The organism is Paracoccus zhouxuedongae (assembly GCF_041927815.1).
Taxonomy (GTDB): domain Bacteria; phylum Pseudomonadota; class Alphaproteobacteria; order Rhodobacterales; family Rhodobacteraceae; genus Paracoccus.
Genome location: NZ_JBHFHM010000008.1, coordinates 53,733 through 107,332, shown reverse-complemented (window position 1 = coordinate 107,332; position 53,600 = coordinate 53,733). Strand labels below are relative to the sequence as shown.

Below are 53,600 nucleotides of genomic sequence, written 5' to 3'. Positions count from 1 at the left end.
TCGCATTGGTCCAGGGTTCGGCCCCGAAGATGCCGACTTGCAGGCTGGATTCGCGCGGGTCGATCCCTTGGCGGCGGAACTCATCCAGGATCGACAGCATGTAGCTGGGCGTGACCATGATGATGCGCGGCTTGAAATCCTGCATCAAGGTGACCTGCCGTTCGGTCATCCCGCCCGAGATCGGGACGACCGTGCAGCCCAGCCGTTCGGCACCGTAATGCGCGCCAAGCCCGCCGGTGAACAGCCCATAGCCATAGGCGACATGCACCATGTCGCCCGGCCGCCCGCCCGACGCCCGGATCGACCGCGCCACCACATCGGCCCAGACATTGATGTCGTGCTTGGTATAGCCCACCACGGTCGGCTTGCCGGTGGTGCCTGACGACCCATGCACCCGCACCAGATCCTTTTGCGGCACGGCGAACATGCCAAAGGGATAGGTGTCACGCAGGTCGGCCTTGGTGGTAAAGGGGAACTTCGCCAGATCGGCCAGCGTCCTCAGATCCTCGGGATGCACGCCGTGATCGTCGAACCGCTTTTTGTAGAAGGGCGAGTTGGCATAGGCGTGGCGCAGGCTGCGCTTCATCCGGTGGAACTGAAGCGCCGCGATTTCATCGCGCGAGGCGGTCTCGATCGGGTCCAGATCACCGGGACGCGGGCTAAGGTCTTCCATGGCTCTCCCCTCCCCAGGAAAGATTAATCGGGTATGTGCGTGCCCTTCACCGTGCGCGAATGGCCGCGGAACTGGGCGACATGCGCGCCGTCCTGATTGGTGATGCGGACGTCATAGATGCCGCTGCGCCCGGCACGGTGAACCTCGGTCGCGGTGGCGGTCAGGCGGTCACCGATGCGGCCAGGGATCAGGTAGCTGACGGAACAATGCTGGGCGACGGTGATCTGGTTGTAGCTGTTGCAGGCAAAGGCAAAGGCGCTGTCGCCCAGGGCAAAGATATAGCCGCCGTGGCAATTGCCCTGTCCGTTCGACATGTCGCGGGTGATGGTCATCGACAGCGTGGCCTGGCCGGGGGCGATGTGGGTCATCTCCATCCCCAGGCGCTGACTGGCGGCGTCGTCGTTCCACATGGCGCGGGCCGAGGCCTCGGCCAGCTCTTGCGGGGTCATGTCTTTCGCGCTTTGGGTCATTTGCCTTTGAACTCCGGCTTGCGTTTGTCCAGAAAGGCCGCCACGCCTTCTGCGTAATCGGCCGAGAAGCCCGCCTTTTGCTGAAGGTCGCGCTCCAGGTCCAGATGCTGATCCAGCGACTGATCGGCGGCGGCCTGAATGGCGCGCTTGGTCAGGCCCAGGCCCAGGGTCGGGCCTTGCGCCAGATCGCGCGCCATCGCCATCGCCTGATCCATCAGGTCGGCATCATCGACGGCTTTCCAGATCATACCCCAGGCCTCGGCCGTGTCGGCGGGCAGGGGGGTGGCGGTCAGGGCAAGGGCCTTGGCCCGGGCCTCGCCGATCAGATGGGGCAGCGACCATGACCCGCCGCCATCGGGGATCAGCCCGACCTTGGCAAAGGACTGGATGAAGCGCGCGCTGCGGGCGGCGAACACGATGTCGCAGGCCAGGGCGATATTGGCACCGGCCCCGGCGGCCACGCCATTGACCGCGCAGATCACCGGCTTGTCGATCGACCGGATCAGCCGCACCAGCGGGTTGTAGAACGTCGCCAGCGTCCAGCCAAGATCGGGCGCTGGGCCGCCCTTGCGCGGGTCGCGATCGCCCAGATCCTGCCCGGCGCAAAAGCCCCGCCCCGCCCCGGTCAGCAGGATCGCGCGTACCCCGTCATCATCGCGCGCCTGTTCCAGTGCGGCGCGCAGCGCGGCGTGCATGGCATCGGTAAAGGCATTCAGCCGGTCGGGCCGGTTCAGCGTCAGGCACAGAACGCCACCGTCCCGGCGCGCCAGTATCGTGTCGGATGCGGTCATGACCCCCCCTGCCTGCCGCGGCGTCACAATTTTTGTTGCATAGACCGACCGGTCAGTCAATTATCAACCCGAGGCCGGCGGCCCCGCCGGATCAGGCATCTTTGGGAGGAGAAGCCATGCCCCGCACCATCACCTGCATTCTGGCCACAGCCGCCACCACCGCGCTGCTGGCCGCCACCCCGGCGCTGGCCGAGGTCACCATTGGCGCCAGCCTGTCCGAAACCGGCCCCGCATCCTTTCTGGGCGACCCCGAGGCCAAGACCCTGCGCATGATGGTCGATCAGATCAATGCCGCAGGTGGCGTCAATGGCGAGCCGGTCAAGCTGGTCGTCTATGACGACGCGGGCGACCCGAACAAGGCGCGCACCTTTGCCACCCGCCTGATCGAGGATGACGGCGCCATCGCGGTGATCGGCGGCACCACCACCGGCACCACCATGGCGATGATCCCGGTGTTCGAGGACGCCGAAGTGCCCTTCATCAGCCTGGCGGGCGCGGTCGACATCATCGACCCGGTCAAGACCTGGGTTTTCAAGACCCCGCATACCGACCGCATGGCCTGCGCCAAGATCTTCGAGGACATGAAGGCGCTCGGCCTGACCAAGATCGGCATGATCTCGGGCCAGGACGGCTTTGGCAAATCCATGCAGGCGCAGTGCAAGGGCATCGTGGCCGATTACGGCATCGAGGTGCTGGCGGATGAGACCTATGGCCCGCAAGACGCCGACATGACCCCGCAGCTGACCAAGATCAAGGGCACCGAGGGCATCCAGGCGGTGCTGAACCCCGGCTTTGGCCAGGGTCCGGCCATCGTGACGCGCAACTATGCGCAACTGGCGGTCGGCCTGCCGCTGTATCAATCGCATGGCGTGGCCTCGAAAGGCTTCATCGAACTGGCCGGGGCCGAGGCCGCCGAGGGCGTGCGCCTGCCCGCCGCCGCGCTGCTGGTCGGCGACAAGCTGGACGAAGCCGACCCGCAAAAGCCGGTGGTGAATGATTACGCCACGGCATTCGAGGCGGCGACCGGGCAGCCGGTCTCGACCTTTGGCGGTCATGCCTATGATGCGATGAACATCCTGACCCAGGCCATGACCCGCGCGGGCAGCGCCGAATCCGCCGCGATCCGCGACGAGATCGAAAAGACCACCGGCTATGTCGGCACCGGCGGCATCGTCAACATGACCGCCGAGGATCACCTGGGCCTGGATCTGAGCGCCTTCCGCATGCTGGAGATCAAGAGCGGCGACTGGACCATCGTGCAGTAACCACGACTGACCGGATGCGCGGCACGCCCGCGCATCCGCAGCGACTGGCCGGGGGGGAACATGTCGGAACTGCTGCAATTCCTGTTGTCCGGGGTCACGGTCGGCGCCGTCTATGCGCTGGTCGCCCTGGGATTCACCATCATCTACAACGCGTCCGACGTGGTGAACTTCGCCCAGGGCGAATTCGTGATGCTGGGCGGCATGATCACCACCTTTGCCCATCTGGCCGGGCTGCCGCTGCCGCTGGCGGCGCTGATCGCCATTCTGGCAACCGCCGCCGTGGGGGTGGCGCTGAACAAGCTGGCGCTGGAACCGGCGCGGCGCGCGCCGGTCGCCAGCCTGATCATCATCACCATCGGCGCGTCGATCTTCATTCGCGGCGTGGCGCAACTGGCCTTCGGCAAGCAGCTTCACCGCTTTCCGGCGTTCTCCGGCGAGACCCCGATCCGCATCGGCGGGGCCACGATCATGCCGCAAAGCCTGTGGGTCATCGGCGGCGCACTGGCGATCTTTGTCGCGCTCTGGGCGTTCTTCACCCGCACCCTGACCGGCAAGGCGGTGCTGGCGACGGCCAACAACCGGCTGGCCGCCGCACTGGTCGGCATCAACACGCGCTATATCATGACGCTTTCCTTTGCGCTGTCGGCGGCGATCGGGGCACTGGCGGGCGTGCTGGTCACGCCGATCACCCTGACCAGCTATGACGTGGGTATCGCGCTCGCGCTGAAGGGCTTTGCGGCGGCGATGCTGGGCGGCATGGGCAACCCCTTCGGCGCGCTGATCGGCGGTATCTGCCTGGGCCTGCTCGAGGCGCTGACGGCGGGCTATGTCTCATCGCTTTACAAGGACGCAGCGGCGTTCGTGGTGATCCTGGCGGTGCTGTTCATCCGCCCGCAGGGGCTGTTCGGCGCCCGTTCGACGGATCGGGTGTGACATGCGGATGACCACCAAAACCACCACCCTGCTGATCCTGGCGGTGCTGATCGCGCTGACCCCGGCGTTCTTTCCGTCGTCATTCTATTACCGGGTCGGCTCGCTGATCTTCATCAACGGGCTGGCGGTGACCGGGCTGGTGATCCTGATCGGCTATGCGGGCCAGATCAGCCTGGGGCACGCCGGTTTCGCCGGCATCGGCGCCTATGCCTGCGCCCTGGCGCCGGTGCATCTGGGCCTGCATCCGGGCCTGGCGGCGATCCTGGGCGCGGCCGTGTCAGCCGTTCTGGCCTGGCTGATCGGGCGGCCGATCCTGCGGCTGAGGGGCTATTACCTGGGCGTCGCCACGCTGGGCTTTGGCATCCTTGTGTCCATGGTGCTGTCGAACGAGACCTGGCTGACCGGCGGTCCCGACGGGATTGCGGTGCCTGATCTGGGCCTGCGCGACGTGTTGAAGGATGCGGGCGTGACCGTCAGCAAGGCGCAATTCTGGTATGGGTTCAGCGGCCTGGTCCTGCTGATCGGCGCCTGGCTTGCGCTGAACCTTTATGACAGCCCGACCGGCCGCGCCCTGCGCGCCGTCCACGGCTCGGAGGTCGCTGCCCGCACCGTCGGTATCGACGTGCCACGACTGAAATTGCAGGCCTTCGTGATTTCGGCGGTCTATGCCTCGGTCTCGGGTTCGCTGCTGGCGCTGATGAACACCTTCATCACGCCCGATGTCGCGGGCTTCATGCACTCGATCGAAATGGTGACGATGACGGTGCTGGGGGGCGCGCATTCGGTGCTGGGCGCGGTGCTGGGCGCGGGCATCCTGACCGCGCTGCCGCAGGTGCTGACGATCTTTGCCGAATATGAACAATTGCTGCTGGGCCTGATCATGATGCTGGTGATGATCTTCCTGCCGTCCGGGCTGGTGCCCACGCTGCTGCGCCTGATCCGGGGGAGGGACACATGAGCCTGTTGTCGGTTCAGGGCCTTGGCATCCGCTTTGGCGGGCTGAAGGCGGTCGAATACGTCAGCTTCGGTCTGCAACCGGGCGAAATCGTGTCGGTCATCGGCCCGAATGGCGCGGGCAAGACCACGCTGTTCAACATGATTTCCGGCGTCTATCAGCCCGGATCGGGGCGGGTGACACTGGATGGCCAGGACGTCACCGGCCTGTCGCCGCATCTGCTGGCGCGGCGCGGGCTGTCGCGCACCTTTCAGAACCTGCAGATATTTCAGCAGATGACGGTGCTGGAAAACGCCATGACCGGGCTGCATCTTCATGAAAAAGGCCCGGTGCTGGCCGACCTTCTGGCGCTGCCCGGATCGCGGGCGCGGGGCCGGGCGGCGCGCGATGCCGCGATGGCGCTTCTGTCGCGGGTCGGGCTGGACCGCGCCGCAGGGCAAGAGGCCGGGAACCTGTCTTACGGCGCGCTGAAACGGCTGGAGATCGCCCGCGCTTTGGCCCTGCGTCCGCGTGTGCTGCTGCTGGATGAACCGGCCGCCGGTTGCAACCCGGTCGAGACCGAGGAGATCGACCACCTGATCGCGGAAATCGCCGCCGAGGGCGTGGCCGTTCTGCTGGTGGAGCATGATATGAAGCTGGTGATGCGGATTTCCAACCATATCGTCGTGCTGGATCATGGCGAAAAGATCGCCGAGGGCGCGCCCGCCGAGGTCAGCCGGAACCCGGCGGTGATCGCCGCCTATCTGGGGGCTGACCATGCTGAGCGTTGAGGGTCTGCGGTCGCGCTATGGCCGGATCGAGGTGCTGCACGGCGTCGACCTTGAGGTGCATTCCGGTGAAATCGTCACCGTCGTGGGTGCCAACGGGGCAGGCAAAACCACGCTGTTGCGGGCGATTTCGGGCGTGCAGCCGGTCTCGGGCGGCAAGGTGACGTTTCGCGGTGACGACATCACCAGCCTTCCCGCGCATCGCCGCCCGGCGCGCGGACTGGCGCAATCGCCCGAGGGACGGCAGATCTTCACCAACCTCAGCGTCGAGGAAAACCTGCGGCTGGGCGCCTATCTTTACGCCGACGACCGCGTGGACCGCGACATGCAGGACGCCTTCGCGATGTTCCCGATCCTGCGCGACAAGCGCAATCTGGCGGCGGGCGGCCTGTCGGGCGGGCAACAACAGATGCTGGCCATCGCGCGGGCGCTGATGGCGCGGCCGTCGTGCCTGCTGCTGGATGAGCCGTCGATGGGCCTCGCGCCGATCCTGGTGCAGCAGATCTTCGAGGTGATCCAAAGCCTGCGCGGCCTGAATGTGACCACGCTGCTGGTCGAACAGAACGCCTTCGGGGCGCTGAAGATCGCGGATCGGGGCTATGTGATGGAAACCGGCCGCATCACCATGGGCGGCGCGTCCGAAGCCCTGATCGCCGATCCGCGCATCCGCGAAGCCTATCTGGGGATCTGAGCGGGTGCGGTGACAGGTGGTAGTCGCTGACCAATCGCGGCACAAGGCAGTCTGTTGGTGCGCTACCCGCACCGGTCGCCTGGCCTTGTCGGCGGTCGCGCCGTATCGATTTGCGCCTTGTCGGCGGTGGCAGCAGATGGACTGCGCCTTTTCAGGGTGGCACGGGGTGGACTGTGCCGTGTCAGCGATGGCATCAGATGGACCTGCGCCGTTTCGGCGGTGGCAGCAGCCCGACTTGCGCCCTTTCGGCGGTGGCACCGGGTGGACCCACGCCTTGTTAGCGGTGGCACCGGGTGGACTGCGCCTTGTTAGCGGTGGCACCCCGTGGACTGCGCCTTGTCAGGGGTGGCACCGGGTGGATCGGTTGCCGACTGACCGGGCCCCGGTTGCCTGACCGCGGCCTGTCCAGGTTCTTCGCCTGTGCCGTCATCACTGCCAACCGCCGGTCCCTTATCGCCGAAAGACGATCTGGATCGGCGCGGCGGCCAGTTCGTCGCGGATGACGGCGCGTAGCAGGGCGATGATGTCGTGGGCCGGGTCGGCGGCATCACAGCCGTGCCCGGGGGCGTCGAGGGTGCGGTCAGCCAAGGCCGCCTTCAGGGCCGATGCCAAGGCCGTCTGCAAGGCTGAGGCCCATGCCGCGATCTGGCCCTGGCTCGCGGCGACGGGTGGCGTCGTCCTGGTCGGTTCGTCGCGCACATCAGACAGGTCCGCCCTAGGTGCCGGTGCCTGCGGCTGATGGGTGTTAGGCAGCGCTGCGGCTTCAACATCATCACCGGGCGGCGCTGGGTCCACGGGTAGCGGATCAGGGTGCAGGCCCTCGACCAAGGGCTGATCCGGCCCGGGCGTGGCGTCCATGTGCTTGGGCATGGGCTCCGGCTGATGATCGGCGGCGGTGCAGATCAGCGTGGCGTTGTCCGCCTCGGCGCCGGTGGGATCGTTCAGGTCCGGTGCGTCGCGATCAGCGTTCACGGCGGCAGTGTCATACGCTGGCCAGACCTCGCTGAGGTCGCCCGGCGTCGGCTGTGCGGCGATATGGTCCACCGGCGCGTCATCCAACCCGGTTGGCGTCAGATGATCGAGACGGCGCGCGACCGGATCAACCGCTTGTGCAAAGGGCAGGGGCGGCCGTCTTGCGCTGCGGAAGGTCGGGACGAGTGGCGCGGGCGCGTCGGGGTATCGGGCAACATGGGCGTCGTGTGCGGCCTCTGGGGAAGCGCTGTCGGCATCCTGCGAGACACACTCCCCTCCCGCCTCGGGCGCGGCCATCGCGGCCACGTCTTGCGTCGCCTCGGCTACGCGCAGATCCTCGCCCAGGCGCAGCGGAGCGGGGGGCCGTGCGGCCGCCTGCCAAACGGCATCGGCCGCGTCTTCTGGCAGGGGCGCTGCCTCGGCCTCATCTGGCAGGCGCGGGGGCCAGTCGTCCTCGTCCTCGTCAGGGGCCGGACTGTCCCAGGCCAGCGGCGGCAGGCCGATCGGATCGGCAGGCGGCGGGATCACGGCCGTTTCGACGGGGGGCGGTGGCGCGTCATCGCTGGCCAGCAATCGGCGGATCTGCGCCAGAACGTCCGGTTCCTGGCTGACAGGATCACGGCGGGCAACGGCGGCTTGGGTCATCGGGCGGCCCCTGTTTGCAGCGGGGCCGCCGACCTGACCTTAGTTCTTGCCGATGGCGCGCAGCACGCGGTCCAGGCTGTCACCCTGGGTGCTGGTGTAAGGCGCGTCCTTGACGGCGTTGTAATAGGCTGATGGGTCATAGGTCGGAAGGCCCAGCTTGAGATTCTCTGCTGTCAACAGACCCATAGAGGACAGAAGTGAATAATAAGCTAATTGCAGACTGGATTCGGCGCTGATCCGGTCGGCTTGGGCATTCAGCAGCGATTGTTCGGCGTCCAGCACGTCCAGCGTGGTGCGCGCGCCCAGCGAGGCCTCCTCGCGCACCCCATTATAGGCGGCGCGGGCGGCGCTGATCTGTTCGTCGATGGCCGAAATCGACGCGCGGGCGACGTCGATATTGGCCCAGGCGGTGCCGACCTGCTGTCCGACCAGCACGGTGGCCCGGCTCAGCCCGGCGCGGGCGGCGTCGCGCCCGGCCATGGCCTTGCGATGCGCAGCGGGCAGGCGGCCACCGGAATAGACGGTTTGCGACATTTGCAGCCCGACATTCGCCCCGACGGTGGTGCGGGTGTTGGTGGTCGGGTTGGTCGAATCGGCATCCGACAGGCTGATCCCGGCGCTGCCTGTCAGGTTGGGGCGACGCTCGGCGGCGGCCATGGCCACGCGCAGTTCGGCGGCGGCGGCCTCACGCTGTGCCTGCCGGATCAGCGGATGGCTGCGCATGGCGATGTTGCGCGCCTCATCCAGCGATTTCGGCAGTTTCGGCGGCTTCGGCGGGGCCGACAGCTTGCCCGGCGCCTTGCCGGTCGCCGCCTTATAGGCCTCACGCGCGGAGGCAAGCTGCCCCTCGGCGGCGGCCAGACCGGCGCGGGTGGCGGCCAGCCGGGCCTCGGCCAGCGAGACATCGGTGCGCGTCACTTCGCCCACGTCGAAGCGATCCTGGGCGGCGCGGCTTTCCTCGCGGATGACGCGGACCGAGTTCTGGTTCAGGTCGACTTGCTGCGTCGCGGCGCGCACGTCCATATAGCTTTTGACGGCGTTCAGCAGGACATTCTGTTCGACGTCGATCAGCGCCTCACGCGTGGCCAGCACGGTTTCCTTGGCCATGTCGATGGCCAGTTGCGAGCGGCCAAAGTCATACAGCGTCATCTGGGCGCTCAGCGATAGCGAGGCCTGAAGCGTGTCGACGGTCGGGCCGTTGCGGATCTCGGCCTTGGAAAACTGGGTGCTTGCGATCCATTGCACCACCGGCCGCAGCGAGGCGACGGCAGTTGCCACATCCTCATCCGCGGCACGCAGCACGGCCCGGTTCTGGTCCAGCAGGTCCGAGGACCGATAGGCCGCGACCATCGCATCGGCCAGCGATTCGGCCCAGGCGGCCGTGCTGGTCAGCGCCGCCGACAGCGACAGGGCCAAACCCAGGCTACCCGCGCCCAGAAACTTTCGCAGTCGAGACGTCATGCCAATCACCCTTGCCCTTCGTTGCCGTCATTCTGCACCGGGGATCGCCGATCCGCGATGTGGCAAATATTCTTCGGTATGAATATGACCCGCGCGATCAGAATGCGAAGGCCGCTGCGCGGGCAAAGCCCGGCAGCACCGGCGCCGTCGCATTGAAGGCGTCGCGCCAGTTCACGCGCCCGGCCTGTTTCAGCCCGATGCGGACCACGCCCAGGCCGCCGTCCTGAAACAGCGCGGCGATCCGGCCGCCCTCTTTCAACTGGTCACAGATCGCCTGCGGCACGGTCTGCACCCCGCCCTCGATCACGATCACATCATAGGGCGCGTGCTTTGCGGCCCCTGCCACCGGATCGCCCGCCACCACGGCGACATTATCGCTGCCATTGGCGGCCAGCCGGGTTTGCGCCTCGGCTGCCATCTCGGCCACGTCCAGCGCCACCACCGCCTCGGCCATGCGGGCCATCACGGCGGCGCCGTAGCCATGGCCACAGGCGACATCCAGCACCAGATCGGTCGGGCCGATGGCCAGGGCGTCCAGCATCTTCGCCAGCGTCCGCGGCTCCAGCAGGACGCGATCGCCGCCCAGATCCAGATTGGTGCCGACATAGGCGGCGGCGCGTTTGGCATCGGGCACAAAGGCTTCGCGCGGGACGGTCAGCATCGCCTCGATCACGGTATAGCGGGTCACGTCATTGGGACGCACCTGGCTGTCAACCATCATGGTGCGGGCTTTGGCAAAGTCGGCCATCTTCACGTCCTTCGGCAATGGATCGGCCCAGGGCTGGCGTGCGGTCCGGGTCAGCCTGTCTTGCCATATTCGTCGCGGCGCGGCAACGGGTCGAGGGGGATGAGGTCGGTCCGGGGCGCTGCTCCGGACCCCGGGATATTTGTGCCAAGAAGAAAGCCGCAGCTGGGCGCGATTGCGGGGCCTTGCGGGCAGGGGCGAAAGCGTCTAATCAGACCCGGCCTCGGGCAATCGGCGGGTTGGCGGAGAGGTTACGCAGCGGATTGCAAATCCGTGAAGACCGGTTCGATTCCGGTACCCGCCTCCAGGTCTTTCCCCAACTGCATGGCCCGGCATGATCCTGTATCGCCTGTTTGTGACGCTTGCTGCGCCGGTTATCCTGATCCGGCTGCTGTGGCGGGTGCTGCGCGGCGACGAAAGCTGGGGCGATCTGGGGCAGCGGCTGGGGCGCGGCGTGGTGCGGCCCGAAGCGGCGGTGATCTGGCTGCACGCGGCATCGAATGGTGAGCTGGCTTCGGTCAGGGGGCTGGTTCGGGGGCTGGCGCAGGCGCGGCCCGACGTCGCGATCGTCGTCAGCACCAACAGCGTGACCGGGCGTGCCCTTGCGGCGGGCTGGCCCGAAGTGGCGCAGGCGCGGCTGGCGCCGCTTGATCTTGGGCCAGTCGTGCGGGGCTTTGTGCGGCGTCTGGCGCCCGATCTGGCGATTGTCGTGGAAAATGAGCTGTGGCCGAACCGCCTGGCGGCTTTGGCGGCGCAGGCTGTGCCGGTGGCGGTTGTGGGCGCGCGCATGTCGGCCACCAGTGCGCGGCGATGGGCGCGCCTGGGGCGCCTGACGCGGCGGGTGCTGGGGGCGATCAGCCTGCTGTCGCCGCAAGATCCGCAATCGGGCGCGCGTTTTGCCGGGCTTGGGCTGGCTGCGGATCGCATCGCGCCGGTGCTGGATCTCAAGGCAGGTCTGGCGTCGGGGACGGCCAGCCCGATGACGGCGGCGCGGGCGCGGGTGGTGCTGGGGGCCTCGACCCATCCGGGGGACGAGCTGCGGATCGCGCGGGCCTGGCAGGCGGCGCGGGCGCGCCATCCCGACCTGCGGCTGATCCTGGCGCCGCGTCATCCGCTGCGCGCCCCGGCGATTCTGGCCGATCTTGCGGGGCTTGATCTGCATCCGGCGCGCCACAGCACCGGTGGCGATCCTGCGGCGGCGCTTGTTCTGGCCGACACCTTGGGTGAGATGCCGCGATGGTATGATCAGGCCGGGCTTTGCATCATCGGCGGGTCGTTCGACGCCTTGGGTGGCCACACCCCCTATGAGCCGACGGCAGCCGGGGCGGCGGTGCTGCATGGCCCGGACATGGCCAATTTCCGCGCCGCCGCGCAGGCGCTGTCACCAACCGGTGCAGCGGTCAGCGACGGCGACGATCTGGCGCGACGGATGACGGAACTGGCGGGCGATGCCACGGCGCTGGGGGATCTGGCGGCAGCCCAGGCGCAGGCGCTTGCGCTGTTGCGCGGCGATCAGGACGGGCTGCTGGCAGCGCTGCTGGCGACGTTGCCGCCGACACGCTGATCATGTCATGAAAATGACATGTTTCTGACGCGCATGTGTCACAATAGCTTGTTGAAACAGCGCATCTGGCCCATGTATCTTGTCAGCCTGCCGCCGACAGCGGGGCCGCGTCCGACTGTCCGACCTGCCCCTGCTGTGCTGTATCTGTTGCAAAGGATTGTTGCCCGCCGTGCCGCGCCTGCACCCCGTCTTTCCCGCCGATCTGCCGACCGATGTGCATGGCCAGTTCGCTGCGCTGTGCTGGCGGCGGGCGAAGGTCGGGCATCAGGTGCTGCTGATCACTAGCCGCGACACCGGGCGCTGGGTGCTGCCGAAGGGCTGGCCGATCCCCGGCCTTGCCCCCCATGCCGCCGCTGCGCAAGAGGCCTGGGAGGAGGCCGGCGTCGAGGGGCGGGCCGCCCCCGATCCGATAGGCTTTTACAGCTATCAGAAGCTGGGGGCGAACCGCGCCCGTCATGTGGTGGCGGCGGTCTTTGCGTTGAAGGTCAAAAAGCTGGCGCGCGATTTCCCCGAAAGCGGCCAGCGGCGTCTGAAATGGTTCCGCCCGGAAAAGGCCGCGACCAAGGTGGCCGAACCCGAGCTTGCGGCGCTGCTGGCGGCGTGGCAGCCTGAGGGCTGAAAGGGGCCGCCGATGATCCGCTATCAGTTGCGCTGCCATCAGGGGCATCTGTTCGACGGCTGGTATCCGTCGGCGGCGGGCTATGACCGGCTGGCTGCGGCGGGGCAGGTGGTCTGCCCGGATTGCGGATCGGCCCAGGTCGACAAGGCGCTGATGGCGCCGTCGGTCGCGGCCGACCGCCCGCTGTCCACCCCCGGCACCGCCGAGGCGGCGCTGAAGGCGCTGCGCGATCATGTCGAGGCAAGCTCGGACGATGTGGGCCTGCGCTTTGCGGCCGAGGCGCGCGCGATGCATCTGGGTGATATTCCCGAACGCCCGATCCACGGCCAGGCCCGCCCGGATGAGGCGCGCGCCCTGATCGAGGACGGGGTGCCGGTGCTGCCCTTGCCCTTCACCCCGCGTCGCCAGCAGAACTGACGGTCGGTGGACGGCTTCAGCCTTGGGCTGGGGGCGGGTCTGCCGGGGCGCCCAATCCTTGCCGGTGCACGGGCATGAAAGCGCGGCTTTCCGCAGGAAAATCCTGTCAATCCGCTGCGTTGCGCGCCGCATCGACAGCGGCAGGCAAGACCGCTGCCAGGGCGTCCAGCGCCGCATCCGGGCCGCATGAGATGCGGATGCAGCGATCATGCGGGGCCACAAAAGGCATGCGGATGAAAACAGCGCGGTCGGCAAGCTGGCCCACGATCCTGCGGGCAAGGGCACCGTCACCGCCTGCATCCAGCGTCACGAAATTGGTGGCCGAGGGCAGCGCGACCAGCCCGCTGTCCGCGCCGATAGCGGCAATCCGCGCGCGCGCCTGCGCCACCTGGTCGCGGATGTGATCCAGCCAGGGCTGATCGGCAAGCGCGGCCAAGGCGCCGGCCTGGGCGATGCGCGACATGCCGAAATGGTTGCGCACCCGGTCGAAACGGGCAATCAGATCGCGCGCCCCGATCCCATAGCCGACCCGCGCCCCGGCCATCCCATACGCCTTGGAAAAGGTGCGGAACCGGATGACGCGCGGATCTTCGGGGTCGATCACCGGCGCGGTGCCTGGCGGGGCAAGTTCGACATAGGCCTCATCCAACAGCAACAGGCTGCCATCGGGAACGGCATCGACCATGGCGGCGATGGTCTGGGCCGGATGCCACGAGCCCATCGGATTGTCGGGGTTGGCCAGATAGATCAGCTTGGCGCCCACTTCCTTTGCCTTGGAGATCAGGGCATTGGGGTCTTCAGTATCGCCAGCGTAAGGCACCTTGTGCAGCACGCCGCCAAAGCCCGCGACGTGGAAGTTGAAGGTTGGATAGGCCCCGTCCGAGGTCACCACCGCATCGCCCGGCGCGATCAGCATCCGCACCAGATAGCCGAGCAGGCCATCGATCCCCTCACCCACGATCACCTGATCGGGCGCGCAGCCGTGATGGGCGGCCAGGGCCATGCGCAGATCGTGGTTTTCGGGATCGCCATACATCCACGCCTCGGTTGCGGCCTGTTCCATGGCGCGGATGGCGCGGGGCGACGGGCCGAAGCCGTTTTCATTGGCACCAAGCCGGGCATCAAAGGCGCGCCCCATGCGGCGTTCCTGCGTCTCGGGGCCGACGAAGGGGACGGTGGCGGGCAGGCTGTTCAGAAGGTCGGTATAGCGGGGGCGGGGCATCGTGTGGATTCTTGTCAGAGGGATGGGCGCGCACCGTGCGACAGAACCGCCCGCCGCGCAACACCCTTGCAAGCGATTGAAAAGGCAAAAGAACCGTGTAAGCAGCCGGTGCACAGGGTGGGCACCGGATTGACCCGATGGCCCGCGCCCTCCTATGCGGCGGAACACGAGGCCCGCCATGACCCGAAGCATCCCGACCGCCGCCGAGAATGCCGCCATGCCCGGCACCGCCAAGGCCCATTTCCGCGACCCGAATGCGCGGCGGATCAACCGCGGGACGGGGATGCGACCGGGCTGCCCGGCGTCGGCGTGCATCTGATCGAGGTCGCGCCCGGCGATGCCACAACCGAGCATCACGGACACTACCACGAGGATCAATGTGTCTATGTGCTGGCCCGTGAAGCCACGCTGTGCCTGGATGAGGAAGCCCATGCCATCGGCCCCGGCGACTTCATCGCCCATCCCAAGGACGGCGCCGCGCATTCCATCTTCAACACCGGCGCCGAGGTGCTGCGCTGCCTGGTGATCGGCTGGCCCATGATGTCGCGGACTATCCCCGCCAGAACAAGCGCATCTTCCGCAATGCCGGGCTGCCCTGGATGCTGGTCGATCTGGATCAGGCCGAGGTCATCGGCGGAGCGGTGGGGACGACGTGACGCGCCCGGCACGCGCCGCGACCGAGGATGCAGCGGGGACATTTCGGCCAAGATGTGAGGGTCAGTCAGCCTGAAACCGCCGCCGCGCCTCGGCCTCGATGGCGAGGCGCAATTCGAGATCCGCGAGTTTCGCGGCCTCTGCCGCGCGGACCTCAGGCGGCGCGGCGGCAAGGGTGGCGCGCTGGGCGGCCACGGCCTTGCGCAGTTCAATCTCGCGCGGCAGTGCCCCGGCCTCGGCCATGATGCGGAAACCTGCGTCTTGCGCGGTGTCGCCGGTCGTCGAGGCCAGCGGCTGCCCTGCGCCCTTGAGGTTGTCCAGCTTGCCCTCGGCCTGTGCCCTCAGGATCTGGCGTTCGGCGAGTTTGTCAAAGCGCATCACAGGCCCCCCGCGCTGCATAAGTATTTGGACACGGAAGACGCCGTCTACTCTTGTACTCAAGTACTCTCTTGCGCCGTTGAAACCAGCGTTACGCGACCTGTTCCAGGACGGGCGCCTGCGCAACGCCCAAAGCGGCGCAGACCTTTTGCGTGAGATGCGGGCGGTTCAGCGTGTAGAAATGCAGATCCTCGACCCCGCCCTGGATCAGCTTGTCGCACAGCGCGGTGCATTGCGCGAGCGCCAGCAGATCTTCGCGCCCGTCGCGCTTGGCGGTCTGGAAAGCCTCGTCCAGTTTGGCGGGCACGCCGGTGCCGCAGCGGGCGGCAAAGCGTTTCGCGCCGTCCCAGGACTGGATCGGCAGGATGCCGGGGATGATCCTGGCCTTGACGCCCTCTTTCACGCAGGCATCGCGAAAGCGGAAAAAGGTGTCGGCGTCAAAGAAGAACTGGGTGATGGCGCTGGTCGCGCCGGCGTCGCATTTGCGCTTCAGCCAACGGACATCCGCCAGCGGGTCGGCGGCATCCGGGTGCGGTTCGGGATAGGCGCCGCAGCGGATGGTGAAGCGGCCGTCGGCGGCCAGGGCCTCGATCAGTTCGACAGAGCTGGCGAAGCCATCGGGATGCGCGATGAAGCGCTCGGCGCCTTTCGGGGCATCGCCGCGCAGGGCGACGATTTCGCGCACACCGGCGGCTGCATAGGCATCGACAATCTCCATCGTCTCGGCGCGCGTCGCCTCGACACAGGTCAGATGCGCGGCGACCGGCACACCATAATTCTTGCCGATCGTCGTCACCGCCTCATGCGTCAGCTTGCGGGTGGTGCCGCCCGCACCATAGGTGACCGAGACGAAGCCGGGTTTCAGCGGCGCCAGCGCCTGAACGGTCTCCCACAGCCGAAAGCTGGCATCCAGCGTTTGCGGGGGGAAGAACTCGAAACTGACGGTGACGGACATGGCGATTCCCTTTCGTTACGCCCTTGTCGCATGTCCCGCGATGTGAGACCAATTCATAATCCTCATCATCAGCATGAAAATCCCTCAAATGCACATCGACCTGCGACATCTGAAAACCATCGCCATGGTCCATGAAACCGGCAGTCTTGCGCGCGCCGCCGACCGGCTGTTCATCACCCAATCGGCGCTGAGCCATCAGATCAAGGCGCTTGAGGATCAGGCCGGGACCGAGATCTTCGTGCGCCGCTCGCGCCCGATGCGGCTGTCGGCGGCCGGGGTGCGGCTGCTGCGTCTGGCGGAACGGGTGCTGCCCGAAATCGCGGCCGTCGAGGCCGAGTTTCAGGCCCTGCGCGAGGGTCGTACCGGTCGTCTGCACATCGCCATCGAATGCCATGCCTGTTTCGACTGGCTGTTCCCGGTGCTGGAACAGTTCCGCCGCGCCTGGCCCGAGGTCGATGTCGACATTCGCCCTGGCCTTGCCTTTGGTGCCATCGACGCGCTGCTGCGCGAGGAGGTCGATCTGGTGATCTCATCCGATCCGGTGGATATCGACGGCGTGACCTTTCATCCGCTGTTCGATTATGCGCCGATGTTCGTCGGCCCCGCGCATCACCCCGCCGCCGCCCGCGATTACGTCACCGCCGAGGATTTCCGCGATGAGGTGCTGATCACCTATCCGGTCGACCGGTCGCGGCTGGACATTTTCAGCGGCTTGCTGACCCCCGCAAGGGTCGAGCCGCGCGGGGTGCGGCAGGTCGAGCTGACGGCGGTGATCCTGATGCTGGTCGCCTCGGGCCGCGGCGTGTCGGTGCTGCCCGACTGGGTGCTGCGCGAGGTGAAATACCGCCCCGATTACATCACCCGACGGGTCACGGAGGACGGCCTGGTCAAACGCCTGTTTGCCGCAACCCGCACCGAGGACGGCACGCTGCCCTGGATGGGCCATTTCCTGCGTCTGGGGCGGACCGAGCCGGTGAAATTGCAAAGGGGGTAGGGGTGTCGTCCGATGACATGCGCCGCGCGGCGACCTATGGGATTTATCGCGCCCTGTTCGCGGCCCGGTCGGCCTATCCGGCCAAGACCCTGCGCAGCGTGCTGACGGAGCTGCTGTATGCCGAGCCACTGGCCTGGCGGGTTGTGGGGGTGACGCGCGCGGCGCTTGCGGCCTATCGGGACGCGGGGTTCCGACCGATCACCGGCATCGAACGCGCCCATCTGACTGACCGTCACCGCACCATCGCAGCCCTGCTGGACGGCCCCGAGCCGCTGCCGCAGGAGGCGCTGTTTCGCCTGTGGGACGATGCCGATCGGGTGGTGATCGCGCTGCGGGCGGAAAATCGGTCGGGGGTGCTGAGCGACTGGCTGCCGATCCGCCCAGACACGGGCTTCTTCCCGCGTCGCGGCATCGGTTTCGCCTTTCGCATCGGGGTCGAGGGGGCGCTGATGCGCGATCTGGCTGCACAACAGGATCGGGGCGCGCCTGCCTCCTGACCCCTTCCCATCCCCCGCGTCATCCCCTATACCCCGGCGATCCCCGCCACAGGAGTCCGCGATGCAATCCGCCAACCTGAACATCATGATCAAGGCCGCCCGCAAGGCCGCCCGCGGCCTCGTGCGCGACTTCCGCGAGGTCGAGAACCTTCAGGTCTCGGCGAAGGGCCCCGGCGATTTCGTCAGCCGTGCCGACCGCGAGGCCGAGCGCGCGATCAAGGAAGAACTGCGCAACGCCCGCCCCACCTATGGCTGGCTGGGTGAGGAAACCGGCGAGGAAGGCGGCGAAGACCCCACCCGCCGCTGGATCGTCGATCCGCTGGATGGCACCACCAACTTTCTGCATGGGCTGCCGCATTGGGCGGTCTCGATCGCGCTGGAACACAAGGGCGAGATCGTCGCGGCGGTCGTCTATGACCCCGCCAAGGACGAGATGTTCACCGCCGAAAAGGGCGGTGGCTGCTTCATGAACGGCGCGCGGATGCGGGTGTCGGGGCGGCGCAAGATGGATGAGGCGCTGTTCGCCACCGGCATCCCTTTCGCCGGTCGCCCGACGCTGCCCGCCAGTCTTCAGGATCTGGCGCGGCTGATGCCGCTGACCTCGGGGATCCGTCGCTGGGGCGCGGCCTCGCTGGATCTGGCCTATGTCGCGGCGGGGCGTCTGGACGGATATTGGGAACGCGGGCTGCAACCCTGGGACATGGCGGCGGGCCTGCTGCTGGTCAAGGAAGCCGGCGGCCGTATCGCGCCGATCCGCGAGGGCGCCAGCCTGTTCGACAAGGGCGGCGTGATCGGCGCCAATGCCGAATTGTTCGAGCCGCTGGCCAAGACCCTGCGCGCCCCGGCCTGACGCACCCTTTTCTTCTTGGCGAAAATATCCTTTGGTCCGGGGCAAGGCCCCGGTCCCGGACTGCCCGTCAGCGCCGAACGCTGGGGATGCGCGTCGGGCGATAATCGACCTCGGGATGCGGCGGCTGGCCGCGCGTTGCCTGCCAGAACCCGCCCGCACCGCGCCGCAGCCAGAACGGTAGCGCCAGCAGCAGCCCAGCCGCAAAGCCGCCGGCATGGGCCCAATAGGCCACGCCGCCCTCACCCCCGGCCAGCATGACGCCGGAAAAGGTCTGGATCGCGAACCACACGCCCAGCACGATCCAGGCGGGGATCGGGAAGATCTTCAGGACGATGACGATGATGAACAGCACATCGACACGGGCGCGCGGAAAGAACAGCAGATAGCCGCCCATCACCCCGGCAATCGCTCCGGACGCCCCGACCATCGGGATGCCGCTGGTCGGGTCCGCCGCCATCTGCGCCGCCGCCGCCGCCAGCCCCGAGGCCAGATAGAAGCCCAGAAACGGCAGATGCCCCATCTGATCTTCCAGATTGTCGCCAAAGATCCACAGAAACAGCATGTTGCCGATCAGATGCATGATCCCGGCGTGCAGGAACATATGCGTCACCAGACCCCAGACATTCTGCCCGTCCAGCACCGCGACGGGATACAGCGCCCCGACCTCCCACCAGCCGCCGGGCTGGGGTGACCAGCCTTCGGTCAGGATGAAGATGACGATGTTCAGAAAAATCAGCCCGATGGTGACATAGGGCGTGCGCTCGGACGGGTTGTGATCGCGGATCGGGAACATGCGCCAGCCTTTGATGATTGCCCGGCCCGCGTCAAGCGGTCAGAAGCTGGGCGGCGTGTTCACCCAGATCAGCACGGTGCGGGCGTCGGCGGCATTGGCCCAGGCATGGGGGCGGCGGCTGTCGAAATAGATCGAATCGCCGGGGCCAAGATCATGCGTTTCGGCCCCATCCAGGGTGATGCGAAAGCGGCCCTCGATCACGGTGATGAACTCTTCGCCGTAATGGTCATAGCCGCCATCCGAGGCGGCGCCGGGGGCCAGGATGAAGCGGTGGCAATCCATCTGGCGGCGGCCCTCGGCCAGCACCTCGACGCGCACGCCAGGGGCGGGCATCGGCCACAGCCGCGCGGCGCCTGCGCGCACCACGGTATCGCCCGGCTGATCCTGACCCGACAGGGCAGAGACGGTGGTGCCGTAAAGCCGCGCCAGATCGGCCAGAGCCTTGAAGCCCACCCCCGCGCCGGTCCGCTCGAGCGTGCCAAGGGCGGAGGCCGAGATGCCGATCTGGCCCGCCACGGCCTCAAGCGTGTCGCCGCGCGCCTGCCGCAACTGGCGCAGGGCCGCGCCGAGGGGTTCGTTGGTGATCGCGTCGGGCGGGCTGTCCGCGCCTGCCAGGGCCGCGCGGATCGCGGCGGGGTTCAGCCCGGCCTGACGGCGCAGAAAAGCGATGCGTTGCAGCCGCGCGACATCCCCCGCCGTATAAAGCCGCTGCCCCGAGGGACGGCGCCCCGGCGCAATCAGGCCTTGGGTTTCCCACAGGCGCAGGGTGGATGGCGCGACCCCGGCGGCGCGGGCGGCTTCGGTCACGCGAAACAGCGGCACATCTTCCATGCCGGCAAGATGGCATGCGCGCGGGCGCGGCGGAAGATATTTCTTGCAGAAAACATGCAAGATGCAAGGATGGGGCACCCTCGAATCGGAGCCATCCATGACCAGTGTTCCCACCCAGACCGCGCCCGAACTGACCCAGCGGCGCAATGACGCCATTGCCCGTGGCGTCGGCATGACCACCCAGATCTATGCCGACCGCGCCGATAACGCCGAGGTCTGGGACAAGAACGGCAACCGCTATATCGACTTCGCGGCGGGCATCGCGGTGGTGAACACCGGCCACCGCCACCCGCGGGTGATGAAGGCGGTGCATGACCAGCTGGACCGCTTCACCCACACCTGCCATCAGGTGATGCCCTATGAAAACTACGTCCATCTGGCCGAGCGTCTGAACGCCAAGGTGCCGGGCGATTTCGCCAAAAAGACGATCTTCGCCACCACCGGGGCCGAGGCGGTGGAAAACGCCATCAAGATCGCGCGCCATTACACCGGTCGCGCGGCGGTCGTGGCCTTTGCGGGCGGTTTCCATGGGCGCACCTTCATGGGCATGGCGCTGACCGGCAAGGTGCAGCCCTATAAGGCCGGATTCGGGCCGATGATGAACGACGTCTGGCATCTGCCCTTCCCGAACCCGCTGCATGGGGTCAGCGGCGATGATGCGCTGGCGGCGCTGGACCGGCTGTTCAAGGCCGATCTGGAACCCGCGCGCGTGGCCGCGATCATCGTCGAGCCGGTGCAGGGCGAGGGCGGGTTCTATGAAGTGCCGCAGGGCTTTTTCGCCAAGCTGCGCGCGATCTGCGACCAGCACGGTATCGTGCTGATCGCGGATGAGGTGCAGACCGGTTTCGCCCGCACCGGCAAGCTGTTTGCGATGGAACATCACGGCGTGGCCGCCGATATCACCACGATGGCCAAGGGTCTGGGCGGCGGCCTGCCGATCAGCGCCGTCACCGGCCGGGCCGAGATGATGGATAGCCCCAACCCCGGCGGTCTGGGCGGCACCTATGCCGGCAACCCCTTGGGCATTGCCGCCGCCCATGCAGTGCTGGACGTGATCGAGGACGAGGGCCTGTGCGACCGCGCCACCCGTCTGGGCCAGCGGCTGAAGCAGCGTCTGGCCGGGATGCAGGACCGGGTGCCGGAAATCGTGGACATTCGCGGCCCCGGCTTCATGAACGCGGTCGAGTTCAACGTCGCGGGCAGCGCCACCCCGAACCCCGAGATGACAGGCCGTGTGCGCGAAGAGGCGCTGAAGCGCGGGCTGATCCTGCTGACCTGCGGGGTTCATGGCAATGTCATCCGCTTCCTCGCGCCGATCACCATCCCTGATGCGGTGTTCGACGAGGCGCTGGATATTCTGGAAGACGCGATCATCGCCGCACGCGGCTGACGCGCAACAGCGAAAGGCCGGGCAAAGCGCCCGGCCTTCATGATTCAGCCCTTGGGCGTCGCGCGCAGCACCATGCCGAACAGATCGCGCGGATCGTCGGGATCGGCGATCAGGTCGATCATCGCGGCGCGCGCCGGGTCGGCCTCGATCAGGGCGCGCAGATAGCAAAGCGCGCTGAAATCCTCGATCGCGAAACCCACGCCGTCGAACAGGGTGATCTGCGCGGCGTCGCGGCGACCGGGGGCCGCGCCGGTCAGCACCTGCCAGAACTCGGTCACCGGGTGATCGTCGGGCAGTTGCTGAATCTCGCCCTCGACACGGGTTTGCGGCGGATATTCCACAAAGATGTCCGCGCGATGCAGGATGCCGGGCGCCAGTTCGGTCTTGCCGGGGCAGTCGCCGCCGATGGCGTTCAGATGCACGCCCGCGCCGACCATGTTGTCCGACAGGATCGTGGCATAGGCCTTGTCGGCGGTGCAGGTGGTGATGATCTGCGCGCCCTGGATTGCCTGTTCGGCGCTGTCGCAGGGCGTCACCACCAGCCCGCGCCCGGCCAGATTGGCCGCGCATTTCGCCGTGGCGGAGGGGTCGATGTCCCACAGCCGCACCTCGGTGATGCCGCAGACCGCCTTGAAGGCGAGCGCCTGAAACTCGGACTGGGCACCATTGCCGATCATCGCCATCGTGGTCGCGCCCTTGGGGGCCAGATGCCGCGCCACCATGGCCGAGGTCGCTGCCGTCCGCAGCGCCGTCAGCAGCGTCATTTCCGTCAGCAGCACCGGATAGCCGGTATCGACATCCGCCAGCAGGCCAAAGGCGGTGACGGTTTGCAGCCCCTCGCGCATGTTCTTGGGGTGGCCGTTCACATATTTGAACCCATAGCGTTCGCCGTCCGAGGTCGGCATCAGTTCGATCACGCCGACATCGGAATGGCTGGCCACGCGCGGCGTCTTGTCGAAATCGGGCCAGCGGCGAAAGTCATGCTCGATCCGCTGCGCCAGATCGGCCAGCATGGTTTCCAGCCCGACGTCGTGGATCAGCCGCAGCATCGCATCGACGCTGACAAACGGGACAAGGGCCTTGGTCGAGGGTTTAAGGCTGGCCATGGATCACCCGAAGCTACGCGTAGGCCGGTCAAAGACCTTGCGGCCCATCAGGCTGCCGACCAGATCGACCATCAGTTTGGCCGTCCGCCCACGTTCGTCCAGAAACGGGTTCAGCTCGACCAGATCGAGGCTGGTGACCAGGCCGCTTTCATGCAGCAGCTCCATCACCAGATGCGCCTCGCGGAACGAGGTGCCACCGGGCACGGTGGTGCCGACGGCGGGGGCGATCGAAGGGTCAAGAAAGTCGACGTCCAGCGACACATGCAGCATCCCGTTTGCGGCCCGCACCTCATCCAGGAACTCACGCAGGGGGGCAACGACGCCGCATTCATCCAGCACGCGCATGTCGTTGATGTCGATTTCATGCGTCAGCAGGGCCGCGTGTTCCTCGGGGTCGACCGAGCGGATGCCGAACAGGCAGATGCGCTTGGCAGGCACCGGCGCGGGGAAGGGCGGGAACGGGTCGAACCCGGCGCGGCCCGCGATATAGGCGACCGGCGTGCCGTGCAGGTTGCCCGATTGGGTCGTCTCGACCGTGTGGAAATCGGAATGCGCGTCAAGCCACAGCACGAACAGCGGGCGGCCCTGTTCGGCGGCATGTTCCGCGACACCGGCGACCGAGCCCAGCGACAGCGAATGATCGCCGCCCATGATGATCGGAAAGCCATCGGCCATCGCGGCCTTGCAGGCGGCGGCCAGGGCCTTGGTCCAGCCCAACGTCTCGGCCAGGTGGTGAACGGCGGGGTTGGCGCAGGCCGGTTCCGTCTTGGGCAGGTCGGGGGCGACATCGCCGCGATCCTCAAACGTGTGGCCCAGGGTTTCGATGGTCGCGCCAAGGCCTGCGACGCGATAGGCGGCAGGGCCCATCAGGCAGCCGGGACGGCGTTGGCCGGAATCGACCGGCGCGCCGATCAGGATGCAATGGTGGGGCATGTCTTTCCTCCGCAATTCGTTTCGCTGCACGATACGGGATCGGCCCTGCGGGGGAAAGGGCGGGCATGGTTGCACTTTCCTTGGCGCGCGCGCGGGTCTAAACCGCTGTCAGCACAAGGAAGGCAGCGGATATGGCACGTCACCTCATCACCTCGGCGATCCCCTATATCAACGGGATCAAGCATCTGGGCAATCTGGTCGGCAGCCAGTTGCCGGCGGATCTGTATGCGCGTTACCTGCGCGCCCGCGGGCATGAGGTGATGTTCATCTGCGCCACCGACGAACACGGCACCCCGGCGGAGCTGGCCGCCGCCAAGGCCGGCAAGCCGGTGGCCGATTACTGCGCCGAAATGCACGCGATTCAGGCCGAACTGGCGCGCGGCTTCCGGCTGTCGTTTGATCATTTCGGGCGATCCTCCAGCCCGCAGAACCACGCCCTGACGCAGGCCTTCGGCAAGGTGCTGGCCGAAAACGGTCTGATCCGCGAGGTCAGCGAACGGCAGATGTATTCCAATGCCGACGGCCGCTTCCTGCCCGACCGCTATATCGAGGGCACCTGCCCGAACTGCGGTTTCGACAGCGCGCGCGGCGATCAATGCGACAATTGCACCAAGCAGCTTGACCCGGTGGATCTGATCAATCCCCGCTCGGTGATCTCTGGCTCGACCGATCTTGAGATGCGCGAGACCAAGCATCTGTTCCTGCGCCAATCCGCGATGAAGGACCAGCTGGCCGACTGGATCGACAGCAAGACCGATTGGCCGATCCTGACCACCTCGATTGCGAAGAAGTGGCTGAACGATGGCGACGGCTTGCAGGATCGCGGCATCACCCGCGACCTGTCCTGGGGCGTGCCTGCGCAGTTCGACGGCGCGCCGTGGTCGGGGATGGAGGGCAAGGTCTTTTACGTCTGGTTCGATGCCCCCATCGAATATATCGCCGCGACCCAGGAATGGGCGGACAAGACGGGCGGCGATTGGGCGCGCTGGTGGCGCACCGATGCGGGCGCGGACGACGTCACCTATACGCAATTCATGGGCAAGGATAACGTGCCCTTCCACACCCTGTCATTCCCGGCGACGATCCTTGGGTCGGGTCAGCCTTGGAAGCTGGTCGATTACATCAAGTCGTTCAATTATCTGAATTACGACGGCGGGCAGTTCTCGACCTCGCGCGGGCGGGGGGTGTTCATGGATCAGGCCCTGTCGATCCTGCCCAGCGATTACTGGCGCTGGTGGCTGCTGTCCCACGCCCCCGAAAACAGTGACGCCGAGTTCACCTGGGAGAATTTCCAGCAGTCGGTGAACAAGGATCTGGCCGATGTGCTGGGCAACTTCGTCAGCCGGATCACCAAGTTCTGCCGGTCCAAGTTCGGTGAGGTGGTGCCTGACGGCGGCGCCCCCGGCCCCGAGGAGGAGGAGTTGACCCGCGCCCTGACCGCCCGTCTGGCCGCCTATCAGACCGCGATGGAGGCGATCGAGATCCGCAAGGCAGCCGCCGAATTGCGCGCGATCTGGGTGCTGGGCAACGAATATCTGCAATCGGCCGCGCCCTGGGCGACGTTCAAGACCGACCCCGACCGCGCCGCGATGCAAGTGCGGCTGGGCCTGAACCTGATCCGGCTTTACGCCGTGCTGTCGGCGCCCTTCATCCCCGATGCCGCGCAGGCGATGCTGACCGCGATGGGTTCGGACGACACCGCTTGGCCCACCGACATCGCCACCGCGCTGTCCACCCTGGCGCCGGGCCACGCCTTCACCGTGCCCGACAACCTGTTCACCAAGATCGAGGATGCCAGCCGCGAGGATTGGGCCGAACGCTTTGCCGGGCTGCGCGGGTGATCGGTCACCGGGGAAGGTGAAGGGGGGTGGCGGACAGTGAGCCCGCCATCTGCCTGATGCATCCTGTCGCAACCCGATCCATTTTCTCTAGCTCTGCCAGCATATTAGCTATGCCACCTGTTGCGTGATGTTGCAAGGCGGGGCGATAGAGTGCAAATATAATGGCGGGTATAATGGAGGGTGCTATGCCGAAGGTCGCCAAGGAACTGTCTGCGCTGGAAGTGAAGCGGCTGGCGCATCCGGGGGGCGCGGGTAACCGGCTGGCCCCCGTGGGTGGGGTGCCGGGTCTCATGCTGCAACTCACCCCCTTGGGTGGCAAGACCTGGCTCCTGCGGACGAAGGTAGGGGAACGGCGCAGGGAAATCGGGCTGGGCGGGTTCCCTGCGGTCTCTCTGGCCGAAGCCCGCGACAAGGCGCGCGAGATGCGGGCGAAGATCGAGGCCGGGATTGATCCGGTCGAGGAACGGAAGGCGGCTCGTGCGGCCCTTATCGCCATGCAGCGCCGTGGGCTGACCTTTGCCGAGGCGGTGGACCGCGCACTTTCTTCCCGTCTGGACAGCTTCAAGAACGCCAAGCACCGCCAGCAATGGGTGAACACCCTCCAAGCCCATGCGGTGCCCGAACTCGGCAAGATGCTGGTGCAGGACATTACCGTGCAGGACGTGCTTCGAGTGCTGCAACCGCTCTGGCAGACGCGCACCGAGACCGCATCACGCCTGCGCGGCAGGATCGAGGCGGTTCTGTCCTGGGCGACGGTGGCAGGGCACCGCACCGGCGAAAACCCCGCGCGCTGGGCGGCGAACCTCAAGGAACTGCTACCCAAGCCTTCGCAGGTCGCAACCGAGGGCAGACAGCCCGCCTTGCAGATTGACGACGCGCCGCGCTGGTTCGCCGCGCTGCGGGGGCGCGATGGAATGGGCGCGCGGGCGCTGGAATTCGCCGCGCTGACCGCCGCCCGCTCTGGCGAAGTAAGGGGCGCGACATGGGGCGAGATTGACCCTGAAGCCGGTCTCTGGATCATCCCCGCCGCCCGGATGAAGATGGACCGGGAACACCGGGTCGTCCTGTCCCCCGAGGCCGTGGCGCTGCTCAAGTCCCTGCCGCGCTATGAGGGGAGCGACCTTGTGTTCCCCTCGTGCAGCGGGGGCCAGATTTCCGACATGACCCTTTCCGCGACCATGCGACGGATCCATGAAAGCGCGGTGGCCGCTGGGGGGCCGGGCTTCGTGGATCGGGCCTCGGGCCGTCGCGCGGTCCCGCATGGCCTGCGGTCCACCTTCCGCGATTGGGTGGCCGAACGCACCACCTTCCCCGGCGAGATGGCCGAGATTGCCCTTGCCCACAAGACCGGGAACGCGGTCGAGCTTGCCTATCGGCGCGGCGATCAGGTCGAGAAGCGCCGCCGCATGATGGCCGCTTGGGCCGATCACCTGACCGGGAAGGCGGGCGCTAAGGTCGTCCGGATAGCGCAATGACTGGGCGTTGGCCTGTCGTCGGGGCGGAGCCGACACCCGAACTGATCGACGCGCTTGAAAGGATCGGTTGGAGCGGCGCTCTGGCCCGTCACCCTTCGTTGGTCGCGCCGCTTCTGGACCTTCGGCCAGTTGCGTCTGACATGTTCCATGACCATGCGGAGGCCACCGAGGCCGCAGGCGCGCTGAAGGCATTACTGGACGCCTTTGCGGTCGTTGATGCCGCCTTCCAAAAGCTACCTTTGGTGCTGCGGCGGCAAAGCGAGTTGACGAACCTCGAGCGATCAATCGCTGCGGCGTTTGGAGCGCCCATGGATGACTTGATCAATCGCGTCGGAGCGGAGGCGCGGCTACTCAAGGTATGGCGACGAGGCAGGCCTCCAAATGCAGCCGCTGACCGCATTGCCCGCGAGCTTGCGGAAGTGCATTTCCTCGCCAAAGGAAGGATGCCAAGTGTCGGGCGCTCTCCAACGGGTGAACTAAACGGAACATTTGCCCGGTCCGTCGATACCATTTTTCGCCTGGTCGGGATTTCATGTGGGGACGTGACAGCGGTCTGCCTTAAAGCCATCGCCTCAATCGACAGCGCCCAGCGGGCAGTCCTGCGAGATAAACGTTCAGGGCGTGCTGGCCTATCGTTGGTGGATTTTTGCAAGCCAAGAGGCACGGATTAAATAGCCCGTTTAGGGCTTATTTTCTCCATTTCGACAGACGGCCCGCCCTGCGCCAATTTGCTTTCCATCGCACTGATGGAGGCACTAGATGTCTGAGACTTACCTTTCCGATCAGCAGGTTGCAGACCGCTACGGCGTTCACCGCACAACCCCCCGCCGCTGGGCGAAGGCCGATCCGACCTTCCCCAAGCCCATTGTCCTGACGCCGGGAAGCACCCGCTGGGCGCTGTCGGCCCTGGAAGCGTGGGAAGCGGCGAAGGCTGACCGCGCCGCATGAAAAAACCCCAGCCGGGCGGATGGCTGGGGTCTATTCGGTGCGGCTACACCGTCTAGATACCGCATCCATGCCCGGCCCTGCAAGAAGGGACCGGCCACCATGCCGAAATCGTCTTACGGACCCCGCGCCTTCTGCGTGACCTGTCCGGACATTCCGACCTTCACCGCCACGATCAAGGGCCGCCCGCGCTGGGCGCTGGAACGGCTCATGCAAGCTGGGCGCGAAGGTCTCACCTCCATGACGGACCCTGCGCCGCGCTGGGCCGCCTATGTCCATCGCCTGCGTGGCGCTGGGCTGTTGATCGAGACCATGCACGAAGCGCATGGCGGGCCGTTTCCGGGCAGCCATGCCCGCTATCGGCTGGCCTGCAAGGTGGAGCCGGTCGCATGAGCCACGTTGTCATCCATTTGCCGGTCGCGCCGAACCTTTGCGCCTATGCCCGAAAACTTCTGGCTGATGGTGCCGATCCTGACGCGCTGACCTTCGTCTATCGCGGCGAAACCTTGTGCTTCAAACCGGCCCCGCTTGGTGCCTGGGCGCGGCTGACCACCGAGGAAGGCGACCGCTCTATCCGCTTCCGCACATTCCGCCCGTCGATGGGGCGCAGGGTGGGGGCTAAGCCCGCAGGAGGGGCGGAAGGGCCACCGGAAGGGGAAGGGGCCGCGCAAGACGAAGGCTGATCCGCAGAGAGGTTTATGCGGGTCTTTGCCTCATGGCCGCCCAGCGCGCCGAAAGAGACCTGCCACGGTTCTGACGCCCTCCCGGCTACCAAAGGGCGTCGACGGGTCCGGGGGACATAACCCACCCCGCGCTGTTCCGGCTCCTTCTAGGACAGCGCAGAAGCGCGACAACGTAACCCACCGGCGGAATGTCCGTGCCAATCAGGGCAAGGAAGCCGACCGGGGACCGCTCCGGCGCAGTGCTGCAAAGGGCGGGTCGGGATAAAAGCCCGAGGGGAAGCGGCTGGCCACCGATAAAAGGCATCGCGTGGATACCGGGCAGGAAGCGAAGGGCCTTCTCCTGTATATCGGGGGGAAGGAGCGGGTGTCGGCTATTCTAGGTTGAGGGCCAATCAATCTGCCGCTGGCACTTTGCAGGGATAGAGGAAGCTCAATGCGGCCATCACCGCAAAATCCGACCCCTTGTCTAGGTAAGCATCCGGGTTCCTGATAATGTGCTTTTTGACCTGTTCCGCTAACTGGTCCGGGCTTGTGCCGTGACCGGGGTCCATCTTTAAAAAATCGTCCACCTCGCCCTGCATACCGCAATTCATTGTCATAACGTTCGCATGGCCCTGGATGATACCGATGCAATAGGCATAGCGTGTGGTCATCTCGGCACCGGGGTCAGTGCACCAATCTGCAAACTCCAAGACCGGCATGGCTTCCACTCGGTCGTGTGGAAGGTGGGAAAAACTTGCAGCAAGAGCGAGTAGAGACGCCTTCAGCGTGTTCATCGTGTGCTATCCTTTCTGCTCTGGGGCTCATCTCCCGAAAGACCCCTTACGCCAGCCCGTGCTATTGAAAAACCTTGGGAGACCGGTTTGCGAAGTGCCGCCGACTATGACGAAGTGGAAACTCAGCGCCAAGGAGGCATAGGTGATGGTCGAGGCGATCAACCTGCACGATCTGCTGGAAGAGCTTGAGCCACACTTGCAGGCCGACCGCGCTACGAAGATGGCCGACCGCCGCTCGAAAAGGGCCATTCTCGCCCTCATTCTGGGACTTGCCGCATCACCGCAAGAGGCAGGGGCACAACAGGGGCTTCACCCGCGCAGCGTGGGCAACCTGCTTCGCAAGCCGACCGGGAAAAGGCTTCGCCGTCAACTGCATATGGCGCTTCGGGAAGGCTGGGCCGAGAAAGCCGAGGCGACCATGGCGCAGATCATGCTGCACGGCGAGAAGGCATCGGACAGGATGCGCGCCGCCGAGTGGATCGCCGGAATTGCAGGGATTGCGTCGGTGAAGCGCTCCGAAACCAAGGCTATCGCGGCCCCGCAGGCTGTCGGTATCATCATTGTGGACCCGCGCGGCGGGCGGCAGGAAGGGGAATAGGGCATGGGCTGGGCGGCACCTCTGGCGAGGCAGAGGCCCCCGCCCCCCTGTCCCCCTGCGCGAGCCGAGACCGAGCCGGGGGGCAAAACCGGAAGGCGGGCACGTGTCTTACATGCACCCGCCCTCAAATTTTTCGTATTACAGCGCGGGCCAGGACGGCAGGCCGAGTATTCGGTGGGCAATCCGGGTCACGGTGACCTCGGGCATTTCCGCGCTGGGCGGGTTGCCGGTGCCGGGGAAGGCTTCGGGTGAGGCAATGACGATCAGGGCGGCAAGGTCTGCCATCTTCTCGGGTTCGGCACCTAGCGCTTCGGCCTCCACCGCGCAAAGCCGTTCATAAGCGGGGTTGCCTTCGGCTCCCTCGTGTTGAAGCCGGTGAATGAGGCTCACCCATTCCGCGAAAAGGGTCCCGATCTTCGTCATGGTCCACGCTCCTGCGTTCTATGGCGGCGGGGCAGATTGACTCACCCCGGCGCGGTCAAGCGCTTGGCAGAAGGCGGGTATGATGGCGGGTATTTTTCAGATGCGCTGATTTTTCTTTTGAAATCAGAGGCATCTGGCGGACAGTGAGGGATTCGAACCCTCGAGACGGTTCCCCGCCTACACACTTTCCAGGCGTGCGCCTTCGACCACTCGGCCAACTGTCCGTGCCCGGTTCTCTAGCCCGACTGCGGGGCTGACCGCAAGGCGCAATCTTGGGCGGTGGCACGGGTTGATCCGGGGCGCGGCGGGCCGTAACGTGGCGGTCATGCCCGAACTGCCCGCCATCCCCCCCGATCCCGCACAGACCCGGCGCGAGCGCCTTCAGACGCTGTTCCTGGGGATCATCGCCTTCGCGCTGCTCTTGTTCCTGCTGGTGCAGGCGCGGTTCATCCTGATCGCGCTGGTGATCGCCATCATCCTGTTTTCGCTGACATCCGAGGCGATCAACGCGATTGCGCGCATTCGCATCGGGCCGGCGCATGTGCCGAACTGGCTGGCCTCGCTGGTGGCGATGGGGCTGATCGCGGCGGGGCTGTTGTGGGTCTCGCTGATGGTCGTCAGCCAGGTCAATCAGGTGCTGGCCGTCGCCCTTGGTTATGCCGAACGCGCCCAGGGCGCGGCGGCCGAGCTGTTCGCCTGGCTGGGGCCGCGCGCCGGCGGCGCGATCCAGGAGGGGGTGCGCTCGATCAACCTGCCCAGCTATCTGCGCAGCGCGGCGGGGCAGGCCACCAATGTGCTGTCGATGTCGGTGCTGATCATCCTGTTCGTCGGCTTTCTGTTCGCCGAACGGGTGTGGTTTTCCACCAAGCTGCGCCGCCTGATGGGCGGCGCGGATGAGGCCCGCCGCGCCGAGGCGGTGGTGCGCAGCATCATGCACCGCGTGAACCGCTATCTGATCGTCAAGACCGCCGTCAGCGCCGTCACCGGCGCTGCGGTCTGGGCAATTTTTCGCACGGCGGGCCTTGATCTGGCGCTGCCGATCGCCACGCTGACCTTCATCCTGAACTTCATCCCCTCGGTTGGGTCGATCATCGCCACGATGCTGGCGGCGCTGGTGGCCTTTGTGCAGACCGGCGACACATCGACGACGGTGGCGATCACGCTGGCGGCGGCGGGGGTTCAGTTCGTGATCGGCAACGTGCTGGACCCGATGCTGCTGGGCAAGACGCTGCGCCTGTCGGCCTTTGGCATCATCCTGTCGCTGGCCTTCTGGGGGGCTGTCTGGGGGCTGGCGGGCATGTTCCTGGCGGTGCCGATCATGGTGGCGGTAATGATCCTGTGCGCGCAGACCGAGTGGCTGCGCCCGGTGGCAATGCTGCTGTCGCGCGAAGGCCTGGCCGAGACCGCCGCCTGATCAAGGGGCCTGATCGCGCACCTTCTCCGGCCGCTTGTTCCGGAACCTTTGCCTCGCAAGGCCGTTAACGATTTGTTAACCCTTTAGCAAAGAACCGGAGGGCGTCATGCGCGCATCCCTGCTGATCGTGTCGATCATCGCGGCATTCTCGATGTCGACCGTCATGGCGTCGGCTCATGGTGGCGGCTGCCGCAAATCCTCGCCGCCCGGACAATGCTGCCATGCTGACAACAGCGCCGGCGGCCAGGTGCATTGCCACTGACCCGGGGCGTTCAGAAGGATGGGCCATATGAAACAGGCCGCCCAAGGGGCGGCCTGATCGTCAGCTTGTCGCGGTCGGCGCCCCGCCATTGCCGCCGCCATCCCCGTCGCCGTCCCCGTCGCCATCGTCCTCATCATCGTCACGGCGCTGTTCGTCCAGCCTAAACGGACGGCGGCCCGTCGCCATCGGTTCGGCATGGCCACGGTCGCCGTGGCGGTGCAGGTCGTCATGCGAGACCTGCGGAAAATCCGCCGGTTGTTCGGGGCCTTCGCGCGTCGCCTCTGCCTGATTGGCGCGCGGGGTCAGCTTCAGCGGCGCGGGCGGCGGGCGCAGCGTCTCGGGGTTGCGCAGCCACAGATCCTGCTGCGGGAAGGGGATCTCGATCCCCTCCTCGGCAAAGCGGGCAGCGATCTGGTGGTTCATCTCGGATCGCGTGGACATGATCTGGTTCACATCCGACAGGATTGCGCGGATTTCAAAGTTCAGCGCGCTATCCCCGAAGCTGACGAACACCACGGCGGGCGGCGGGCTGAGCATCACGATCGGATGGTTCTCGGCGATCTCGCGCAGGATCTTTTCGACCTTGCGGGTATCGGTGCCATAGGCCACCCCGATCGGCAGGATCAGCCGCCCGTTCAGGTTGCCGCGGGTATAGTTGATGACCTGGCCCGAGACGAAATCGGCATTGGGAACGATCACATCCGTGCGGTCGAAGGTCTCGATCCGGGTCGAGCGGACGGAAATGGCGCGGACATAGCCCTGTTGGCCGCCGACCTCGATCCAGTCGCCTTCGGTGATCGGGCGTTCGATCAGCAGGATGATGCCCGACACAAAGTTCGACACGATGTTCTGCAGGCCGAAACCGATGCCGACCGACAGCGCACCGGCGACGATGGCCAGCGATGACAGGTCGATCCCGGCGCTGGTGATCGCGGCAAGCGCGGCCAGAAAGATCCCGACATAGCCCAGACCCGAGACGATGGCGTTTTGCCCGCCCTTGTCGATGCGGGTTTTCGGCAGCACCGACACCCGCATCGTGCCTTGCAGCAGGCGGGTGACCATGTAGCCCGCGGCAAAGACGATGGCAAAGGTCAGGATCGCGGTGGGCGAGATCTTGACCCCGCCCAGCGACACGCCGCTGCGGAACCGGGTCCACAATTCGGCCAGTTCGGCGGTGCGCATCCCCCAGATCAGCCCGAACAGCGGCAATGAGGCCAGCACCAGGGCAAAGCCGATCAGCACCGGGATCAGCGCGTCGCGCGCACCCTCGCTGTCGCGCAGCACCATGGCATAGACATCGGCGAAGAAGTCTTGCAGCAAGACCAGAAGGCAGATCAGCCCCATCGACAGGATCGCGGGCCAGATCAGCGCATTGGCCATACTGGTATAGCCCAGCACCGCCAGCACCGGGGCGGCCAGTGCTGCCAGCACCGCCAGGATCGCGGCCAGTCCGACGAAGCGGTCGCGCGCCGACAGGCTGCCATCGGCCTCGGCATCGGCCTTGGCACCGCGCCGCACCAGTTGGGAAAAGCGATACAGGCTGAAGGCGGCCAGCAGGATCAACGGCAGATAGGTGACCGCGACGGTTGCCGCCCCCGCAGGCGTGGGCGGGCTGGCGGTCGGCAGGCCCATTGTGGGCAAAAGGCCGTTCTCCAGCACCAGTGCCAGACCAACGGTCAGGCCCATCAGCGCAAGATGCAGCCGGGCCTCGGTCCGGCGGTCGTCCTGGACGGGCAGCACGCTGTCCATCTCGCGGCGACGGGGGAACAGGCGGCGGCCCAGCCAATGCGCGATGAACAGGCAGGCACCGCCCACCGGGATCATCACCGCCAGCAGCTCGCCGCGCGTGCCGACCACGCCGGCCTGGGTGACGGCCAGCGACATCAGGTAAAGCCCGACCATCGGCGCGACGATCTGCCCAAGCGAGACAAGGAAGGCGCTGACCCGCCGGAACCGCGCGGATGAGCCGTTCACCAGCCGGTTCGACAGCCCTTCGACAAAGGCGCGGCCCCGCAGCAGCAACAGCAGGGCAAGCGCGACCTCGGCGCCGATGGTCAGCGCATTCTCCTGCAAGGCGCGCATCGTGCGGCCATCGGCCAGACGGGCGCGGACCTCATTCGTCAGCGCGCCGGCACCCTCGACCGTGGCGGTCAGCGCCTCGGCCCAGGATGAGGGCAGCAAGGGCGAGGGGTTGCGGAACATCAGCGCACTGGCCTGACGTTCGCGCTCCAGCCGGTCGATCCGGCCGATCAGCGCATCGGCGCGGCTATAGGCCTCGACCGCGGTCAGGCTGGGGGCCTGGGCATCGGCAAGCTGCTTGTTCAGCTCGCCCCGGCGTTCGGCGATCTCGGCTGCTTCGCTTTCGCCCTCGGCGGGCTTGGGGCCAAGCGACTGGATCTGTTCGCGCAAGGTGGCGATCTGCGGGCCGTTGACCCCCTGCGCGTCCTGAAACCGGCTGCGCCAGGTCACCAGATCGGCGCGCACCTGATCCAGTGTTTCACTGTCGGCCTTGTCGTTGATCAGCGTGTCGGCCTGCGTCGCCTGCTTGTCCCAGGCGGCATAATCCGGCGGTTCCGGCGCGGTCTCGGCCATCGCCGTGGGCAGCGGCTGCGGCAGGGCGGGATGCAGCGCGGCAAGGCCAGACCAGATCGTCAGGCCCAGCACCAAAGCCAGGATCAGGCGCGGCACGGCGGCAAGGGCCGCGACGGGGCGGCGGGCAGGAATGGGCTTCGGCATGGGTTACCCCTGATAGACTTCGGGCAGACGGCGCGGCGCGGTATCCAGCCAGTCGGGCACCGGCAGCCCCTTGGCGCGCAGAAACTCGGGGTTCCACAGCCGCGACTGATAGCGTTGACCATGGTCGCACAGGATCGTGGCGATGGTATGGCCCGGCCCCATCTGCCGCGCCATGCGGATCGCCCCGGCGATGTTGACGCCCGACGACCCGCCCAGGCAGATACCTTCGTCGCGGGCAAGCGCGAACACCACCTCAAGCGCCTCGGCGTCAGGGATGTTGAAGGACATGTCGGGGGTCAGCCCCTCGAGGTTGGCGGTGATGCGGCCCTGGCCGATGCCTTCGGTGATCGACGATCCCTGGGTGGCCAGTTCGCCGGTGGTGTAAAAGCTGTGCAGCGCCGCGCCATCGGGATCGGCCAGCCCGATGCGAACCCCCTTGGGTTGCAGCGCCATCGCCACCCCCGCCAAAGTCCCGCCCGAGCCGACCGCGCAGATGAACCCGTCCAGCCGACCGCCGGTCTGGTCCCAGATCTCGGGACCGGTGGTTTCCAGATGCGCCTGGCGGTTGGCGATATTGTCGAACTGGTTGGCCCAGATCGCGCCGTTGGGTTCGGTGGCGGCCAAAGCCTCGGCCAGGCGGCCCGAGTAGCGGACGTAATTGTTGGGGTTGCTATAGGGCGCGGCGGGAACCTCGACCAGTTCGGCACCCGCCAGTCGCAGCATGTCCTTCTTTTCCTGGCTTTGGGTCTCGGGGATCACGATGACGGTGCGAAAGCCCATCGCCGCCCCGACAAGGGCCAGGCCGATGCCGGTATTGCCGGCGGTGCCCTCGACAATCGTGCCGCCGGGCTTCAGCGCGCCGCGCGCCACGGCGTCGCGGATGATATACAGCGCCGCGCGGTCCTTGACCGACTGGCCGGGGTTCATGAACTCGGCCTTGCCCAGGATGGTGCAGCCCGTCGCCTGTGAGGCCGCGCGCAGGTGGATCAGCGGCGTGTTGCCGATGGCGCCGATGATGTCATCGGCAGGCGGCGCGGGGGCGGCAATGGTCGGCGCGGATCGGGTCATGGGCTGGCTCGCTGTGGCGTCGGGGGCAATCAGTTTGCGCCAAGCTATGCGGGCCGGACCTTGCCCTCAACCCCGAACCGGATGAAACCGCGCCCGGATCGCCTCACGATCGCGCCACAGCATCAGCAGCGCGACGATCAGCGGCGTGGCCCGGATCGCGCCGCCGTCGATCATCGCCATCGCCTGCGGCAGGTCGACCAGATGCAGGCGGATGTCCTCGGCCTCGTCCTGTGCGCCGCCCAGGCGGGGCAGGTCGTCGGGCAGATCGGCCTGACCGATGAAGCTGTAGACATATTCCGTCAGCGCCCCGGGCGAGGGATAGGCGGCGGGCAGGTCCACCAGATCGCCCAGGGTCAGCCCGGCTTCCTCATGCGCTTCGCGGCGGGCGGCCTGGGCCGGGGTTTCGCCGGGGTCGATGCGCCCGGCCACGGTTTCCAACAGCCAGGGCGACCGGTCCCCGCGCGCAAAGGGACCGGTGCGGAACTGTTCGACCAGCAGCACCCGGTCGCGCTCCGCATCATAGGGCAGCACGACCGCCGCGTCGCCGGTGATGATCGCGCTGCGCGGCAGCTCGGGCGTCTGGCCCCCGGCATGGGTCGGGTGCGAAAGGCTGTAATCCTCGACCGCGAAAAACCCGGCATAGGGGTGGCGCGTGGCGTGCAGGCGCACCTGATCGGTGGCCGGCTGCGCGTCAGCGGCCTGCGCCCGCAACCGGCTGTCGGCGCGGATCGCCATCGCCGCCAGCCGCGCCCGGATGCGATGGGCGGGCCACTCATCGGGCAGCGCCGCGACATCCTGCGCCAGGGCGGCCCGCAATTCGGGCTGATCGCGCCACTGGTCGAGGTCGTCACGCAACTGCGCCAGCCGGTCTGTTTTGGAATGGCTCATCCTGCCCCCCTTGCTGGCCGCCATCCTAGCCCAGACAAAGGCCGCGCGACAGCCACCCCGCCTGTTACAGCGCCGTGACAGAAAAAGCGCGGCCACGGTTTTTGCCCCTTGCAGACCCCGCTTGCGCCCGCTAAATCCCCCGCCTACGACGACCAGCTGCGGAGAGGTGGCAGAGTGGTCGAATGCGGCGGTCTCGAAAACCGTTGTCGGTGCAAGCCGACCGTGGGTTCGAATCCCACCCTCTCCGCCACTTGCCCTCGCGAAAGCGTTCTCCCCATCCAGATGCGGCCGGATTTTTCCGTTGTTTTCGGGGGTTATGCGGGTGGGGCTCTTAACCGGCATACGCCCGGAAAGGCGCACGGGCGTTCTCTCCGGGCCGATATTCTCCGGACCTGTTAACCGGACACTTTCCGGTTATGTCGTATAAGTATATGTTTTTATGATATATTTCGCCCGGTCCGACACTTAACCTTTGGAATTGCACACCCCTGCCGCGCGCCGCTCAAATCGAAAAAAGAACGGCTCAGACCAAGTAGTCCGACGCATGCGCCCCTTCATATAGCGCCTTGATGGATGTGGCAGCCAAGACTGCTGCACGCGTTGCCGCTTCCTTCAGGTCAAGGACCCTGAATGTATCGCCGATCTTCGCGACCGCATCTATCCGTCGATACTGGTCGCCGAACCGTTCTGCATACTGGGCAAGGCCCTTCAACTTTGGGATGGCATCACCGAACTGGATGCCGTGCGGATCAACGATGTCTGCCGTGAATGTGCCGTCGCCTTGTTGACCGAAAAACACGAAGTCTGGCCGCACGATCTTCGGCTCCCCGCCATCGTCATAGATGATCCCAAGCGAGTCCTGGCTGGCGCGCGACGGGTTACGATACCATGCGACGGTGCCTGAACGCCCAAGCTCAGCTCGGACCACTTCGCCCTCCCAGGAATTGAAATCCTCGGGGAACAGGCCCTGCTCATCACAGAGAAGATGTCTCTCGAAGGTCGGGAGGGGTGTTTCGGTGCCATTGGCCTCGCGGATTGTGGTCGCCTGCATCCATGATGTCGGACGAGCAAGGTCCACATCCATCGGATTGGCGCTCATCTCTCTGATCTGGCGATAGACGTCCTGGCGTTCGTCGGACAGATCTTTGATCTCGACGCGGAACCGGGTGAGCCACTGATTGGCGAGCTTCTCGGCTTCAGCCTCGAGCGTTTCACGAACCTGTGGGACCAGGCCCATGGCTGCGATACTGACATGCGCCTCCATGAGCGCCGTTTCCATGTCGTCGGTTTTGCCTTCGTGCCGAGCGAGGTAATCGCTGTATGTCGTTGCAAGATCAGGGCTGATCGCCCGACCGGAACGGCGGTAGGCGTCCTCGATGACGGCGTAGTCAGCCTCTTCCCAAAAGTCGTCGAAGGTCATCGCGCCGCCCTTCAGGTCGGCTTTCAGGCTCTTGCCCTCGACTGTCATGACAGATTTTCGGGCGGCCTCAATTTCGGTCTTGTAGCGCGCGCGGATGCCGTTCAGCACTTTGTGCATTTCTGAATGGGCCAACTTCCCCGCATCTGCCAGCAGGGCATCGACCGCCAACTCGTGTGCGAGAGAAGTCAGCCGCTTTACAGGGCGCGCATGCCGCTTCGGCAGTGTCTGTGACGGAAGTGCAAGCAGCTTGTCCCAGACACCCTCGGGGATTGCCGGGTTAGGCTTCAGTTCCACTGGATTGATCAGCACGCGGCGGCCGGGGAGATCGTCGCCTCCATCCCCGCCTGACATCAGCGCCTTGGCGACATCCTTGACCGATGCCTCGTCGAAGAACGGCAGAAGGCAGTCCACCGAGTTCAATCGGTCATTGCCTGGGATCCGGCGCGCAAGTGGCGTCCGCACCATCCGCCCGAGAAGTTGCGTGATGTGCGTCTTGTCCCGTGCAGGCCGGAACGAGACCATGACTTCGGCGCGTGGGCAGTCCCAACCCGTGCTGATGGCGTCCTTCGCGATCAGAACCCGGACCCATGTGGAGTCCTGCACCCGCTCGGGTGAGATGTAGGGCACGCTGTGGCGTCCGAAGGTCTGGGTCGAGTGCTCGCCGAACACATGCGCCACCGCATCTTCGGGCAACTCCGGCCACTGGGTGAAAATCGTGTCCAGAGCCTTGCCGATGTCATTGTGATCCGGCGCATTCGGCACCTGCAGCACCATCAGCGGCAGCACCACACCGGCATCGCTCTGCTGCGCGCCATATGCTGCCCATGCGGCAGAGATTTCCTTCAGCTTGTCGGTGCCACGCCGCACCAGCACGGTGTCGAACTGCCCGGCCTCTGTCGGCACGTCAAGGATGATGGTGTCCTTGAGCAGACCTGAAGCCTGCACCTTTCCCGAATCCACGACGACGTTAGGCAGAGTCGCGCGTCCCTGCATGTCGGACATGGCCGCGTTGAACCGCTCGACCGTAGCGGAGATGCCCCAGACCACCGGGATGCCTGGCACGGATCCCGAACCGTTGATCAGCCGCTTGACGATGGTGGTTTTCTCGCCCGCCCCGGTAGCTGCGCGCATGCCGCGATGCGCCTCGTCCAGCACGAGGTAAAGCGTCAGGGCCGGATCATCGATGGTGTTCTGGATCGTGTCCCAGATCGTCCAGGAACGGCTGTCCGGCATCGGCAGAGGCGGCGCGTCCGGGTCGGCGTCTTCGTCCTGATCGCGCCCGCGCACGAGAAGGCTCGATTTGCTCAGCTTCTGCGTGTTCAGGAAATAGATTTTTCCGGGCTCCAGCGCCTCGCGCTGAAAGGTGTTCTGCACAACCACAAGGTCCGAGATCGACAGCCGGTCCGATGCTTCGAGCAACCGGTACCGCGACTGTTCGTTTAGCGAGGGATCGTCGCTGAACCAGATCACGACGGCGCCCGGATCGGGTTCGATGTCGTAGTTGTCGTCACCGTGGAACAGCGCCTCGAACACCGCCGCTGCCATCACGGTCTTGCCCGCGCCCGTGGTCGCCGTCAGCGAAAAGGCGTGCTTGTCACCATCCTCGCGCCAGCGCTTCGACGCCTTCTTGAGGTTCACCAGAACCTTGCCGACGGCCTCTTCCTGATAGTCCTTGAGGGTAAACTTCATGGCTCAGCGGCCCATCGAAAAGCGGAAATTGGAAAGGTAGGACTCGTAGAGCCGTACCGGCTCGACCCCGTCCGGCAGCGCGCGGGCCACCGCCTGGAAACGGCGGTCGTCGTCGGTCACCACATAGGCGACGCGCAGGCCACCTTGCGCCGCCACGGCGTCGCAGAATGCGCCTGCGCGGTCCAGGTCGACCAGCAGCCCATAGGTATCGGCCACAGCCCAACCACCCTCTGGCAGGTCGTCGATCCGGCGCCCCTCCGACCCCGCCCGCATCCACAGCAGCGGAGCGATGCGCTGGAAGGCGAAGTTCGCACCGACGGCGACGTGGGATTCGTAGGTCAGGGTGAAGAACTCGGCGTTCTCATCGAACCCCTCGGCGATCGGGAATTCGTCGGTGAACTTGTAGTCGCCCTCGATGTCGCGGCCCTCCGGCGTCTTGCCGGTGATGGCGGCGGCGATCCGCGGCTTGGTAATGTAGTCGCAGATGCCCCACTTCTCCCAGTCAGGGTCACCCGGACGAAAGGACGCCTGGCGCAGGGCCGCCTGCTCGTCGGCCGCCACTTCGTTGTTGGTCACCGAGATGCACTGCCGCCGCCCGCCGTCCTGTCGGTTCAGCCGCATGACGGCATGGGCGGTCGTGCCGGATCCGGAGAAGAAGTCGAGGATGATGGCGTTGAGGTTGTCTTTTACAAAAAAGCGCAGTGCGTCTTCAACAGCGTAAACGGACTTCGGGAATGGGAACTTCCGACCAGGAATAAGACACTTCTGGAGATTTGTTCCGCCTTGTTCGGCATTGTGGGACGACACCCGCCACTGGGTGCCGGGGATGAATACTGGTTGATATCCCGAGTCATCCACCACTATCGAGTTATCCTGACGGCGCCCAATAATGGGAAATACACCTGCATCAACCTTGGACTGCTCGCCCTTTTTCAGGTAAGTAATCGCGGTATTGCTCCCTCGCCAGTTGCCGAGTTTCGCATAGCCCTTTGAGATCACTTCTCGCAGGATAGCGGCACTGATCTGCCAGTTGCCTTCTGTTCCATCTGAACGAATGGGCCAGACGGCCACACATCCCTCTGGCGCAGAAACTTCATCCCTGTTCGTGCCAGTATAGGTATCACCTACTGAGTGAAAAACCGGTCCATTCTCTCCCATCGTCAGGAAAACTGGATAGAACTGGTTCGGTCGGTCAGAGCGGCGCGTGTTTGAACCTGCACGAAGCAATTCTGCCCATCTGAGGCTTCCTGCACGTCGATCCTCGGTGATCTTCCATTCACCGCTCAACGAAACTGCGGCAGGAGCGGCATCACCGAACATAACGAAGAAGACGTATTCGTCTGTTCTACCAAATGCCGCCGACCGTGCCGCGCCCTTTGGGTTGATGACGGTCGAAACCATTTGAATGCGGCCTTCAGGAAATACTTGCTCCAGAAGCAATCCGAGGCGCAGATACTCCTTTTCGTCAATGGTTACCATCAGAACACTACAATCTGGCTTCAGGAGCTCACCCGCGATCTTCAGTCGACGCTCCATAAAAGCCAGCCATTTCGAGTGCCGATAAAGATCGTCTCCCTCGACGTAATCGTTGTTGTATTTCCAGTCCCGAGCCCCGGTATTGTATGGCGGGTCGATGTAGATGGCGTCGATCTTGCCGCGGTGGGTGTAGGTCAGCGCCTCGAGCACATGGAAGTTCTCGCCGTTGATCACCGTGTGAAACGGCTTGTCGTCCCCGCGCGACACGCGCCCCGTGCTGACCAGACCGGGATAGATGAAGTCGCGGAACTCGGCGACCACGACCAGATCGGCGACCGCCACATCGGCCGCCTCGGGCGTCTCCGTGTCGATCAACGTGATCTGCGCCATCCGTGCCTCGCCGTCACCCTCGATGCGGGTCACCCGCCACAGCCGTTGATCCCCGCGTTGTGTCGTGCCCCGCGGCGGCAGCACGCGCACCTTGTCGCCCCGCCGCACAGGTCGCCCTGGCAGCTCCACGCTTTCCGGCCTATGCCGTTCGAAGTTCAGCCCAAAGGCGCGGCGCGAGGCCAGTGCCTTAAACTCGCGCTCAAGTTCATCCCCAAGCGCGCTGTCCCTAGCCTTGGCCCGCGCGATCAGATCCGTCAGTCGCGACATGACCCACCCTTACCCACTGCCTTCAACCCAGCAACGCGGGGGCGCCCCCCTGCATGTGCCAAGGGCTGGACGTCGCCGCCCATGCTGTGCTGCGCCCGAGCGGGTATTATGGATTGGGGTATCGCTGTCGCGGCTGTCATCAATTGCAGGTCCTGTCAGGTCGGCGGCGGCCATGCCGGACGCCCGGGAAATTGAGCTGACAGTACCGCCGTTTATCGGTGCAGACTAAACCGCGACATCGCGCTGGCGCAAGCCGAATGGACCCTGTCTGGCGCAAGGGATGGCCTGTTTCCATGCCTGCTGGATGGGAAGCGCGGCGCCACTGTTCAGAACAGGGCGGGCTGACCGGTGTCGTCCACCCGAAGCACGCCGAGCAGCTGCCAGGTTTGTGGTCGCTTGGCCATGTTGCCGACGCAGAACAGCATGCCCTTTCGGGGGTATTCTTCGTTGAACTTCTTGCTCATCCAGTCGAGCGCTGCCTGCTCCGATCCTTCGCGCCTGCGGCCATTGAAGTACATCGCGTGCGCCTCCCAATCGCCATTGGCGTAGTCGTGCGGCCCAGCTTCATCCTCGAACTTGAAGCGAAATTCGTAGGGGCTGGGTTCCAGCGCCTTCAACTGCTCATCAAAGAAGGAACCCTGACGGGCCGCTTCCGCATAGGTCCGGCGCTCTTCCTCCAGTTCATCCGGCTTTTTCTTCTTGAAATAGAACTGCGTGTTGCGAGGGCGGATCAATGCGAGCGACTGGCCATTGGCCTCGGCCGCCTTGACTGATCCGGAGACGAGCCGATTCAGGAAAGAGGGCCGATCCTTGGGCGGCATGCAGCCGTTCACAAGGATACTGTCCTCCATCACGTGGCAACTTTCTTTTCGGCGATCACTGGTCGGAGGGCGATACTTGAAGTCAACCCAATCCCAACGGCCAAATGAGGCATCATCAGAGAGATGCCGAAAGCGAATCGGAAAAAGACGCTTGAACTCGCCGCCCGGGGTTACTCCGGCGCAGCAGACAGTTTCTCCGTGAGTGGCGCTACGCTGCGGTAAGGCCTTCACCAGGATTGAAACGCGGCAACTTTGAAGCGTGACGGACATAGCGCTCCGGATCATCGGCAAACAGATTGAACACTTCGAAGCCCGTCTCTACAATCACTTCTTGCGCGACAATCGTCCTGTGGCAGGTCTCCGGATCACGCTCGAAACAAAGCAGACAGGTTGGTGCAGACTGCACGAAATCTACCAGATCCCGCAGCGATTCCTGTGCAGCTGATGTTTCGATGTGCGCGCCATAGATGGCTCTAAAGCGGTCGAATTCTCCGGCCCGAGCGGCTTCACGCCCAGGCTTGGGATCACCCAGCGCGATGAAATGCGAATACTCGATGCCTTCCTCGGCCAGCCGCGATGCCAGCTTGGTCTTGGAGAAACCGGCCTTGCGTGACACGGCAACAGCGCGCACATCGGCCAACTTTTCGACCCCGACCGCCTTCAGTGTGCGGACGAACCGATCAATGTCCGTGCCTTCGTAGCCTACCGTGAATACAACGCTCATGCCTGCCTCATTTTCTGGAACCGTAGCATGTGACGGTTCGGACGGGAATCCCTTGATTCACTCGGGATTTAAGCAGCCCTGATCGACCGCGAGCATCTGCTTCTGCGCATCCCAGGCCTCCGGCAAAGGCTGCCGCAATGCTTCGAGCGTCAGGTGGCGCGGCTGGCGCCCGTCCAGGATCGCTTCCACGACATCCGGGGCAAGCTGGGCGAGCCGCATCGTTCGGGTCAGATATGGGGCGGCAATGCCTTCGTGTTCGGCCAGTTCGGCAATGGTGGCGAATTGCCCTGTCTCAAGCAGGCGCTTCCAGCGAAAGGCACGCGCCAGCGCCTTGATCAACGTGTTGTCTGGCTTCCGTGCTTGTGCGGCGCCCTCTGGCAACTGCATCTCCTTGCGCCCCCCGCGCTTCACGACGCGGAACGGGACATGGATGGTCATCGTGTCGAGGATAGACTTGGTCCGGCTCATGCCGCTTCTCCGATGTCTCCGGCCAGCATCTCTCGAGTGAGGCTGCTGAGCCCGTCGACGCGGAGCCGGACATTCAGGCCGTCCGTATCGATGTCGACCCGTTCAACCAGCAGCGCCACGATGCGCGCCTGCTCGGCGGGGAACAGTTCGTCCCACAGCGGATCGAGCCGGGTCAGCGTCTCGCGGGCGTCGACCTCGGTAATCCCGCCATCCTGCGTACGCGCTGCCTTCCATGTCCCCGCCACGATCTCGGGCTGCCGGAACACGGCGCGGAGCTGGTCGATGACGGCCGCTTCGACCTCGCCAGCGGGCACGCGGCCGACAGGGCAAGACCCGGCTCCGTGCTTCAGAACCGTCTGGCTGACATAGTAGCGGTAGAGCCTGCCGCCCTTGCGGGTGTGTGTCGGCGAGAACGCGGCGCCATCGGGACCGAAGAGAAGCCCCTTCAGCAGCGCGGGTGTGTCGGCGCGAGTCCGCGCGGCACGTTTTCGCGGACTCTCCTGCAGGATGGCGTGGACGCGGTCCCATGTCTCGCTGTCGATGATGGCGTCGTGTTCGCCAGGGTAGCTGTCGCCCTTGTGCACCGCCTCGCCGAGGTAGGCGCGGTTCGAAAGCATCCGATAGAGGTACTTCTTGTCGATCCGGTTGCCGCGCGGCGTGCCGAGGCCCCGTTCGCCGACTTCGCGGGCCAGCACCGTGCAGGAGCCGGTCGCGATGAAACGGGCGAAGATCCAGCGCACATGCTCGGCGCTCTTGCCGTCGATGACCAGTTTCCGGTTCTCCACCCGGTAGCCGAAGGGCGGCACCCCACCCATCCACATGCCCTTCTTCCTACTGGCAGCGACCTTGTCGCGGATGCGCTCGGCCGTCACCTCGCGCTCGAACTGGGCGAACGAGAGCAGGATGTTCAGCGTCAGCCGCCCCATCGACGTGGTCGTGTTGAACGACTGCGTGACCGAGACGAAGGTCACGCCGTTCCGGTCGAACACCTCGACCAGCTTGGCGAAATCCGCCAGCGAGCGGCTGAGGCGGTCGATCTTGTAGACCACCACCACATCGACGAGGCCGTCTTCGATGTCTTCAAGCAGCCGCTTCAGGCCGGGCCGTTCCAGCGTCCCCCCCGAAATGCCACCGTCGTCATACTGGTCGCGGACGAGCACCCAGCCCTCGGAGCGCTGGCTGGCGATGTATGCCTCGCAGGCCTCTCGCTGGGCGTGCAGGCTATTGAACTCCTGCTCCAGCCCTTCCTCGGAGGATTTGCGGGTGTAGACGGCGCACCGCAGCTTGCGGACGACCTTCGATTTTTCGGGCGGCTTCGTCATGTCCGCCCCCTGTGGTTCTTGAGGCCGAAGAAGACCCAGCCGTTCCAGCGCGTGCCGGTGATGGCCCGCGCGATGGCGGACAACGACTTGTAGGGCCGCCCCTGCCACTCGAAGCCGTCTGCGGTGACAGTGACGATCTGTTCGACGCCCTGCCACTCGCGCAGCAGGCGCGTGCCCGTGATGGGGCGGTCGCGGTCGGCGCGGATGCCGCGCTTCTTCTTGTCGCCGCCGTCCAGTTCTTCGCCCAGCCGTTCCAGCCGCCGGACGGTCTCGGGCGTGAGCCCGCCATAGGCGAGTTCCTGGATCCGGTAGGCCAGGCGGGATTCGAGGTAGCGCCGGTTGAACGGCGGCGGTTCGCTGTCGAACAGGTCGCGCCACTGCTGCTTCAAGTCGGGCGTGCTGGCGGTCTTCAGCGCGGCCAGGCGCGCGGGGATCGGGTCGTGAGTCGTCATGCTGTCTCCGTTGGGTGCGGGGTTGCATGACGGCATCGGTCGGTCGGATAGTGTAGGCGAATTTCTCCAGTTTCGTCAGAAGGTTCTCCCCGCTCTCGCTGCATCAAACGCACCATCCCGAGGGCAAGCAGACCGCACAACTCGGCACGGCGTTCTGTGGGCGTCATCTGTTCGGGTGGCAGGGGATTGGGGCGTTTCATGCGAGCAAGTCCGTGGTGGCTTGCCCTGCCTCTACTCAGGTAAACCGGACAACGTCCCGCTGGGATAGGTAGCCGCTACGCGAAAGGCGGGACTCGACTCATGGTTGATCGGCCGGGTAGAACATAATCGGAACAGTGCTTCACCTTCGCCCGGTGAATCGGTCATGCATTTTCCGCCAGCGTTAAGCGGGTCGTGGAGGCGCAAACCGGTTTGCGACCGCAAGCGACAAGGTTTCAGGGCGAGAGGAGATTACATGGCCAAGAGGATCAAGAATTTCGTCGATCGCGCGTTCTCGCGCACCGTCGATTTCGAACTGCTTCATCGTTTGCTGAGCCCCTATCTGGGCCAGATAGATTTCGACTGGAATGGGCTCCCAGAGGACGAGGGAAAGCGGCGTGAGGCGATTTTCGCGCTCTTCGCCAGGGCTGACCTGCGATTCCCGGCAAAGCTGCAATTCGCACTCTACAATATCTCGACGCTGTCGACCGATGCCGGCGCACGAATCATCCAGGAAATCGCCTCGGAGGCTGGTATTGATGTCCTGTCGGCGTGTCGTATCGACGGGGCAGCTGACGATCTGCGCTTCACGCCGCGCTTCATGGCGCTGGTCACCTGGCTCGATCACCGTGCAATCTTCGACCGCGCCCTCAGCGCAGCGGCATTTCTTGCCCATTCGTCCAAGCTCGAACGCGACGCGGAACGGGAGGACGTCGAACTGCGCCACCACGATGCCGGGGTAAAAGACAGCTTCGCCGAATCGGCACGGCTGCACTTCGCAGGCCGCTACAACGGTCACTATTGCGATGTGCGGTGGTTCGAAGAGGACGATCTGTTACGCGTGCTGATCCTGCACGGCTCCAAGCCAGAGACCAAGAACGTCGATCAGGAGGGGGCAGAGGACACGCTGAAATTCCGCGAGATCGTGCAATCGACCATCGAGTATGACCGACGCAGGAGCGCGGTCTCTGTGGGCTCGAAGTCCGCCACCGACGCCAAGAAGCTGGTAAGGCTTTTCGGCGCCCATGTCCTTGGAGATGGCGACATTTTCGAGGCCTCGGCCAAAGAAGAACTCTACACTCTCGGTCCCCTGCAGCGACACGGCGAGAAGTTCAGGTTCACCTTCGATCCCGACGGCGACATCACGCATGTCGCCTTGCGGGAAGTGCGCATCGATGAGGCGCAACTGACCGCTACGGGGCGCTTGCGTCGCTCGCCGTGGTTTCTGGCGCTCGGCGATTCCGAGAATGCGCTCAGGCGCTTGAAGGATTTGGCCCCCGAGATCGAGGTTGCTGACGTGCGGATCGTGCATGCCAAGATCGACGTCACCATTGAAGTGGACGGCAGCGAGATCGTGGTCCCGGTTACGATCCGGCCGCCGCGCACAGTCAGCATGCGCGACCACTCGCACGAACGGCTCATCCTCGAGATGCTGGAAAACAATGACATTCGCAAACGCCGCAGAACTGATCAGGCTGCTGCTGCGGCAGAGTGATCGTCATCCGATCCGTGCCATCGGTGCGGCAGAGCTAGAGCCCTATGATCCGCGCTTCGTCCGATCGCTGCGCAATCTGGGAATCTTGGCGGACCGCGAGGATCAACGCGACGATGGCACTGCGGTCTTTCAGGTGGTCGGCGATGAATTGATCGTCGTCGATCCAGAGACCGGAGAGTGCGAACGTTACGACGACGCGCTGGATATCCAGTCCTTCGACATCGATATCGCCGCTCTCTGCCGCGCGATACGCGAGCAGTCGGGACTGAAGGGGCCGGGTCCGGTTGCGATCTCGGCCAGGATTTGGCGGCTCGGTCGCCACGAAAAGCATGGTCGAACTGCCGAAATCTGCCTTGTGCGGCGACTGCGGGAGGAGAACTCGCAAGAAATCGTGGACCATGCGCGCGGGGCCATCGACAGCGAAACGCCTGTTGCCCTGATCTGCCTTGGTGATTGCGACTTGCCGACGGCGGTCGCTCGCCAGCTCGATGGCCTCCGCCTGACGGTCACCCGCGCCCTCGATCTGCTGCGCGACGACCCGGATCGCCCCTTCGCGCTTGATCTCGGTCGGGTTCGGGTGCCCACGGGACAGCAGGCATCGGACGCGCGCTTCCAGATCGACCGTATCGGCCGCCGGGTGATCTTCGAAGGCATCGAAATCGACATCGAGCCGCGGGACTTCGACGCCTTAGCCCTGCTCGCAGAGGAGGCCATGGCCGCCGGGGGCTGGGTTTCAAAGGAGGCACTGGCAGCAACAATTCAGGCAAGCACGCGTAACGAGAGCAACCCCGAACAGGTCGATCGCTGCATCAACCGGCTGCGTGATGCGTTCCGGAAGAACACGGGGCTTAATTCGGTCCCGAGCAACGGGTTCATTGATCGCAAGTCCAAGGTTGGCGCACGTCTCGACCTCGCATCCTCCGGGATCGCGTTCATCGCCTAGACCCGTTTTCCGGCACCGGGAGGTTTTCGGGAGGTTTCCGGGAGAAGCCCGAGAGATAAAGAATTTCAGCAGGTTGCATCTTCGACTGGTCAACGCAAACGACCAGGATCGAAACAGATGCTCCCACCCATTTCCCCCGACGACCTTGCCACGCTGATCGACGAGGCGGCCGTTGCCGCGCGTCGCCTGCATCGAAAGATGATGCTGCCTGCCGCCGATCTCGACGATCTCCGTCAGGACCTGCTGGTGGACCTGATCTGCCGGCTGCCCGGCTTCGATGCGCGCCGCGGCAGCATCGGCGCCTTCGCCAACATCGTCCTGCGCAACCAGTCCTCGCGGATCGCGATGCGGCATCACCGCCAGCGCCGCGCGCAGGGCAGCACGGTGCTTTCGCTCGACGCCCCCGTTTCCGGCGCGACCGAGCCGCTGGGCTGCTTGCTGGCGGAAGCCGATGGTCTGGCCGCCTGGCATGGGCAGGACCGCTCCGCCACGGACGACGCCGACACAATCCACGATCTCGCCCGGGTGCTGGGCGGCCTGCCCGAGGAGGCCCGCGGGCTTTGCGCGGCACTTGGCACCTGCGCCGTCGCGGAGATCGTCGAGCGTACCGGCACCTCCCGCTCCGCCCTCTACCGTCACATCGCCCGCCTGCGGCTCGACCTCGCCATGCGCGGGATCGGGGCCGAGTGGGACGGTTCGAAAGCGGCGTGAGTAGAGGACTGACATGGAGATGATCGTCATGCCCCTCACCGAATTCACGCCCGCAAAGGCCCGGCCGCTCACCGACATCGAGTTCTGCGCCTGGATCGGCCAGGCCATGCCGGGCGACCGCCTCGAGTATCATCACGGGTTTCTCGGGATCGATACCACGGCGGTGATTTCCACCCTGCCAGAACCGGAACGCCGCAGGCTCGGGGCGCTGGCCAGTGCCGCCCACCGCGCCTTCGAGGCCGCGCTGGTGCACCTGGTGCAGGTCCGCGTCGGCCCCGACCGGTTCGCCTATCTGGCCATCGCGCGGACCAAGCCGCGCCATGCGCCGATCCCGTTTTCCCAACTCATCGCGACAGAGGAGGCCGCCTGATGCGCGCCACGCTTGCCTGGATCCAGGATCGGCTCCCGCCGTCTCTCTATTTTCTTCTGGCCGGAAGCTCGGCCGCATCCCTCAACGGAGACCACGACATGACCGAGACCAACGGCCCGCTTGCGCGCCTGCGCAAGGCCTTCCGCAGCCTTGAGGATCTGCCGGAGATGATCCCCGCCGCCTGGCGTCCCGGCAATGCCTCCGAACCGCTGTCGGTCGAGGCCGCGAGTGTCGACGACATCGCCATCGCCATCGTCGCCGCGAATGCCGAACTCTCTGCGGCCATCCAGCGATCCTCGGCGCTAGAAAAGCTCCACCGTCTGGCTCGCGAAGCCGGAGCCGTCGGCACGGACCGCGCCGTGGATGCGGCCCTGAAACGGGAGGGCCGCTGATGACCATGCCGTTCCCAGGCACCGAGGCACCGACCGAGGGGCGCCTAGACAACGCGCCGAAGTTCGACGACCTCGACCGACTGTCCATCGGCGAAATCGCCGACCTGCCGCCGGAACTGCTGTTGGCACTGCAGGAGGCGGCAGCATCCGAAACCGCGCGGGTCAAGCGCCTGAAGGACCGCTTTGAAGCGGCTCTGGCTCAGCGGTACAGCGCGGCGACCGAGGCCGAGCGGTCTGCGCAGGGCAAGACCTCAGGCACCGTCCGGATCGAGGATGCGGGCGTGGTGGTGATCGCCGACCTTCCGAAGAAGGTCACATGGGATCAGGACCGGTTGGCCGCCATGTCAACCCGGATCCGCGAGGCTGGCGACGATCCGACCCAGTATCTCGAGATCGCCTATCGCGTGCCCGAACGCCGCTTCGGCGCCTGGCCCGACGCCATGCGCGAAGGCTTCGCAGCCGCCCGGTCCGAGACCACCGGCAAACCCGTGTTCCGGCTCGAGACCCGAGACCGGTGACGCGCGGCGGCGGGACGCCCGAGCGGCAACGCCGGGCAGGTTCCCCTTCGGCATCCGGTCACCCCCGCCGCCGCGCCCTTTCAATCTTTCGGAGAACCCCATGGCCTTCCGCATCATCACCGCCGACGAACGCCTCTCGGCCGCCGAGAACAAGACCTCGCTCGCCATCTTCGGCCCACCGGGTGTGGGCAAGACCACGCTGCTGAAATCCCTGCCTGCCGAGGAAACCGTCTGCCTCGACCTCGAGGCTGGCATGAAATCGGTGCAGGACTGGCGCGGCGCGTCGATCCCGGTGCGCAGCTTCACCGACTTCCGCGATCTGGCAGTGCTGATCGGCGGGCCGGACCCCGCGCAACATCCGCAGTCCTGGTACGGGACCGAACGGCACGCCTGGCTGCAGGCCCAGCATCGCGACAGCGGCATCGAGGCCTTCCTCGCCGCGCGCCGCATCGTCTTTGTCGACTCGATCACCGATCTGACCCGGCAGGCGATGGCCTATGCCCGCCAGCAGCCCGAGGCCTTCTCGGACCGAACCGGAAAACCCGATGTCCGCGGGGCTTATGGGCTTCTGGGGCGTGAGGTGATCCAGGCGCTGAAGCACCTCCAGCATGCGCGCGGCAAGACCGTGATCTTCGTCGGCGTGCTGGAAAAGGTGACCGACGATTTCGGCGCCGTCAGCTGGCAGCCGCAGATGGAAGGCAGCAAGGCCGGGCGGGAATTGCCCGGCATCGTGGACCAGGTGGTTTCGATGCAGCTCTTCGCCCGCGATGCCGAAGGCGGCTGGGTGCTGGACGAGACCGCCACCGACCGCCGCCTTGTCTGCAAGTCCGGCAATCCCTGGGGCCTTCCCGCCAAGGACCGTTCCGGCCGTCTCGACCTGACCGAACCGCCCGATCTCGGCGCGCTGCTCGCCCGGATCGACGGCCGCGCCCCGCAACAATCCGAATTCGCCTCCTGATCCCTGAAAGGAACTGACCATGAGCTACGATCTGAACGACGCCCAGCCGCAGATGGCCCCCATTGGCGAACTGATCCCGGACGGCACCTTTGCCAAGGTTCGCCTGACCATTCGCCCCGGTGGGGTGAACGGCGCCACGCCGATGGATGCGGGGGTGCTGAAAGCCTCTCAGTCGAGCGACGCGAAGATGCTCGATTGCGAATTCACCGTGGTCGATGGCCCCCATGCCCGGCGCAAGTTCTGGCAGAGCTTCACCGTGGCCGGCGGCAAGGTCGACGAGAAAGGCCAGTCCATCGGCTGGAAGATCTCGAAATCCACGTTTCGCGCCATGGTGGACAGCGCCCTCGGGCTCGATCCGCGCGACGAAACCCCGGCGACCAAGGCCAAGCGGGTGCTGCCCGGCCTCAAGCATCTCGACGGCATCGTCTTCGCAGCCCGCATCATGGTGGAGCCCGCGTCCAACCCGCAATACCGCGACCAGAACCGCATCGCCAACGTCGTTCTGCCCGACGAGCCGCAGCATGCCACCGTCATGCGCGGTGAAACCGTCCCGCCGGAACCCGTCAACGCCCCGCCGCGCAAGGCCGCGAGCGGCGCGGCGCCGGGCTGGCAAGCGCCGACACCGGCATGGGGCGCGGCACCGCAGCCACCTGCAACTACCGCTCCGGCCTGGGGCGCGCAGACCGCACCCGCAGCGCCGCCCGCGCCGCAGGCCCCGGCACCCGCCGCGCCGGGCACCCCCGCCATGCCCGCCTGGCTCAATGGCTGAGGCGCGGCGGAAACGCCGGTCGGGTGGTTCCGCTGGGTCACCCATCGCCGAGGCCGAAGGGGCTGGGCCGGGAGGCCGGCCCATGACCCCGGACGAATGGCAGGCGCAAGTAACGCGCGCCGCCGCGCTGGAGATCGGAACATGGCTCGAGGCCCGAGGAAGACTGCACCAACCCATCGCAAGCCTTACCCTCGGCGACCTCGAGGCCATGGCGGTGAACGCCATCTCGCGCTGGATCGTGATGCAGACCGAGAAGCTTCAGCGGGCGGGTTGGCCGCCCGAGGACCCGATCGCGAATTTCCTACTGGGGTAGCGCTTTGCGCCGTCTGCGCGCGGGAGGCTCGTGGCTTCGGCTACGTCCACCGCCTCAAGCACGACCGCTATCCCTATCACCGCTTCTGCTCGCTCCGCTGTCAGGACGTGGGCAGTGCAATCGCCCAAAGGATGAATGGCATGATCGACAAGACCGCCCGCGAGGCACAGGCGATCCGCGACGCGCGGGCGCTCTTTGCCGAAGCGTTGACCGACCTCGGGCTCATGGAGCCCTTCTTCCATCGCACCGCCGCCGATATCGACCGGCTGATCGAGGCGGCTGTCACCGGCTATGTCGACAGCATGCTGGCGCAGGGCGCGCGCAAGGAGCGGACCGGCACCGCCCATGACGATCCGATTCCGTTCTGAGGGGGCCGCCATGATCGATCTGAACGATGAGACCGCCCCCTGGACTGACCTTCTTGCTGCCGCGACGGCGAACGCCATCACCGATTTCGAGGTCGAGTTCTGCGAGAGCCTGCGCCAGAAGTTGGAGACATTCGGCGCGCGCGCCCGGCTGACCGAGGCCCAGCATCACAAGCTGACCTGCATCGCGCAGGCGGGCGGGTTCTGGGAGCGCGACCAATGATCGACCTGAACCATGGCTCTGGTTGCCTCTATGGCCAGGATGCGCCGCGTCCGCCGATCGCCACTGCCGTCTCATCCGCCATCGACACCGCCCTGACGGCGCGCAACCGCGCCGAGCGCCCCCGCACCTATGTCAGTTCGTCGGGGCTCGGGCGCGACTGCTTGCGCCAGATCCAGTACGACTTTCTCGCGATCCCCAAAGATGCGGGCCAGGAGTTCGAACCGCGCATCCTGAGGATATTCGAGGCTGGACACCGGGCCGAGGACATTGTCGCAGGCTGGTTCCGGATCGCAGGGTTCGACCTGCGCACCGAACGCCCCGATGGCCGCCAGTTCGGCTTCGCGGCCATGGCGGGCCGGTTCAAGGGGCATATCGACGGCTGCTTTGTCTCCGGCCCCGTGGCGATGGATTATCCCGCGCTCTGGGAGAACAAGGCGCTCGGCGCGTCGAGCTGGAAGGATGTGGTCAAGCGCGGCGTCAGCATCGCGCGCCCCGTCTACGCCGCCCAGATCGCGCTCTATCAGGCCTATATGGACCTGCCCACCCCCGCGATCTTCACCGCGCTGAACCGCGACACGATGGAATTGCACACGGAATTGGTGCCCTTCGATGCCCGCCTGGCGCAGGAGATGTCAG

At 65.8% G+C, this 53,600-nt stretch carries 60 protein-coding genes and 3 tRNA genes (2 of these 63 cut by a window edge); 37 read left to right on the top strand and 26 right to left on the bottom strand.

The annotated features are described in order from the left end of the window. The 3 genes in view from paaK to paaG are tightly spaced (at most 23 nt apart) and all read right to left on the bottom strand, a layout consistent with a single transcriptional unit that may run on beyond the window. Nucleotides 1-673 carry the 5' portion of a phenylacetate--CoA ligase PaaK gene (gene paaK, locus ACEYYA_RS11190; RefSeq protein ID WP_374800612.1) on the bottom strand. 641 nt of this gene lie to the left of the window's left edge, so only the first 673 of its 1,314 coding nucleotides appear in the window; the start codon lies at nt 671-673; the stop codon falls past the left edge of the window. 23 nt (nt 674-696) lie between these two features. Then, the gene (gene paaI, locus ACEYYA_RS11185) at nt 697-1,122 is read right to left on the bottom strand and encodes a hydroxyphenylacetyl-CoA thioesterase PaaI (RefSeq protein ID WP_374800687.1); all 426 of its coding nucleotides are present in this window, start codon (nt 1,120-1,122) and stop codon (nt 697-699) included. Between the two features lie 17 nt (nt 1,123-1,139). After that, nucleotides 1,140-1,934, bottom strand: coding sequence for a 2-(1,2-epoxy-1,2-dihydrophenyl)acetyl-CoA isomerase PaaG (gene paaG, locus ACEYYA_RS11180; RefSeq protein WP_374800610.1), 795 nt, complete (start codon nt 1,932-1,934; stop codon nt 1,140-1,142). A gap of 116 nt (nt 1,935-2,050) precedes the next feature. Here paaG and ACEYYA_RS11175 point away from each other — a divergent pair, with 116 nt between their 5' ends. From ACEYYA_RS11175 to ACEYYA_RS11155, 5 genes are read left to right on the top strand one after another with little or no spacing between them, the layout of a single operon-like run. Further along, the gene (locus ACEYYA_RS11175; protein WP_374800608.1) at nt 2,051-3,199 is read left to right on the top strand and encodes an ABC transporter substrate-binding protein; all 1,149 of its coding nucleotides are present in this window, start codon (nt 2,051-2,053) and stop codon (nt 3,197-3,199) included. Nucleotides 3,200-3,259: 60 nt separating this feature from the next. Continuing rightward, nucleotides 3,260-4,132, top strand: a complete 873-nt coding sequence (locus ACEYYA_RS11170; RefSeq protein ID WP_374800606.1) for a branched-chain amino acid ABC transporter permease — start codon at nt 3,260-3,262, stop codon at nt 4,130-4,132. Between the two features lies 1 nt (nt 4,133). Further along, entirely contained in the window at nt 4,134-5,090 is a 957-nt protein-coding gene (locus ACEYYA_RS11165) for a branched-chain amino acid ABC transporter permease (RefSeq protein WP_374800604.1), read from the top strand. Then, nucleotides 5,087-5,857, top strand: coding sequence for an ABC transporter ATP-binding protein (locus tag ACEYYA_RS11160; protein ID WP_374800602.1), 771 nt, complete (start codon nt 5,087-5,089; stop codon nt 5,855-5,857). Before ACEYYA_RS11165 ends, ACEYYA_RS11160 begins: the two co-directional genes overlap by 4 nt. Further along, the gene (locus ACEYYA_RS11155) at nt 5,844-6,545 is read left to right on the top strand and encodes an ABC transporter ATP-binding protein (RefSeq protein WP_374800600.1); all 702 of its coding nucleotides are present in this window, start codon (nt 5,844-5,846) and stop codon (nt 6,543-6,545) included. Before ACEYYA_RS11160 ends, ACEYYA_RS11155 begins: the two co-directional genes overlap by 14 nt. A gap of 450 nt (nt 6,546-6,995) precedes the next feature. Here the strand turns inward: ACEYYA_RS11155 and ACEYYA_RS11150 are convergent, their stop codons facing one another. From ACEYYA_RS11150 to ACEYYA_RS11140, 3 genes are all read right to left on the bottom strand, one after another. Further along, nucleotides 6,996-8,090, bottom strand: coding sequence for a hypothetical protein (locus tag ACEYYA_RS11150; protein WP_374800598.1), 1,095 nt, complete (start codon nt 8,088-8,090; stop codon nt 6,996-6,998). A 111-nt stretch (nt 8,091-8,201) separates the two neighbouring features. Further along, nucleotides 8,202-9,623: a TolC family outer membrane protein gene (locus ACEYYA_RS11145; protein WP_374800596.1), complete on the bottom strand. Its 1,422-nt coding sequence runs from the start codon at nt 9,621-9,623 to the stop codon at nt 8,202-8,204. Between the two features lie 97 nt (nt 9,624-9,720). Continuing rightward, complete coding sequence (locus ACEYYA_RS11140) at nt 9,721-10,371, bottom strand: protein-L-isoaspartate O-methyltransferase family protein (protein WP_374800594.1); 651 nt, start codon at nt 10,369-10,371, stop codon at nt 9,721-9,723. Between the two features lie 230 nt (nt 10,372-10,601). On the opposite strand from ACEYYA_RS11140, the gene ACEYYA_RS11135 reads away from it, so the two are divergent. The 4 genes from ACEYYA_RS11135 to ACEYYA_RS11120 all read left to right on the top strand — a co-directional run bounded on the left by ACEYYA_RS11135 (nt 10,602) and on the right by ACEYYA_RS11120 (nt 12,968). Continuing rightward, a tRNA-Cys gene (locus ACEYYA_RS11135) sits at nt 10,602-10,675 on the top strand. 27 nt (nt 10,676-10,702) lie between these two features. After that, nucleotides 10,703-11,932 carry a 3-deoxy-D-manno-octulosonic acid transferase gene (locus tag ACEYYA_RS11130; RefSeq protein WP_374800592.1) on the top strand — a complete coding sequence of 410 codons (1,230 nt, stop codon included), beginning with the start codon at nt 10,703-10,705 and terminating at the stop codon, nt 11,930-11,932. 169 nt (nt 11,933-12,101) lie between these two features. Then, complete coding sequence (locus tag ACEYYA_RS11125) at nt 12,102-12,551, top strand: NUDIX hydrolase (RefSeq protein WP_374800590.1); 450 nt, start codon at nt 12,102-12,104, stop codon at nt 12,549-12,551. 12 nt (nt 12,552-12,563) lie between these two features. Next, complete coding sequence (locus ACEYYA_RS11120; protein WP_374800588.1) at nt 12,564-12,968, top strand: DUF1178 family protein; 405 nt, start codon at nt 12,564-12,566, stop codon at nt 12,966-12,968. 106 nt (nt 12,969-13,074) lie between these two features. Here the strand turns inward: ACEYYA_RS11120 and ACEYYA_RS11115 are convergent, their stop codons facing one another. Continuing rightward, a complete protein-coding gene (locus tag ACEYYA_RS11115) occupies nt 13,075-14,190 on the bottom strand; it encodes a pyridoxal phosphate-dependent aminotransferase (protein ID WP_374800586.1) in 1,116 nt (371 codons plus the stop codon). A gap of 178 nt (nt 14,191-14,368) precedes the next feature. Here ACEYYA_RS11115 and ACEYYA_RS11110 point away from each other — a divergent pair, with 178 nt between their 5' ends. Beyond that, on the top strand, nt 14,369-14,509 hold the full coding sequence (locus tag ACEYYA_RS11110) for a hypothetical protein (RefSeq protein WP_374800584.1): 141 nt from the start codon (nt 14,369-14,371) through the stop codon (nt 14,507-14,509). Then, nucleotides 14,500-14,904 (top strand): cupin domain-containing protein, encoded by a 405-nt coding sequence (locus ACEYYA_RS11105; protein WP_374800582.1) that lies wholly within the window; start codon nt 14,500-14,502, stop codon nt 14,902-14,904. Before ACEYYA_RS11110 ends, ACEYYA_RS11105 begins: the two co-directional genes overlap by 10 nt. A gap of 3 nt (nt 14,905-14,907) precedes the next feature. Here ACEYYA_RS11105 and ACEYYA_RS11100 read toward each other — a convergent pair whose 3' ends face one another. Next, nucleotides 14,908-15,222 (bottom strand): DnaJ family domain-containing protein, encoded by a 315-nt coding sequence (locus tag ACEYYA_RS11100; RefSeq protein ID WP_374800580.1) that lies wholly within the window; start codon nt 15,220-15,222, stop codon nt 14,908-14,910. Nucleotides 15,223-15,313: 91 nt separating this feature from the next. Further along, on the bottom strand, nt 15,314-16,177 hold the full coding sequence (metF, locus tag ACEYYA_RS11095) for a methylenetetrahydrofolate reductase [NAD(P)H] (RefSeq protein ID WP_374800578.1): 864 nt from the start codon (nt 16,175-16,177) through the stop codon (nt 15,314-15,316). 88 nt (nt 16,178-16,265) lie between these two features. Here metF and ACEYYA_RS11090 point away from each other — a divergent pair, with 88 nt between their 5' ends. The 3 genes from ACEYYA_RS11090 to ACEYYA_RS11080 all read left to right on the top strand — a co-directional run bounded on the left by ACEYYA_RS11090 (nt 16,266) and on the right by ACEYYA_RS11080 (nt 18,518). Next, nucleotides 16,266-17,171, top strand: coding sequence for a LysR family transcriptional regulator (locus ACEYYA_RS11090; RefSeq protein WP_374800685.1), 906 nt, complete (start codon nt 16,266-16,268; stop codon nt 17,169-17,171). Nucleotides 17,172-17,173: 2 nt separating this feature from the next. Beyond that, entirely contained in the window at nt 17,174-17,668 is a 495-nt protein-coding gene (locus ACEYYA_RS11085; RefSeq protein WP_374800576.1) for a hypothetical protein, read from the top strand. A gap of 61 nt (nt 17,669-17,729) precedes the next feature. After that, nucleotides 17,730-18,518, top strand: a complete 789-nt coding sequence (locus tag ACEYYA_RS11080) for an inositol monophosphatase family protein (RefSeq protein ID WP_374800574.1) — start codon at nt 17,730-17,732, stop codon at nt 18,516-18,518. A 67-nt stretch (nt 18,519-18,585) separates the two neighbouring features. Here the strand turns inward: ACEYYA_RS11080 and ACEYYA_RS11075 are convergent, their stop codons facing one another. Together ACEYYA_RS11075 and ACEYYA_RS11070 are read right to left on the bottom strand one after the other, a co-directional pair. Beyond that, entirely contained in the window at nt 18,586-19,311 is a 726-nt protein-coding gene (locus ACEYYA_RS11075; protein ID WP_374800572.1) for a rhomboid family intramembrane serine protease, read from the bottom strand. A 39-nt stretch (nt 19,312-19,350) separates the two neighbouring features. Further along, nucleotides 19,351-20,142, bottom strand: a complete 792-nt coding sequence (locus ACEYYA_RS11070) for a MerR family transcriptional regulator (RefSeq protein WP_374800570.1) — start codon at nt 20,140-20,142, stop codon at nt 19,351-19,353. Nucleotides 20,143-20,239: 97 nt separating this feature from the next. Between ACEYYA_RS11070 and ACEYYA_RS11065 the strand changes: the two genes are divergently transcribed. Next, nucleotides 20,240-21,532: a 4-aminobutyrate--2-oxoglutarate transaminase gene (locus ACEYYA_RS11065; RefSeq protein ID WP_374800568.1), complete on the top strand. Its 1,293-nt coding sequence runs from the start codon at nt 20,240-20,242 to the stop codon at nt 21,530-21,532. A 44-nt stretch (nt 21,533-21,576) separates the two neighbouring features. Here the strand turns inward: ACEYYA_RS11065 and ACEYYA_RS11060 are convergent, their stop codons facing one another. Then, the gene (locus ACEYYA_RS11060; RefSeq protein WP_374800566.1) at nt 21,577-22,638 is read right to left on the bottom strand and encodes an ornithine cyclodeaminase; all 1,062 of its coding nucleotides are present in this window, start codon (nt 22,636-22,638) and stop codon (nt 21,577-21,579) included. A 3-nt stretch (nt 22,639-22,641) separates the two neighbouring features. Then, complete coding sequence (gene rocF / locus ACEYYA_RS11055) at nt 22,642-23,571, bottom strand: arginase (RefSeq protein ID WP_374800564.1); 930 nt, start codon at nt 23,569-23,571, stop codon at nt 22,642-22,644. A 131-nt stretch (nt 23,572-23,702) separates the two neighbouring features. Between rocF and metG the strand changes: the two genes are divergently transcribed. The 6 genes from metG (at nt 23,703) to ACEYYA_RS11025 (ending at nt 28,515) form a co-directional block, all read left to right on the top strand. Beyond that, entirely contained in the window at nt 23,703-25,412 is a 1,710-nt protein-coding gene (gene metG, locus ACEYYA_RS11050) for a methionine--tRNA ligase (RefSeq protein ID WP_374800562.1), read from the top strand. 185 nt (nt 25,413-25,597) lie between these two features. After that, a complete protein-coding gene (locus tag ACEYYA_RS11045; RefSeq protein ID WP_374800560.1) occupies nt 25,598-26,887 on the top strand; it encodes a tyrosine-type recombinase/integrase in 1,290 nt (429 codons plus the stop codon). Between the two features lie 140 nt (nt 26,888-27,027). Next, nucleotides 27,028-27,558, top strand: a complete 531-nt coding sequence (locus ACEYYA_RS11040; protein ID WP_374800558.1) for a hypothetical protein — start codon at nt 27,028-27,030, stop codon at nt 27,556-27,558. Between the two features lie 88 nt (nt 27,559-27,646). Beyond that, nucleotides 27,647-27,835 carry a helix-turn-helix transcriptional regulator gene (locus tag ACEYYA_RS11035; RefSeq protein WP_374800556.1) on the top strand — a complete coding sequence of 63 codons (189 nt, stop codon included), beginning with the start codon at nt 27,647-27,649 and terminating at the stop codon, nt 27,833-27,835. Between the two features lie 99 nt (nt 27,836-27,934). After that, on the top strand, nt 27,935-28,225 hold the full coding sequence (locus tag ACEYYA_RS11030) for a winged helix domain-containing protein (RefSeq protein WP_374800554.1): 291 nt from the start codon (nt 27,935-27,937) through the stop codon (nt 28,223-28,225). Then, nucleotides 28,222-28,515 (top strand): hypothetical protein, encoded by a 294-nt coding sequence (locus ACEYYA_RS11025; RefSeq protein ID WP_374800552.1) that lies wholly within the window; start codon nt 28,222-28,224, stop codon nt 28,513-28,515. The genes ACEYYA_RS11030 and ACEYYA_RS11025 overlap by 4 nt, the downstream gene beginning before the upstream one ends. A 392-nt stretch (nt 28,516-28,907) precedes the next feature. Here the strand turns inward: ACEYYA_RS11025 and ACEYYA_RS11020 are convergent, their stop codons facing one another. Further along, nucleotides 28,908-29,291, bottom strand: a complete 384-nt coding sequence (locus ACEYYA_RS11020; protein WP_374800550.1) for a Rap1a family protein — start codon at nt 29,289-29,291, stop codon at nt 28,908-28,910. 145 nt (nt 29,292-29,436) lie between these two features. Here ACEYYA_RS11020 and ACEYYA_RS11015 point away from each other — a divergent pair, with 145 nt between their 5' ends. After that, the gene (locus ACEYYA_RS11015; RefSeq protein ID WP_374800548.1) at nt 29,437-29,889 is read left to right on the top strand and encodes a hypothetical protein; all 453 of its coding nucleotides are present in this window, start codon (nt 29,437-29,439) and stop codon (nt 29,887-29,889) included. 138 nt (nt 29,890-30,027) lie between these two features. On the opposite strand, the gene ACEYYA_RS11010 is transcribed toward ACEYYA_RS11015, so the two are convergent. Together ACEYYA_RS11010 and ACEYYA_RS11005 are read right to left on the bottom strand one after the other, a co-directional pair. Continuing rightward, complete coding sequence (locus tag ACEYYA_RS11010) at nt 30,028-30,312, bottom strand: hypothetical protein (protein WP_374800546.1); 285 nt, start codon at nt 30,310-30,312, stop codon at nt 30,028-30,030. A 134-nt stretch (nt 30,313-30,446) separates the two neighbouring features. After that, nucleotides 30,447-30,536 (bottom strand) — tRNA-Ser (locus ACEYYA_RS11005). 101 nt (nt 30,537-30,637) lie between these two features. Here ACEYYA_RS11005 and ACEYYA_RS11000 point away from each other — a divergent pair. Together ACEYYA_RS11000 and ACEYYA_RS10995 are read left to right on the top strand one after the other, a co-directional pair. Beyond that, the gene (locus ACEYYA_RS11000) at nt 30,638-31,726 is read left to right on the top strand and encodes an AI-2E family transporter (protein ID WP_374800544.1); all 1,089 of its coding nucleotides are present in this window, start codon (nt 30,638-30,640) and stop codon (nt 31,724-31,726) included. 106 nt (nt 31,727-31,832) lie between these two features. After that, nucleotides 31,833-31,988 (top strand): hypothetical protein, encoded by a 156-nt coding sequence (locus ACEYYA_RS10995; RefSeq protein ID WP_374800542.1) that lies wholly within the window; start codon nt 31,833-31,835, stop codon nt 31,986-31,988. A gap of 60 nt (nt 31,989-32,048) precedes the next feature. Here ACEYYA_RS10995 and ACEYYA_RS10990 read toward each other — a convergent pair whose 3' ends face one another. The 3 genes from ACEYYA_RS10990 to ACEYYA_RS10980 form a co-directional block, all read right to left on the bottom strand. Next, nucleotides 32,049-34,724 carry a DUF3772 domain-containing protein gene (locus tag ACEYYA_RS10990; protein WP_374800540.1) on the bottom strand — a complete coding sequence of 892 codons (2,676 nt, stop codon included), beginning with the start codon at nt 34,722-34,724 and terminating at the stop codon, nt 32,049-32,051. 3 nt (nt 34,725-34,727) lie between these two features. Further along, nucleotides 34,728-35,792, bottom strand: a complete 1,065-nt coding sequence (locus ACEYYA_RS10985; RefSeq protein WP_374800538.1) for a cysteine synthase A — start codon at nt 35,790-35,792, stop codon at nt 34,728-34,730. Between the two features lie 66 nt (nt 35,793-35,858). Beyond that, nucleotides 35,859-36,680, bottom strand: coding sequence for an NUDIX domain-containing protein (locus ACEYYA_RS10980; RefSeq protein ID WP_374800536.1), 822 nt, complete (start codon nt 36,678-36,680; stop codon nt 35,859-35,861). 160 nt (nt 36,681-36,840) lie between these two features. On the opposite strand from ACEYYA_RS10980, the gene ACEYYA_RS10975 reads away from it, so the two are divergent. After that, a tRNA-Ser gene (locus tag ACEYYA_RS10975) sits at nt 36,841-36,930 on the top strand. Nucleotides 36,931-37,203: 273 nt separating this feature from the next. Here the strand turns inward: ACEYYA_RS10975 and ACEYYA_RS10970 are convergent. The 7 genes from ACEYYA_RS10970 to ACEYYA_RS10940 all read right to left on the bottom strand — a co-directional run bounded on the left by ACEYYA_RS10970 (nt 37,204) and on the right by ACEYYA_RS10940 (nt 45,709). Then, nucleotides 37,204-39,789, bottom strand: a complete 2,586-nt coding sequence (locus ACEYYA_RS10970; RefSeq protein ID WP_374800534.1) for a DEAD/DEAH box helicase — start codon at nt 39,787-39,789, stop codon at nt 37,204-37,206. Nucleotides 39,790-39,792: 3 nt separating this feature from the next. Beyond that, nucleotides 39,793-41,922, bottom strand: a complete 2,130-nt coding sequence (locus ACEYYA_RS10965; RefSeq protein WP_374800532.1) for a site-specific DNA-methyltransferase — start codon at nt 41,920-41,922, stop codon at nt 39,793-39,795. Nucleotides 41,923-42,248: 326 nt separating this feature from the next. After that, nucleotides 42,249-42,773: a hypothetical protein gene (locus ACEYYA_RS10960; protein WP_374800530.1), complete on the bottom strand. Its 525-nt coding sequence runs from the start codon at nt 42,771-42,773 to the stop codon at nt 42,249-42,251. Nucleotides 42,774-42,951: 178 nt separating this feature from the next. Then, nucleotides 42,952-43,467 carry a DUF488 domain-containing protein gene (locus tag ACEYYA_RS10955; protein ID WP_374800528.1) on the bottom strand — a complete coding sequence of 172 codons (516 nt, stop codon included), beginning with the start codon at nt 43,465-43,467 and terminating at the stop codon, nt 42,952-42,954. A gap of 57 nt (nt 43,468-43,524) precedes the next feature. Then, entirely contained in the window at nt 43,525-43,935 is a 411-nt protein-coding gene (locus tag ACEYYA_RS10950) for a hypothetical protein (protein WP_374800526.1), read from the bottom strand. Then, on the bottom strand, nt 43,932-45,257 hold the full coding sequence (locus tag ACEYYA_RS10945; RefSeq protein ID WP_374800524.1) for a recombinase family protein: 1,326 nt from the start codon (nt 45,255-45,257) through the stop codon (nt 43,932-43,934). The genes ACEYYA_RS10950 and ACEYYA_RS10945 overlap by 4 nt, the downstream gene beginning before the upstream one ends. After that, complete coding sequence (locus ACEYYA_RS10940) at nt 45,254-45,709, bottom strand: DUF2924 domain-containing protein (RefSeq protein WP_334150190.1); 456 nt, start codon at nt 45,707-45,709, stop codon at nt 45,254-45,256. The genes ACEYYA_RS10945 and ACEYYA_RS10940 overlap by 4 nt, the downstream gene beginning before the upstream one ends. A 454-nt stretch (nt 45,710-46,163) precedes the next feature. On the opposite strand from ACEYYA_RS10940, the gene ACEYYA_RS10935 reads away from it, so the two are divergent. The 12 genes from ACEYYA_RS10935 to ACEYYA_RS10880 form a co-directional block, all read left to right on the top strand. After that, complete coding sequence (locus ACEYYA_RS10935) at nt 46,164-47,402, top strand: hypothetical protein (RefSeq protein ID WP_374800522.1); 1,239 nt, start codon at nt 46,164-46,166, stop codon at nt 47,400-47,402. After that, a complete protein-coding gene (locus ACEYYA_RS10930) occupies nt 47,350-48,345 on the top strand; it encodes a hypothetical protein (RefSeq protein WP_374800520.1) in 996 nt (331 codons plus the stop codon). The genes ACEYYA_RS10935 and ACEYYA_RS10930 overlap by 53 nt, the downstream gene beginning before the upstream one ends. Nucleotides 48,346-48,462: 117 nt before the next feature. Continuing rightward, nucleotides 48,463-49,056: a hypothetical protein gene (locus ACEYYA_RS10925; protein ID WP_374800518.1), complete on the top strand. Its 594-nt coding sequence runs from the start codon at nt 48,463-48,465 to the stop codon at nt 49,054-49,056. A gap of 13 nt (nt 49,057-49,069) precedes the next feature. Then, nucleotides 49,070-49,426, top strand: a complete 357-nt coding sequence (locus tag ACEYYA_RS10920; protein ID WP_374800516.1) for a hypothetical protein — start codon at nt 49,070-49,072, stop codon at nt 49,424-49,426. A 98-nt stretch (nt 49,427-49,524) separates the two neighbouring features. Then, a complete protein-coding gene (locus ACEYYA_RS10915) occupies nt 49,525-49,818 on the top strand; it encodes a hypothetical protein (RefSeq protein WP_374800514.1) in 294 nt (97 codons plus the stop codon). Continuing rightward, nucleotides 49,818-50,336, top strand: a complete 519-nt coding sequence (locus tag ACEYYA_RS10910; protein ID WP_374800512.1) for a hypothetical protein — start codon at nt 49,818-49,820, stop codon at nt 50,334-50,336. The genes ACEYYA_RS10915 and ACEYYA_RS10910 overlap by 1 nt, the downstream gene beginning before the upstream one ends. Nucleotides 50,337-50,436: 100 nt before the next feature. After that, nucleotides 50,437-51,294, top strand: a complete 858-nt coding sequence (locus tag ACEYYA_RS10905; protein ID WP_374800510.1) for an ATP-binding protein — start codon at nt 50,437-50,439, stop codon at nt 51,292-51,294. Between the two features lie 19 nt (nt 51,295-51,313). Next, nucleotides 51,314-52,063 (top strand): hypothetical protein, encoded by a 750-nt coding sequence (locus ACEYYA_RS10900; RefSeq protein ID WP_374800508.1) that lies wholly within the window; start codon nt 51,314-51,316, stop codon nt 52,061-52,063. Nucleotides 52,064-52,145: 82 nt separating this feature from the next. Further along, nucleotides 52,146-52,376, top strand: a complete 231-nt coding sequence (locus ACEYYA_RS10895) for a hypothetical protein (protein WP_155045841.1) — start codon at nt 52,146-52,148, stop codon at nt 52,374-52,376. A gap of 140 nt (nt 52,377-52,516) precedes the next feature. Next, the gene (locus tag ACEYYA_RS10890; RefSeq protein ID WP_097031834.1) at nt 52,517-52,744 is read left to right on the top strand and encodes a DUF6511 domain-containing protein; all 228 of its coding nucleotides are present in this window, start codon (nt 52,517-52,519) and stop codon (nt 52,742-52,744) included. 10 nt (nt 52,745-52,754) lie between these two features. Then, the gene (locus ACEYYA_RS10885) at nt 52,755-52,964 is read left to right on the top strand and encodes a hypothetical protein (RefSeq protein ID WP_334150206.1); all 210 of its coding nucleotides are present in this window, start codon (nt 52,755-52,757) and stop codon (nt 52,962-52,964) included. Further along, nucleotides 52,961-53,600, top strand: partial view of a hypothetical protein gene (locus ACEYYA_RS10880; protein WP_374800505.1) — the 5' portion only. 254 nt of this gene lie beyond the right edge of the window; the window shows 640 of its 894 coding nt (coding positions 1-640); it begins with the start codon at nt 52,961-52,963; its stop codon lies beyond the right edge, outside the window. The genes ACEYYA_RS10885 and ACEYYA_RS10880 overlap by 4 nt, the downstream gene beginning before the upstream one ends.

Bases quoted from the DNA above. Each gene is read 5' to 3' on its own strand.
- paaI (WP_374800687.1), bottom strand. From the start codon at position 1,122: ATGACCCCGCAAGAGCTGGCCGAGGCCTCGGCCCGCGCCATGTGGAAC.
- paaG (WP_374800610.1), bottom strand. From the start codon at position 1,934: ATGACCGCATCCGACACGATACTGGCGCGCCGGGACGGTGGCGTTCTG.
- ACEYYA_RS11175 (WP_374800608.1), top strand. From the start codon at position 2,051: ATGCCCCGCACCATCACCTGCATTCTGGCCACAGCCGCCACCACCGCG.
- ACEYYA_RS11170 (WP_374800606.1), top strand. From the start codon at position 3,260: ATGTCGGAACTGCTGCAATTCCTGTTGTCCGGGGTCACGGTCGGCGCC.
- ACEYYA_RS11165 (WP_374800604.1), top strand. From the start codon at position 4,134: ATGCGGATGACCACCAAAACCACCACCCTGCTGATCCTGGCGGTGCTG.
- ACEYYA_RS11160 (WP_374800602.1), top strand. From the start codon at position 5,087: ATGAGCCTGTTGTCGGTTCAGGGCCTTGGCATCCGCTTTGGCGGGCTG.
- ACEYYA_RS11155 (WP_374800600.1), top strand. From the start codon at position 5,844: ATGCTGAGCGTTGAGGGTCTGCGGTCGCGCTATGGCCGGATCGAGGTG.
- ACEYYA_RS11145 (WP_374800596.1), bottom strand. From the start codon at position 9,623: ATGACGTCTCGACTGCGAAAGTTTCTGGGCGCGGGTAGCCTGGGTTTG.
- ACEYYA_RS11140 (WP_374800594.1), bottom strand. From the start codon at position 10,371: ATGGCCGACTTTGCCAAAGCCCGCACCATGATGGTTGACAGCCAGGTG.
- ACEYYA_RS11130 (WP_374800592.1), top strand. From the start codon at position 10,703: ATGATCCTGTATCGCCTGTTTGTGACGCTTGCTGCGCCGGTTATCCTG.
- ACEYYA_RS11120 (WP_374800588.1), top strand. From the start codon at position 12,564: ATGATCCGCTATCAGTTGCGCTGCCATCAGGGGCATCTGTTCGACGGC.
- ACEYYA_RS11115 (WP_374800586.1), bottom strand. From the start codon at position 14,190: ATGCCCCGCCCCCGCTATACCGACCTTCTGAACAGCCTGCCCGCCACC.
- ACEYYA_RS11110 (WP_374800584.1), top strand. From the start codon at position 14,369: ATGACCCGAAGCATCCCGACCGCCGCCGAGAATGCCGCCATGCCCGGC.
- ACEYYA_RS11100 (WP_374800580.1), bottom strand. From the start codon at position 15,222: ATGCGCTTTGACAAACTCGCCGAACGCCAGATCCTGAGGGCACAGGCC.
- metF (WP_374800578.1), bottom strand. From the start codon at position 16,177: ATGTCCGTCACCGTCAGTTTCGAGTTCTTCCCCCCGCAAACGCTGGAT.
- ACEYYA_RS11090 (WP_374800685.1), top strand. From the start codon at position 16,266: ATGCACATCGACCTGCGACATCTGAAAACCATCGCCATGGTCCATGAA.
- ACEYYA_RS11080 (WP_374800574.1), top strand. From the start codon at position 17,730: ATGCAATCCGCCAACCTGAACATCATGATCAAGGCCGCCCGCAAGGCC.
- ACEYYA_RS11075 (WP_374800572.1), bottom strand. From the start codon at position 19,311: ATGTTCCCGATCCGCGATCACAACCCGTCCGAGCGCACGCCCTATGTC.
- ACEYYA_RS11070 (WP_374800570.1), bottom strand. From the start codon at position 20,142: ATGGAAGATGTGCCGCTGTTTCGCGTGACCGAAGCCGCCCGCGCCGCC.
- ACEYYA_RS11065 (WP_374800568.1), top strand. From the start codon at position 20,240: ATGACCAGTGTTCCCACCCAGACCGCGCCCGAACTGACCCAGCGGCGC.
- ACEYYA_RS11060 (WP_374800566.1), bottom strand. From the start codon at position 22,638: ATGGCCAGCCTTAAACCCTCGACCAAGGCCCTTGTCCCGTTTGTCAGC.
- rocF (WP_374800564.1), bottom strand. From the start codon at position 23,571: ATGCCCCACCATTGCATCCTGATCGGCGCGCCGGTCGATTCCGGCCAA.
- metG (WP_374800562.1), top strand. From the start codon at position 23,703: ATGGCACGTCACCTCATCACCTCGGCGATCCCCTATATCAACGGGATC.
- ACEYYA_RS11045 (WP_374800560.1), top strand. From the start codon at position 25,598: ATGCCGAAGGTCGCCAAGGAACTGTCTGCGCTGGAAGTGAAGCGGCTG.
- ACEYYA_RS11040 (WP_374800558.1), top strand. From the start codon at position 27,028: ATGTTCCATGACCATGCGGAGGCCACCGAGGCCGCAGGCGCGCTGAAG.
- ACEYYA_RS11035 (WP_374800556.1), top strand. From the start codon at position 27,647: ATGTCTGAGACTTACCTTTCCGATCAGCAGGTTGCAGACCGCTACGGC.
- ACEYYA_RS11030 (WP_374800554.1), top strand. From the start codon at position 27,935: ATGCCGAAATCGTCTTACGGACCCCGCGCCTTCTGCGTGACCTGTCCG.
- ACEYYA_RS11025 (WP_374800552.1), top strand. From the start codon at position 28,222: ATGAGCCACGTTGTCATCCATTTGCCGGTCGCGCCGAACCTTTGCGCC.
- ACEYYA_RS11020 (WP_374800550.1), bottom strand. From the start codon at position 29,291: ATGAACACGCTGAAGGCGTCTCTACTCGCTCTTGCTGCAAGTTTTTCC.
- ACEYYA_RS11015 (WP_374800548.1), top strand. From the start codon at position 29,437: ATGGTCGAGGCGATCAACCTGCACGATCTGCTGGAAGAGCTTGAGCCA.
- ACEYYA_RS11010 (WP_374800546.1), bottom strand. From the start codon at position 30,312: ATGACGAAGATCGGGACCCTTTTCGCGGAATGGGTGAGCCTCATTCAC.
- ACEYYA_RS11000 (WP_374800544.1), top strand. From the start codon at position 30,638: ATGCCCGAACTGCCCGCCATCCCCCCCGATCCCGCACAGACCCGGCGC.
- ACEYYA_RS10995 (WP_374800542.1), top strand. From the start codon at position 31,833: ATGCGCGCATCCCTGCTGATCGTGTCGATCATCGCGGCATTCTCGATG.
- ACEYYA_RS10990 (WP_374800540.1), bottom strand. From the start codon at position 34,724: ATGCCGAAGCCCATTCCTGCCCGCCGCCCCGTCGCGGCCCTTGCCGCC.
- ACEYYA_RS10985 (WP_374800538.1), bottom strand. From the start codon at position 35,792: ATGACCCGATCCGCGCCGACCATTGCCGCCCCCGCGCCGCCTGCCGAT.
- ACEYYA_RS10980 (WP_374800536.1), bottom strand. From the start codon at position 36,680: ATGAGCCATTCCAAAACAGACCGGCTGGCGCAGTTGCGTGACGACCTC.
- ACEYYA_RS10970 (WP_374800534.1), bottom strand. From the start codon at position 39,789: ATGAAGTTTACCCTCAAGGACTATCAGGAAGAGGCCGTCGGCAAGGTT.
- ACEYYA_RS10965 (WP_374800532.1), bottom strand. From the start codon at position 41,922: ATGTCGCGACTGACGGATCTGATCGCGCGGGCCAAGGCTAGGGACAGC.
- ACEYYA_RS10960 (WP_374800530.1), bottom strand. From the start codon at position 42,773: ATGGAGGACAGTATCCTTGTGAACGGCTGCATGCCGCCCAAGGATCGG.
- ACEYYA_RS10955 (WP_374800528.1), bottom strand. From the start codon at position 43,467: ATGAGCGTTGTATTCACGGTAGGCTACGAAGGCACGGACATTGATCGG.
- ACEYYA_RS10950 (WP_374800526.1), bottom strand. From the start codon at position 43,935: ATGAGCCGGACCAAGTCTATCCTCGACACGATGACCATCCATGTCCCG.
- ACEYYA_RS10945 (WP_374800524.1), bottom strand. From the start codon at position 45,257: ATGACGAAGCCGCCCGAAAAATCGAAGGTCGTCCGCAAGCTGCGGTGC.
- ACEYYA_RS10940 (WP_334150190.1), bottom strand. From the start codon at position 45,709: ATGACGACTCACGACCCGATCCCCGCGCGCCTGGCCGCGCTGAAGACC.
- ACEYYA_RS10935 (WP_374800522.1), top strand. From the start codon at position 46,164: ATGGCCAAGAGGATCAAGAATTTCGTCGATCGCGCGTTCTCGCGCACC.
- ACEYYA_RS10930 (WP_374800520.1), top strand. From the start codon at position 47,350: ATGACATTCGCAAACGCCGCAGAACTGATCAGGCTGCTGCTGCGGCAG.
- ACEYYA_RS10925 (WP_374800518.1), top strand. From the start codon at position 48,463: ATGCTCCCACCCATTTCCCCCGACGACCTTGCCACGCTGATCGACGAG.
- ACEYYA_RS10920 (WP_374800516.1), top strand. From the start codon at position 49,070: ATGGAGATGATCGTCATGCCCCTCACCGAATTCACGCCCGCAAAGGCC.
- ACEYYA_RS10915 (WP_374800514.1), top strand. From the start codon at position 49,525: ATGACCGAGACCAACGGCCCGCTTGCGCGCCTGCGCAAGGCCTTCCGC.
- ACEYYA_RS10910 (WP_374800512.1), top strand. From the start codon at position 49,818: ATGACCATGCCGTTCCCAGGCACCGAGGCACCGACCGAGGGGCGCCTA.
- ACEYYA_RS10905 (WP_374800510.1), top strand. From the start codon at position 50,437: ATGGCCTTCCGCATCATCACCGCCGACGAACGCCTCTCGGCCGCCGAG.
- ACEYYA_RS10900 (WP_374800508.1), top strand. From the start codon at position 51,314: ATGAGCTACGATCTGAACGACGCCCAGCCGCAGATGGCCCCCATTGGC.
- ACEYYA_RS10895 (WP_155045841.1), top strand. From the start codon at position 52,146: ATGACCCCGGACGAATGGCAGGCGCAAGTAACGCGCGCCGCCGCGCTG.
- ACEYYA_RS10890 (WP_097031834.1), top strand. From the start codon at position 52,517: ATGATCGACAAGACCGCCCGCGAGGCACAGGCGATCCGCGACGCGCGG.
- ACEYYA_RS10885 (WP_334150206.1), top strand. From the start codon at position 52,755: ATGATCGATCTGAACGATGAGACCGCCCCCTGGACTGACCTTCTTGCT.